General features: G+C 37.9%; 54 protein-coding genes, 1 pseudogene and 1 CRISPR repeat array. Of the genes and pseudogenes, 18 read left to right on the forward strand and 37 right to left on the reverse strand.

Features of this window, described 5'->3' with window-relative positions:
• Positions 1-507: 507 nt before the first annotated feature.
• The 4 genes from DW981_RS07650 to eno all read left to right on the forward strand — a co-directional run bounded on the left by DW981_RS07650 (position 508) and on the right by eno (position 4,237).
• A complete protein-coding gene (locus tag DW981_RS07650; protein ID WP_118507314.1) occupies positions 508-1,260 on the forward strand; it encodes a CAP domain-containing protein in 753 nt (250 codons plus the stop codon).
• 175 nt (positions 1,261-1,435) lie between these two features.
• Positions 1,436-1,822 (forward strand): hypothetical protein, encoded by a 387-nt coding sequence (locus DW981_RS07655; protein ID WP_118507315.1) that lies wholly within the window; start codon positions 1,436-1,438, stop codon positions 1,820-1,822.
• A 24-nt stretch (positions 1,823-1,846) separates the two neighbouring features.
• Positions 1,847-2,866 (forward strand): type II toxin-antitoxin system antitoxin SocA domain-containing protein, encoded by a 1,020-nt coding sequence (locus tag DW981_RS07660; protein WP_118507316.1) that lies wholly within the window; start codon positions 1,847-1,849, stop codon positions 2,864-2,866.
• A gap of 60 nt (positions 2,867-2,926) precedes the next feature.
• Positions 2,927-4,237: a phosphopyruvate hydratase gene (gene eno / locus DW981_RS07665; RefSeq protein ID WP_243034692.1), complete on the forward strand. Its 1,311-nt coding sequence runs from the start codon at positions 2,927-2,929 to the stop codon at positions 4,235-4,237.
• Here the strand turns inward: eno and DW981_RS07670 are convergent.
• Positions 4,185-5,537 carry an MATE family efflux transporter gene (locus DW981_RS07670; protein WP_118507318.1) on the reverse strand — a complete coding sequence of 451 codons (1,353 nt, stop codon included), beginning with the start codon at positions 5,535-5,537 and terminating at the stop codon, positions 4,185-4,187. The genes eno and DW981_RS07670 overlap by 53 nt on opposite strands.
• 763 nt (positions 5,538-6,300) lie before the next feature.
• Between DW981_RS07670 and DW981_RS07675 the strand changes: the two genes are divergently transcribed.
• The 3 genes from DW981_RS07675 (at position 6,301) to DW981_RS07685 (ending at position 7,482) form a co-directional block, all read left to right on the forward strand.
• Positions 6,301-6,531 carry a purine biosynthesis protein PurH gene (locus tag DW981_RS07675; RefSeq protein WP_118507319.1) on the forward strand — a complete coding sequence of 77 codons (231 nt, stop codon included), beginning with the start codon at positions 6,301-6,303 and terminating at the stop codon, positions 6,529-6,531.
• A 116-nt stretch (positions 6,532-6,647) separates the two neighbouring features.
• Positions 6,648-6,851: a hypothetical protein gene (locus tag DW981_RS07680; protein WP_118507320.1), complete on the forward strand. Its 204-nt coding sequence runs from the start codon at positions 6,648-6,650 to the stop codon at positions 6,849-6,851.
• 70 nt (positions 6,852-6,921) lie between these two features.
• A complete protein-coding gene (locus DW981_RS07685; protein ID WP_022024031.1) occupies positions 6,922-7,482 on the forward strand; it encodes an NUDIX hydrolase in 561 nt (186 codons plus the stop codon).
• Between the two features lie 566 nt (positions 7,483-8,048).
• Here DW981_RS07685 and tsaA read toward each other — a convergent pair.
• From tsaA to DW981_RS07700, 3 genes are all read right to left on the reverse strand, one after another.
• On the reverse strand, positions 8,049-8,720 hold the full coding sequence (gene tsaA, locus DW981_RS07690) for a tRNA (N6-threonylcarbamoyladenosine(37)-N6)-methyltransferase TrmO (RefSeq protein ID WP_118507321.1): 672 nt from the start codon (positions 8,718-8,720) through the stop codon (positions 8,049-8,051).
• A gap of 196 nt (positions 8,721-8,916) precedes the next feature.
• Complete coding sequence (locus DW981_RS07695) at positions 8,917-9,666, reverse strand: OmpA family protein (RefSeq protein WP_022024643.1); 750 nt, start codon at positions 9,664-9,666, stop codon at positions 8,917-8,919.
• A gap of 36 nt (positions 9,667-9,702) precedes the next feature.
• A complete protein-coding gene (locus tag DW981_RS07700; protein ID WP_022024644.1) occupies positions 9,703-10,539 on the reverse strand; it encodes a MotA/TolQ/ExbB proton channel family protein in 837 nt (278 codons plus the stop codon).
• A 531-nt stretch (positions 10,540-11,070) separates the two neighbouring features.
• Between DW981_RS07700 and DW981_RS07710 the strand changes: the two genes are divergently transcribed.
• From DW981_RS07710 to DW981_RS07745, 8 genes and pseudogenes are all read left to right on the forward strand, one after another.
• Positions 11,071-12,105: a WYL domain-containing protein gene (locus DW981_RS07710; protein WP_118507324.1), complete on the forward strand. Its 1,035-nt coding sequence runs from the start codon at positions 11,071-11,073 to the stop codon at positions 12,103-12,105.
• A gap of 226 nt (positions 12,106-12,331) precedes the next feature.
• A pseudogene (gene cas9, locus DW981_RS15925) lies at positions 12,332-16,364 on the forward strand (type II CRISPR RNA-guided endonuclease Cas9); the annotation flags it as partial.
• A 32-nt stretch (positions 16,365-16,396) separates the two neighbouring features.
• A complete protein-coding gene (gene cas1, locus DW981_RS07720; protein WP_022024041.1) occupies positions 16,397-17,275 on the forward strand; it encodes a type II CRISPR-associated endonuclease Cas1 in 879 nt (292 codons plus the stop codon).
• 4 nt (positions 17,276-17,279) lie between these two features.
• On the forward strand, positions 17,280-17,585 hold the full coding sequence (cas2, locus tag DW981_RS07725; RefSeq protein ID WP_118507332.1) for a CRISPR-associated endonuclease Cas2: 306 nt from the start codon (positions 17,280-17,282) through the stop codon (positions 17,583-17,585).
• A 27-nt stretch (positions 17,586-17,612) separates the two neighbouring features.
• On the forward strand, positions 17,613-18,290 hold the full coding sequence (gene csn2, locus DW981_RS07730; protein WP_022024039.1) for a type II-A CRISPR-associated protein Csn2: 678 nt from the start codon (positions 17,613-17,615) through the stop codon (positions 18,288-18,290).
• A gap of 102 nt (positions 18,291-18,392) precedes the next feature.
• Positions 18,393-20,339: direct repeats of the CRISPR family, unit length 36 nt; unit sequence GTTTGAGAATGATGTAGAAATGTATGGTGCTCAAAC.
• Positions 20,340-20,867: 528 nt separating this feature from the next.
• On the forward strand, positions 20,868-21,968 hold the full coding sequence (locus tag DW981_RS07735; protein WP_118507325.1) for a Fic family protein: 1,101 nt from the start codon (positions 20,868-20,870) through the stop codon (positions 21,966-21,968).
• Between the two features lie 115 nt (positions 21,969-22,083).
• The gene (locus DW981_RS07740) at positions 22,084-22,437 is read left to right on the forward strand and encodes a hypothetical protein (protein WP_118507326.1); all 354 of its coding nucleotides are present in this window, start codon (positions 22,084-22,086) and stop codon (positions 22,435-22,437) included.
• Between the two features lie 23 nt (positions 22,438-22,460).
• Positions 22,461-22,787 (forward strand): hypothetical protein, encoded by a 327-nt coding sequence (locus DW981_RS07745; protein ID WP_118507327.1) that lies wholly within the window; start codon positions 22,461-22,463, stop codon positions 22,785-22,787.
• A 115-nt stretch (positions 22,788-22,902) separates the two neighbouring features.
• Here DW981_RS07745 and DW981_RS16145 read toward each other — a convergent pair whose 3' ends face one another.
• From DW981_RS16145 to DW981_RS07795, 13 genes are all read right to left on the reverse strand, one after another.
• Entirely contained in the window at positions 22,903-23,274 is a 372-nt protein-coding gene (locus tag DW981_RS16145; protein ID WP_347474532.1) for a hypothetical protein, read from the reverse strand.
• A 38-nt stretch (positions 23,275-23,312) separates the two neighbouring features.
• Positions 23,313-24,389 (reverse strand): DEAD/DEAH box helicase, encoded by a 1,077-nt coding sequence (locus tag DW981_RS07750; protein ID WP_347474533.1) that lies wholly within the window; start codon positions 24,387-24,389, stop codon positions 23,313-23,315.
• 111 nt (positions 24,390-24,500) lie between these two features.
• Positions 24,501-26,024 carry a recombinase family protein gene (locus DW981_RS07755; RefSeq protein ID WP_007889590.1) on the reverse strand — a complete coding sequence of 508 codons (1,524 nt, stop codon included), beginning with the start codon at positions 26,022-26,024 and terminating at the stop codon, positions 24,501-24,503.
• Positions 26,017-27,657, reverse strand: coding sequence for a recombinase family protein (locus tag DW981_RS07760; protein ID WP_182434190.1), 1,641 nt, complete (start codon positions 27,655-27,657; stop codon positions 26,017-26,019). The genes DW981_RS07755 and DW981_RS07760 overlap by 8 nt, the downstream gene beginning before the upstream one ends.
• A gap of 82 nt (positions 27,658-27,739) precedes the next feature.
• A complete protein-coding gene (locus tag DW981_RS07765) occupies positions 27,740-29,437 on the reverse strand; it encodes a recombinase family protein (RefSeq protein WP_007889587.1) in 1,698 nt (565 codons plus the stop codon).
• Between the two features lie 126 nt (positions 29,438-29,563).
• Entirely contained in the window at positions 29,564-29,812 is a 249-nt protein-coding gene (locus tag DW981_RS07770; RefSeq protein WP_021923722.1) for a DUF6870 family protein, read from the reverse strand.
• 83 nt (positions 29,813-29,895) lie between these two features.
• Positions 29,896-30,282 carry a type II toxin-antitoxin system PemK/MazF family toxin gene (locus tag DW981_RS07775; RefSeq protein WP_006859319.1) on the reverse strand — a complete coding sequence of 129 codons (387 nt, stop codon included), beginning with the start codon at positions 30,280-30,282 and terminating at the stop codon, positions 29,896-29,898.
• 5 nt (positions 30,283-30,287) lie between these two features.
• Positions 30,288-30,434, reverse strand: a complete 147-nt coding sequence (locus DW981_RS14895; RefSeq protein ID WP_007889580.1) for a hypothetical protein — start codon at positions 30,432-30,434, stop codon at positions 30,288-30,290.
• Positions 30,427-30,750, reverse strand: coding sequence for a hypothetical protein (locus DW981_RS07780; RefSeq protein ID WP_055225167.1), 324 nt, complete (start codon positions 30,748-30,750; stop codon positions 30,427-30,429). The genes DW981_RS14895 and DW981_RS07780 overlap by 8 nt, the downstream gene beginning before the upstream one ends.
• Positions 30,751-30,758: 8 nt before the next feature.
• Positions 30,759-31,181, reverse strand: a complete 423-nt coding sequence (locus DW981_RS07785; RefSeq protein WP_021923717.1) for a hypothetical protein — start codon at positions 31,179-31,181, stop codon at positions 30,759-30,761.
• A 168-nt stretch (positions 31,182-31,349) separates the two neighbouring features.
• Entirely contained in the window at positions 31,350-31,514 is a 165-nt protein-coding gene (locus DW981_RS15090; protein ID WP_005602814.1) for a hypothetical protein, read from the reverse strand.
• Between the two features lie 318 nt (positions 31,515-31,832).
• Entirely contained in the window at positions 31,833-32,156 is a 324-nt protein-coding gene (locus DW981_RS07790; RefSeq protein WP_005602820.1) for a helix-turn-helix transcriptional regulator, read from the reverse strand.
• Positions 32,157-32,348: 192 nt separating this feature from the next.
• Positions 32,349-32,561 carry a helix-turn-helix transcriptional regulator gene (locus DW981_RS07795; protein ID WP_118507328.1) on the reverse strand — a complete coding sequence of 71 codons (213 nt, stop codon included), beginning with the start codon at positions 32,559-32,561 and terminating at the stop codon, positions 32,349-32,351.
• Positions 32,562-32,809: 248 nt separating this feature from the next.
• Between DW981_RS07795 and DW981_RS07800 the strand changes: the two genes are divergently transcribed.
• Positions 32,810-33,043, forward strand: a complete 234-nt coding sequence (locus DW981_RS07800; RefSeq protein WP_055195970.1) for a hypothetical protein — start codon at positions 32,810-32,812, stop codon at positions 33,041-33,043.
• A 24-nt stretch (positions 33,044-33,067) separates the two neighbouring features.
• On the opposite strand, the gene DW981_RS07805 is transcribed toward DW981_RS07800, so the two are convergent.
• The 19 genes from DW981_RS07805 to DW981_RS07885 all read right to left on the reverse strand — a co-directional run bounded on the left by DW981_RS07805 (position 33,068) and on the right by DW981_RS07885 (position 46,850).
• Positions 33,068-33,412, reverse strand: coding sequence for a helix-turn-helix transcriptional regulator (locus DW981_RS07805; RefSeq protein WP_006859583.1), 345 nt, complete (start codon positions 33,410-33,412; stop codon positions 33,068-33,070).
• A 104-nt stretch (positions 33,413-33,516) separates the two neighbouring features.
• On the reverse strand, positions 33,517-33,714 hold the full coding sequence (locus DW981_RS07810; protein WP_226947687.1) for a hypothetical protein: 198 nt from the start codon (positions 33,712-33,714) through the stop codon (positions 33,517-33,519).
• A gap of 19 nt (positions 33,715-33,733) precedes the next feature.
• Entirely contained in the window at positions 33,734-34,702 is a 969-nt protein-coding gene (locus DW981_RS07815; protein ID WP_347474534.1) for a hypothetical protein, read from the reverse strand.
• A 52-nt stretch (positions 34,703-34,754) separates the two neighbouring features.
• A complete protein-coding gene (locus DW981_RS07820; protein WP_006859580.1) occupies positions 34,755-36,200 on the reverse strand; it encodes a hypothetical protein in 1,446 nt (481 codons plus the stop codon).
• 63 nt (positions 36,201-36,263) lie between these two features.
• Positions 36,264-36,404 (reverse strand): cyclic lactone autoinducer peptide, encoded by a 141-nt coding sequence (locus tag DW981_RS07825; RefSeq protein WP_055195967.1) that lies wholly within the window; start codon positions 36,402-36,404, stop codon positions 36,264-36,266.
• Positions 36,391-36,984, reverse strand: coding sequence for an accessory gene regulator B family protein (locus DW981_RS07830; protein ID WP_055195982.1), 594 nt, complete (start codon positions 36,982-36,984; stop codon positions 36,391-36,393). The genes DW981_RS07825 and DW981_RS07830 overlap by 14 nt, the downstream gene beginning before the upstream one ends.
• Before the next feature lie 136 nt (positions 36,985-37,120).
• Positions 37,121-38,425, reverse strand: a complete 1,305-nt coding sequence (locus DW981_RS07835) for a sensor histidine kinase (RefSeq protein WP_055196194.1) — start codon at positions 38,423-38,425, stop codon at positions 37,121-37,123.
• Entirely contained in the window at positions 38,426-39,151 is a 726-nt protein-coding gene (locus DW981_RS07840; protein WP_330606378.1) for a LytTR family DNA-binding domain-containing protein, read from the reverse strand.
• Positions 39,152-39,340: 189 nt separating this feature from the next.
• Positions 39,341-39,925, reverse strand: coding sequence for an accessory gene regulator B family protein (locus tag DW981_RS07845; RefSeq protein ID WP_117686863.1), 585 nt, complete (start codon positions 39,923-39,925; stop codon positions 39,341-39,343).
• 14 nt (positions 39,926-39,939) lie between these two features.
• On the reverse strand, positions 39,940-40,104 hold the full coding sequence (locus tag DW981_RS07850) for a cyclic lactone autoinducer peptide (protein ID WP_005602854.1): 165 nt from the start codon (positions 40,102-40,104) through the stop codon (positions 39,940-39,942).
• 103 nt (positions 40,105-40,207) lie between these two features.
• A complete protein-coding gene (locus tag DW981_RS15650) occupies positions 40,208-40,828 on the reverse strand; it encodes an ATP-binding protein (protein WP_243034693.1) in 621 nt (206 codons plus the stop codon).
• Positions 40,765-41,493, reverse strand: coding sequence for a hypothetical protein (locus tag DW981_RS15655; RefSeq protein ID WP_243034694.1), 729 nt, complete (start codon positions 41,491-41,493; stop codon positions 40,765-40,767). The genes DW981_RS15650 and DW981_RS15655 overlap by 64 nt, the downstream gene beginning before the upstream one ends.
• Before the next feature lie 2 nt (positions 41,494-41,495).
• Positions 41,496-42,203, reverse strand: coding sequence for a LytTR family DNA-binding domain-containing protein (locus tag DW981_RS07860; protein WP_015567858.1), 708 nt, complete (start codon positions 42,201-42,203; stop codon positions 41,496-41,498).
• Between the two features lie 44 nt (positions 42,204-42,247).
• Positions 42,248-42,580: a helix-turn-helix transcriptional regulator gene (locus DW981_RS07865; protein WP_227701399.1), complete on the reverse strand. Its 333-nt coding sequence runs from the start codon at positions 42,578-42,580 to the stop codon at positions 42,248-42,250.
• Positions 42,581-42,798: 218 nt separating this feature from the next.
• The gene (locus DW981_RS07870) at positions 42,799-43,269 is read right to left on the reverse strand and encodes a methylglyoxal synthase (protein WP_118507330.1); all 471 of its coding nucleotides are present in this window, start codon (positions 43,267-43,269) and stop codon (positions 42,799-42,801) included.
• On the reverse strand, positions 43,266-44,087 hold the full coding sequence (locus DW981_RS07875; RefSeq protein ID WP_005602860.1) for an AraC family transcriptional regulator: 822 nt from the start codon (positions 44,085-44,087) through the stop codon (positions 43,266-43,268). Before DW981_RS07875 ends, DW981_RS07870 begins: the two co-directional genes overlap by 4 nt.
• Before the next feature lie 24 nt (positions 44,088-44,111).
• Positions 44,112-44,795, reverse strand: a complete 684-nt coding sequence (locus tag DW981_RS07880; RefSeq protein ID WP_347474535.1) for a beta-galactosidase small subunit — start codon at positions 44,793-44,795, stop codon at positions 44,112-44,114.
• Positions 44,720-45,064, reverse strand: coding sequence for a hypothetical protein (locus DW981_RS16150; protein WP_347474536.1), 345 nt, complete (start codon positions 45,062-45,064; stop codon positions 44,720-44,722). The genes DW981_RS07880 and DW981_RS16150 overlap by 76 nt, the downstream gene beginning before the upstream one ends.
• Complete coding sequence (locus tag DW981_RS07885; protein ID WP_347474537.1) at positions 45,048-46,850, reverse strand: glycoside hydrolase family 2 TIM barrel-domain containing protein; 1,803 nt, start codon at positions 46,848-46,850, stop codon at positions 45,048-45,050. The genes DW981_RS16150 and DW981_RS07885 overlap by 17 nt, the downstream gene beginning before the upstream one ends.
• A gap of 196 nt (positions 46,851-47,046) precedes the next feature.
• Here DW981_RS07885 and DW981_RS07890 point away from each other — a divergent pair, with 196 nt between their 5' ends.
• Together DW981_RS07890 and DW981_RS16155 are read left to right on the forward strand one after the other, a co-directional pair.
• On the forward strand, positions 47,047-47,679 hold the full coding sequence (locus DW981_RS07890) for an AraC family ligand binding domain-containing protein (RefSeq protein WP_347474538.1): 633 nt from the start codon (positions 47,047-47,049) through the stop codon (positions 47,677-47,679).
• The gene (locus tag DW981_RS16155) at positions 47,604-47,903 is read left to right on the forward strand and encodes an AraC family transcriptional regulator (protein ID WP_347474539.1); all 300 of its coding nucleotides are present in this window, start codon (positions 47,604-47,606) and stop codon (positions 47,901-47,903) included. Before DW981_RS07890 ends, DW981_RS16155 begins: the two co-directional genes overlap by 76 nt.
• Before the next feature lie 385 nt (positions 47,904-48,288).
• On the opposite strand, the gene DW981_RS07895 is transcribed toward DW981_RS16155, so the two are convergent.
• On the reverse strand, positions 48,289-48,663 hold the full coding sequence (locus DW981_RS07895; RefSeq protein WP_118507331.1) for an MmcQ/YjbR family DNA-binding protein: 375 nt from the start codon (positions 48,661-48,663) through the stop codon (positions 48,289-48,291).
• Positions 48,664-48,749 lie beyond the last annotated feature (86 nt).

Consider the following 48,749-nt stretch of genomic DNA (forward strand, 5'->3'; position numbering starts at 1 on the left):
AGCGCATCGTAGCGAAAGCGTCCCGTCCAAAAATGGATGATACCTTGCTAAACCGGGACATCTCAGACAATCCTTCGGGCATGTATTCATCAGAGACTTAACAAAATAAGAAATCACGTAAAAAACGTTGCGTTCTGCGGCAATTATCTTAGTTCTCTGATGACAGAACAATTTACTGTATTGGCTGCAAAATATTTTATTTATTGCCGACATAATAAGCAATATGTGGCTTTGCAATAACTTCCGGTATGGGAAGTTTGAATACTATACAGTATAGTATATAAGAATCTCGTACATATAGTCATTATAAATGTCCGATGAATTTCTTGCAACCGGTCGATCCTTTCAGGAAAATGATTCCCAACAGGGGATTATGGTTGACTTTATGTACGGACACCATTAAAATTTACGTTATATCTATGTCATAATTGTATCAATACATAGATATCCTGTCAGCGAGGTGAGTTGACAGTAAGCAGGGAAAGAATCACAGAATGGAGGATTATTATGAAACAGTATAAGAATAAGAAAGCCATGGCATTATTGATGGCAGCAGTATTAGCAGGCAGTGCGTTGTATAGTGGGGTGGCAGACGCAGCATCCGCGATCAAGCTAAATAAGAAGACAGCGAAGATCGCAGTAGGAAAGTCCGTCACGTTAAAAGTGCGCGGAACGAAGAAGAAGGTAAAATGGAAATCTTCAAAAAAATCTGTTGCAACGGTCAATGCGAAGGGTAAAGTAACCGGCAAAAAGGCTGGGAAAGCAGTGGTGACTGCTAAAGTAAAAGGGAAAACGCTAAAATGTAAAGTGACCGTCACGAAAAAGCAGGCAGCGAAGAAAAACGCGAAGACAGCGGGCAAAAAGAACACAACTTCAGATATTTCTCTTCAAAAGAAGGTGATTTCTATTGTCAATAAAAACCGCAAGAAAAAAGGGCTTAACGCATTGACAATGGATGAGAAACTTATGAAAGCGGCACAGGACAGAGCAAAGGAACTTACAAAGTCATTTTCGCATACTCGTCCGAATGGCACATCTTGTTTTACGATTTTTGAAAAGTACAAGATAACACCAACGGCCAGCGGGGAAAATATTGCAGCCGGTCAGAGAAGTGCGGCAGCTGTTATGGATTCTTGGATGAATTCACCGGGGCACAAAGAAAACATCATGAATAACAGGTTTAAGAAGATCGGTGTTGGTCTGGTGATCGTTCCAAACGATATGTATTCTTATTACTGGGTGCAGATGTTCACTGAGTAAGGAATTATTAAGGAAAGGCATGCTCAGTTGACAATGCAGAAATGTTCAACGAGCGTGTCTTTTTGTGTGACGTTTTTTTGGTGATAGGATATTGACAAAAAGCTATCATGTGATATTATGGTGATAGGAAAAAAGCAAAAATACATCATATTGTAGTGGGGAGGGAAGAGATGTATTGAAGATATCAAAGCGCGAAATAGCTGTTTATTTGGCAGAAGTAAAGAATGCGATACAGAATGATCAGTATAGAATTGAGAGAAATGTGCATAGGCAGGATAATATAGACTTATTTTTAGCTTATATTATTGATGAAAGGAAAGCAAAAGAAATACTGCTTGACTTGACGGTAGAGGATTTTTCGGAGATACGGCAAAATACTCACAAAGGGTATGAGCATGAACAGTTATATGTTTTTGGAAAAGATATAGAACTGTTGGAAAGGATAGGAAACACTAAAAAAACAGTGTCCTTATATATAAAATTTAATAAATTGGATCATTGTTATGTAATTGTAGTTTCTTTACATGAACAGAATTATCCAATAAAATATTATTTTAAATAATTTTTTGAACAGGGAGTGATTAGTATGACACAGCAGACGCCAAAAGGTAAGACGGATTTTTGTACAATGTGCAGACAGAATACAGGATATACATTGAAGAAACAGAGCATAAATAAAATCATTAAAGGGGTGGAATATTCTTTTAAAATTACGGTAGCTGTATGCAATGAATGTGGTGGAGAAATGGGGGTGCCGGGTCTAATCGATAGAAACATTCGAGAAATTGATGAACAGTATAGGGCATATGAAGGAATTGTTTCCATTGCAGATATCGACAGAATAATGAAAATATACAAAATTGGTAAAGCACCTCTTTCTCTTGCGTTGGGGTTTGGAGAGATAACAATAACGAGATATCTCGCAGGACAAATTCCATCCAAAGAGTACTCTGACATTTTGAGAAGAGCGTTATCTTCACCGTCTTATATGAAAGAGAAACTATGGCAAAATAAAGATAAGATTGCACAGACTGCATATCATAAAGCGATGGAGGCAGCGGTGCGCCTTGATGACCTGTTTTCTGTTTCTGATACTATGTTGCAGATTATATCGTATATTTTTGAACGTTTGGAAGAGGTCACACCACTTATGCTTCAAAAACTGCTTTATTTTGTGCAAGGTGTATCCTGTGCATTGTATAAAGAACCATTACTATCGGAAGACTGTCAGGCTTGGGTGCACGGTCCGGTGTATCCACAGGTCTATGATATGTTTCGAGATTTTAAATTTAACCCGATCGAGGATGCACGTTTTGCAATTTTGGAGGGGATGGAAGATGCACTTGATGAGAAAAAGCGCAGAGTTGTTGACTTAGTTGTTGATACTTTTGGTGAATATGGTGGAAAAAGATTGGAGAAGATCACGCATGAGGAAAAACCATGGAAAATTGCCAGGAAAGGGTATTCAGATGGAATTCGCTCTAATGAGATAATCTTGAAAGAAAATATTGCGGCATATTATATTAAAATAAACCAAAAGTATGACTTCTCACAGAAGGAAGGAATTCAACGATATATTAATGATGCCCTGCGGTTGCATGTATAGAATGATAAATAATGGAAACACTGATCAAAAATAGAATGTAAGAAAGGTATGGTGATCAGTGTGCTTAAACAATTGCAGATTGAACGTGTTACAGGCAGAGAAATTTTGGATTCTAGAGGGAATCCAACCGTAGAGGCAGAAGTGACTCTGCAGGATGGAACGATAGGACGGGCGGCTGCGCCGAGTGGTGCATCTACCGGAGAATTTGAGGCATTGGAACTTCGGGATGAAGATCATACACGGTATGGTGGGAAAGGTGTGCTGCAGGCGGTTGATAATATTAATCACGTTATCAATGGTATTTTGCGCGGAATGGACGCGTCTGATACGTATGCGGTCGATCAAGTAATGCTGCGTAAAGATGGCACAGCAGACAAATCCGTGCTTGGAGCGAATGCGATCTTGGCGGTTTCTATTGCAACGGCAAAAGCAGCCGCACAATCGTTAAAGACGCCACTTTACCGTTTCGTGGGTGGCGTATCCGGTACAAAACTGCCTGTGCCGATGATGAACATTTTGAACGGTGGTGCGCATGCGGCCAATACAGTAGATGTACAGGAGTTTATGATCATGCCGGTGGGAGCGGACTCATTCCGCGAGGCGCTGCGTTGGAGCGCAGAAGTGTTTCATGCATTGGCTGCCTTATTAAAACGAAAAGGTTTGGCAACCTCTGTTGGTGACGAGGGTGGATTTGCGCCAAATTTGCAGAGTGATGAAGAGGCAATAGAATGTATTCTCGATGCGGTCAAAGAGGCAGGGTACGAACCGGAAAAAGACTTCCGGATTGCTATTGATGTAGCGGCAAGTGAATGGAAAAGTGATCAAAAGGGGATGTATCTGCTTCCAAAATCCGGGGTGAGATATTCCTCCGAGGAGTTGATCGCGCATTGGAAGTCATTAGTGGAACGATACCCTATCATTTCTATTGAAGATCCACTGGATGAAGAGGATTGGCTTGGCTGGAAGAAATTGACACAGGAACTCGGCGATCGAGTACAGTTGGTGGGGGACGATCTGTTTGTCACGAATACGAAACGGCTTGCAAAGGGAATTGCAGAAGGCTGTGGTAATTCAATCCTAATTAAGCTCAATCAGATCGGAACCTTATCGGAAACGATGGAAGCGATCAAGCTTGCCAAACAGTTTGGTTATACGAGTATTATGTCCCACCGTTCCGGAGAGACAGAGGATACGACGATAGCAGATCTGGCAGTTGCCTTGAATTGCGGACAGATTAAAACCGGTGCACCGAGCCGAAGTGAACGAGTTGCAAAGTACAACCGGCTTCTCAGGATTGAACAGGAGCTGGGTGGAGCAGCTAGCTATTGTGCACCTTTTTGCGTACGAAATAGAAACAGATCACCTGCATGACAATGGTTAGGAGCCACGACACCGGGTAGGAAATAAATAAAAAGTCTAATGATCTATGGCATGGGAAAATGACATAGATCCATACAATTCTGGTGCCTACCGTGCCAATCACCGAAAGGATCATTGGCACGGTGGAATGCCCCATGCCTCGCAATGCTCCCGGCAGCAGATCCATGATACCGCATAAGAAATATGTGACGGTTGTATATAACATAATATCCACACCGCACTCTATGACCTTGCTGCTCTTAGTGTAAATGTGCATTAGTTCCGCACCGAAAAGATAGGATCCACCACCTAAAACGAGAGCAACAATTACCGTCAGTCCTAAGCATTCTAATAACACTTTATCCATTCTCTTAAATTTACGTACACCATAATTTTGGCTTGTAAAACTCATGCAGGCCTGTGTAATGGAATTCACAGATACATACAAAAATCCCAAAATATTATTGGCGGCAGTGTAGCCAGCCATTGCAACAGAACCAAAAGAGTTGACAGAGGACTGAAGCAGAACATTCGAAAAATTAATGATCGTGCTTTGGATTCCGGCTGGAATACCGATTTGGAATATTTGCTTTACATAGCGCGTTTTCATCCCTAATTTATTGAAGCGGAGCTGATAACTTCCATCGGAAAGGTATAGACAGCGTAATACCAAAATGCACGATATACATTGAGAAATTACCGTTGCGATAGCAACACCGGCAACACCCAAATGAAACTGAATCACCAAAAGAAGATTTAACACCACATTTGTCGCACCTGAAATAATCAAAAATAATAGAGGGCGTTTGGTATCACCCACCGCTCTTAAAATGGCCGCTCCGTAATTGTATAACATAAAAAATGGCATTCCCATAAAATATATGCGCATATAAAGTGTGGACAGGTTTAATACATTATCCGGAGTATCCATCAGCTCTAACGCACCTTTGGCAGCAATCACTCCGATAATTCCCATTGCGATTCCACTGATCAGAGCCAACGTAATGGATGTATGTACGGTTTCTGACATTTCCTTCTCTTGTCCGGTCGCATAAAATCTTGCAGCTAATACACTTGCGCCCAAGGAAATTCCGATAAAAAGATTGACAAATACATTGATCAGCGCAGTCGTTGATCCAACAGCCGCCAGTGCTTCATTGCCCGTAAACTGTCCAACCACGATAATATCTACCGCATTAAATAATAACTGTAAAATCCCTGACAGCATCAACGGAATTGAAAAGGAAACCAGTTTATCCAATATAGAGCCATTACACATATCTATTTCATATTTGCTTGTCTTAGTATTCATGTTCGTCCTACGCTTCTTTCTATTTCTTACTTCAACTTCACACAACCAAAATTGCTATATCGTCACATATTGCTTATTACGTCTGTAATATACATACTATTTTGCAGCCGATAAACTAACTTATTCTGCCATCAAAGAACTAAGATAATTGCCGCAGAACGCAAAGTTTTTACGTGATTTCTTATTTTGTTAAGCCTCTGATGTATACATGCCTGAAAGAGTGTCTGAGATGTCCCGGTTTAGCAAGGTATCATCCATTTTTGGACGGGACGCTTTCGCTACGATGCGCTACGTCACGTTACTTAATGTCTCTGAAATACGAGACATAAGTAACGACGAGCGCAAAGTCCCTTTCAAAAATGATGAATACCTTGCTTCCGGGACTTCGAGTTCTCTGTAAGGCATGTAAATCATTCATCAGAGGCAACAAAATTTAGAAATCACTGTGAAAACTAATTGCGGCAAGGCAATTACTGTAGTTCTCTGATGGCAGAAACCACTATGTTGTGGCTGCAAAATACTTCGTATTCTTTGGCGTAATAAGCAATATGTGACGATGCATTCCCTTTGGATGTGTGAAGTTTGGGTTGTTTATTGGTATGGGGGATAGGTGTCTGCTTTGCATCCCGATAGTATAGTATACTAGCATTTTGAAAATTACTCAACTTTCCTTTTTACTATAGGGCGAAAGAGTGCTACAATAGGTGTGGCTATTATGCGCAGGAATCATGCGCTATTTACTGGAATGACAGGAGGTATGACGATGAGAAGTTTACTGATAAAAGATACCACAAAGGAAGAAAGAATGGCGATCATTGAAGAATCTGTGGGCGGTGATGCAGGTGGCTGTGATGGATGTTCGGCAGGAATCCTAAAAATGTACGAACCGTATATTGAAGGGGAAATGGAATTGCGAGAATGCAATATGGCGTTTCGTGCACATTATATTTCGGGGAAGGAACATCCGGTGAAAAACGGCTGCGGGTATATGTAACGTATGAAAAAGATATCTATTTTGCAAAAAGAAGCATAATTATAATGCTAGGGATAATTTGGGGATGCATTAGTTTTATCTGGCTGGGATACAGTATCTTAACAGCAGGTAATCTTATGGAAGAACCCGGGTCTATTGATTACGTTGCGGAAGGCGAAGCTATGCGGATATATGGTTTCATAGGCTGTGCTTTGTATGTTCTTGCCTTTTGTCCGATATTGTATTCGCTGTATAAACGCAAACAGTCTATTGCTGCATTTTTGTTATCTATGCTTTTTGGGGGCGGCATTTGTGGAGTGTATCTATTTGTACTCCGCTAGCGCCAATATAACGCAAACTTCCGGTATGAGAAGCTTGAGAATATAAATGAAAACAGGAGGAACTTAGAGAATGAAGTTAGAGAAGATTGATAAAAAGGAAGAAGGTAAATTTATTACCCGTTATGATATTACTTATAAGACGGTAGATGATACGACAAAGATATATGAAATGATCAGCCGCAACCGTAATGTTCAAACAAGAGAAGAGCTTCGTGGCAATAAGCCGGATGCAGTTGTGCTGATGGTCACTGATGAGAGTGGGGAGAAAATCGTTTTGAACAAAGAATTCCGTATGGCGGCAGGTACGTGGGTTTATAATTTCCCGGCGGGATTGATCGATCCCGGCGAGGTGCCGGAGCAGAGTGCGAAGCGCGAGTTGTGGGAAGAAACGGGGTTAGAACTATATGAGATCAATGATGAGTTAGGACTCAGCTATAGTGCGGTTGGGTTCAGCAATGAGATGAATGTATGTGTCATCGGAAAAGCACGTGGTGAATTCCGCCAAAGCACATCTAATGTGGAAGAAATTGAAGCAGGATGGTACACCAAAGAAGAAGTACGGAATTTGTTAAAGACAGAACGATTTGCGGCGAGAACGCAAGCATACTGTTATCTTTGGGCAAATAAATAACGCCAACTTCCCATGCCGGAAATTATTGCACAACCACATATTGCTTGTTATGTCGGTAATAAATATGATATTTTGCAACCGACAAACTAACTTGTTCTGCCGGCAGCGAACTAAGATAATTGCCGCAGAACGCAACGTTTTTGTGTGATTTCTTATTTTGTTAGGTCTCTGATGAATACATGCCCGAAGGATTGTCTGAGTTGTCCCGGTTTAGCAAGGTATCATCCATTTTTGGACGGGACGCTTTCGCTACACTGCGCTACATCACGTTACTTAATGTCTCTGAAATACGAGACATAAGTAACGACGAGCGCAAAGTCCCTTTCAAAAATGATGATTACCTTGCTTCCGGGACTGCGAGTTTCCGAAGGGCATGTAAATCAATCATCAGAGACAACAAAATCTAGAAATCACGAAAAACGAAAATGCGGCAAGGCAATTACTATAGTTCACTGCCGGCAGAAATCACTATGTTGTGACTGCAAAATACTTAGTATTCTTTGTCATAATAAGCAATATGTGGTTGTGGAGGATTTGGAGTATGGGAAGTTGGCGTATATAGGCAGCTAACTCATAGATACTACGGTGAGAATGTCATTCTGTACGAAAAAGCGGACAGTAACGCCGGCGAACTCAAACGCATAGATGCGTTCCGGATCGTTTTGGTAAGAAGGGCGAGGATCTTGAGCCAGCACTTTTTCCAGAGAAAGAAGCTTTTCGGCAGGCAATACTTGACCCGCATTGTCCGGAAGTATTACGCGCAGCAAATGAGCTTCTATGCTGTCTGTAAAACCACCCGTAGCCAGCGGTTTACAGTCGGCATACGGAAGATATGGTTTTATATCATAGATCGGGGTGCGGTCCATGAGATCGGCACCCGTTATTTCCAGAATTGGTCCATCTTCTTTTGAAAAAATAATGTCCTGTAATTCTACACAAGAAAGCGCCAGTGAATTTGGTCGAAATGGAGATCTCGTTGCAAATACTCCCATGCGCTTATTGCCGCCAAGTTTGGGCGGACGAACGGTAGGTGACCATTCCCCACGTATTGTTTCTGAAAATTCCCAGATCAGCCATAAATGAGAAAAATCTTCCAAGCCGCGGACCGCATCGCGATTGCGGTATTCCGGTTCAAATATGATACGGCTGCGTAACTCCGGAACCAGACCGCTCTGTCGTGGAATGCCAAACTTTCCCGGAAAATCAGAGTGTATCCGGGCAATCGGATGAATTTCCATGTTTTCCTCCTGTCACTGATATCAATTATTCGAAATGTCGCTGATATCTTTTGCTCAAAATGTCGCTGATATCTTTTGCTCAAAATGTCGCTGATGTCTTTTGTTCAAAATGTTACTGATATCAATTATTCAAAATGTCGCTGATATCAATTATTCAATATGTCACTGATATCTTTTGCTCAAAATGTCACTAATATCAATTATTCAAAATGTCACTGATATCATTTATCATTTCATCATCTTTCAGGCGGAAAAGAAATTCCACGCGACGAGATGCATTTTGATCTTCTTTGCCATCCTTATCCAATATTGGATTGCTAAAGGACTTGCCGTTTGCCGTCACAATTTTGCGTAGTTTCGTGATCTTGGCAGTCGACAGCACTTTCTTGTTTTCATCCAAGCAGAAAGTTGCGACAGACAAGGCCCTTTTTTGGGACAGCTCCAGATTATATAAATAATCTCCCTGTGTATCTGTGTGTCCTTCAATAATAATCTCTGAGATATAATCATTAAATTGCTTGTCTGTTAATACGCCAATATACTTTGGTAAAAACTTTTGCAGCAATTCTTCACCCGACGCTTTCAACGCAAATTGTCCGGAATCAAACAAAATGCTTGAGTCAAGCGCGATGGATCCGGTCTTTTCATCGACTTTCACACTGAGATCCGTACCGTCAAACTCTTTCTTGAGAGCCTCGATCAGTTCCGTTCGAATACCGATCAATTTGTCTAACTGTTCCTGCTGCTCCTGCAGTTGTTCCTGTTGGCTTTGAACCAAAGCCTGCTGCTGCTTTAATTCCTCTTGTTTTTGTTCGTAACGTCTTTGCGATTGCAGCATTGTAAACGAAATGATCAACACAAAGATCAACAAAAGAGCAGCCATCATATCGGAATAGGAAAGCCAATAACTGGTTTCCTCCAAATGTCTTTTCTTTTTTCTGCGCATAATAAACCTCTTTTCTGTACGCGGAACCGGGTGGTGTTATTGTCTGAGTGCCCGAGCAATCTTATCGGCTACTTCATCACTAAATTTCTCCATCATCTTCTCTGTCTGCATCATTTGCAAAGCTTGATAATCCAAGAAAATATTTGCCGCATTATTTTGTGCACGGGGTGCGACATATTTATGGTAACTGTCCAAAAAATCGTCCATGGCATTATAAGCATCTTCTAAGTTTTTCTTGTAAACAAAGTTAAATACCAAAGAAAATACCATACCATAAATAGATGTGTGGAACGCGATCTTGATACCATTCATCAACTGCGGAATGCTGTCCGTAATTGCGGACGCACTGCCGGTATTAAAATTCTGAAGACCAAACGACAGACCGATAAAAGTACCCAAAATACCAAGACCGGTCATTACGCCGGGAACAATGCTGATCAATCCACATTTCATTACGCTGTCAATGTAATATTCATTCAGATAATCATCAATATCGCATTGGGCACTTCGCTCTAACATCGTTAATCTTCTGCGCTCCTCGCAATATTCACGAAAACGTGTATCTGCCAATTTGTTACCAAAGAGCTTTGGATTATCTTTATAATCGTCCCACAAATAATCGCCTTTGCGTTTGAAGTCAGTCTGAAAGTTGCGTGCCGCAAGATGCAGGCTAGCCATCATCCGATTAGCAGGCATGAAACAATGTGTCGTAGAATACAAAATAATCCCGCCGACAATTAAAAACATTCCAATATTAATGATAATGTTGGCGATATCAAGACCCGAACCCGTAAACACGTTCAGATATACGGCCAAAGCCAGCATAATAAAATATACAGGGAATAAAATCCCCTCACTACCAAAAGATTTCATAGGTACCCTCCAATGTTTGCTTTGCTGCAAAAGACCAGCGACCATCCCCCCTGTTCTAAAGAAACCGGGCGTATATCAAAAGCTGATGCCTTGCAGTCGTAAAATGTAACGTGTGCCCGATGGCACAACATATATACTATACAAAGTTTGAGGGAGAAAGTCAAAAGGTGGGCGGGGTGGTGCACTGCATATGAGAGGATTTCGTAAAATAGAAAATGTTATGTTATCTATTACGATAAAAGAAAGAATGAAAAGCAAATGGCACTAATTAGTTGCCCGGAATGCAACCGGGAAATTTCGGATACCGTAAGAAAATGTCCGAATTGTGGATACAAAATCAAAAATCACCGATCCAAAAAAGAACCAAAATTATTGAAAAATACGATTTAGTACGTTTTATGGGACAATAAATGTGCTATAATAGTGGCATGTCATAAAAGAATGTGTAGAGAATCCACACTAAGACAAGTAATGTTAAATTTTGTACCAAGAAATCTACGATAGGTATGCGTATAAGAGATGGGAGGGTAAATGGCAAAACGACCGAATCAAAGGCTAAAATTGTTGTATTTAGCAAAGATTATGCTTCGACTGACGGATGATGAACATGGTTTACAGGTAGAGCAGATTATCAATGAGTTGGCCAAGTATGACATTGCGGCAGAGAGAAAGAGTATATATTCTGATTTAGAAGCTCTGCAATTGTTTGGAATTGATATTGAAAAAAAGCACATAGGACGATATGTATATTATTGTGTAGGAAATCGAAATTTGGAATTGGCAGAATTGAAACTTTTGGTAGACGCGGTACAGTCTTCTAAATTTATCACAGAGAAGAAATCCAGCCAGCTTATAGAGAAACTGGAACGCTACGTCAGTCGATACGAAGCGAAACAGTTAAATCAACAGGTATATGTTCACGGTCGGATAAAAACCATGAACGAAAGTATCTACTATAATGTAGATGAAATACATAATGCAATTACAGCAGACGTAATGATTTCATTTCAATATTTTCAGTGGAATTTGAAAAAGGAGATGGAGCCAAGACACGAAGGAGAGAGATACATAATATCTCCGTGGGGGCTGATTTGGGATAATGAGAATTATTATATGGTAGGATATGACGCAAAGGCTGAGTTTGTCAAGCATTTTCGAGTCGACAAGATGTTACGTATTCAACCGATGAAATGCAAAAGAAAAGGTCAAAAGTTATTTCCACAGGGAAATATAGCAAACTACGCAGAGAAGCATTTTGGAATGTTTTCGGGAAAAGAGGAATCGGTCACGCTGCTTTGTCAAAATGGGTTTATAGGTGTGATCGTAGATAGATTTGGAAGAGACGTTAAAATTCGCCCGGTGGATGAGGATCACTTTCAAGCAAAAGTTGAAGTGGTTGTCAGTAATAATTTTTTTGGATGGGTGTTAGGATTAGGAGAAGGGGTTAAGATTACTGCACCGCAGGAAGTTGTCAGTGAACTACAAAAGGAAATTCAAAGAATGAGGAGACAATATTTTGCGGATGATCTGGAAATGGAATTGGCTATGAAGGATAACAAGTGCTGATTCTTAGATTGAAGTGATGGGGAGGAGATGATTTGGTATGAACATGCAACAAAAAAACTCGCCGAGGCGAGTTCCTAAAGTTCAATTAAATCACACACTGTGATGCCCGAAGGCGATTTGAATAAATTTTTATTTGAACTTATGATGTAGTTAATACGTATGGTACTTAACTGACATCAATAATAAAGCATAAACTACGACATGTCAAGAGAAAAAGGAGGGTTTTATGAAAAAATTTGAAGAGTACTATATTGGATTGGATATGGGAACCGGTTCTGTAGGATGGGCAGTGACGGATCCGACATACAATATTATCAAACGTCATGGTAAGGCATTATGGGGAATTCGCCTGTTTGAGTCTGCTAAGACAGCCGAAGAAAGAAGAATCTTTCGAACATCTCGAAGAAGAACAGAGCGCCGTAAAAATCGATTACATTTATTGCAGGAAATCTTTGCGGAAGAGATTAGCAAGAAAGACATGGGATTCTATCAGCGCATGAAAGAGAGCAAGTATTGGCATGAGGATAAGAAAGACATCAATGGAAACATGCCGGAGCTGCCGTATGCACTGTTTGCAGATGATGGATTTACAGATAAAGACTATTATAAGAAATATCCGACAATTTTTCACTTGCGCTATGCGTTGGCAACGAATACAACAGATAAGCCCGATATTCGATTGCTTTATTTGGCATTACATCACATTATTAAGCATAGAGGACATTTTCTGTTTGAGGGCAAGAAATTATCAGAAGTAAAAGAATTTTCAACAGCGATTGAGGCATTAGTGCAGCAGGCTGAAGAACAAGAGATTGATCTGAAATCTTTGACGCAAGAAGAAGTGTTGACTCAATTGGAACACATTATGAGTGATGCTCAATGCACAAAATCAGACAAAAAGACGCAGGTCAGCAAGCTCATAGTAGGAACAGATAAGCAGAAGCAAAAACAGGAGAAAGCGATAGCAGCTTTAATTACGGGTTGCACCGTAAAGCTAAGTGATATTTTTGCTGATCCGGAGTTGGATAAAGAAGAAATCTCGAAAATATGCTTTTCTGATAATGGTTATGAAGAAAAAGAGGTAGAAATAGAGTCTGTATTGGCGGATCGATTTTTGCTTATAGCAGCAGCAAAGGGTGTGTATGATTGGACGGTATTGCATGATATACTGGGGGATGCGCGCTTTTTGTCGGAAGCAAAAGTAAACCTATGAGAAACACCGTGATGATCTGCGGAAAGTGAAGCAGCTTCTTCGGATGGATAAAGAAGTTTACGAGGCTGTTTTTGGTGTGTCTGAGAAAAATGAGGCAAATTATAGTGCTTATATTGGCATGGCAAAGAAAAATGGAAAAAAACAGCCGATTGAGAAAAAATGTTCACAGGAAGATTTTTATAAATTCTTAAAAAAGCAGTTGGATCGTCTGTCTGTGGATGAAAAAGGGCAAGAGATAATCGATGAATTAAAAGCAGAGATGGATCTTGGAACATTATTTCCAAAACAAATGATTCGCGATAATGGAGTTATTCCTTATCAATTGCATGAGAATGAATTGAATGCAATATTGGACAACGCACAGAAATTCTATCCGTTTTTGTTGGAGAAAGATCAAGATGGTTATACGCCAGTGGAAAAAATACAAAAGATATTCCGCTTCCGCATTCCGTACTACGTAGGACCTTTGAACACGGCGCATCAAGATAAAGGTGGTCATAGCTGGTCTGTACGTAAAAAGGAAGGCAAAATTTATCCATGGAATTTTTCAGAAATGATTGACGAGGAAGAAAGTGCAACGAAATTTATTGAACGCATGACGAATAAATGCACGTATCTGATCGGAGAGGATGTTTTGCCGAAGGAATCATTGTTGTATGCGAAATTCAATGTATTGAACGAGCTAAATAATCTGCGCATTGATGGGGAACTGATAGCTCCGGAACTTAAGCAGGATATTTATAATAATGTTTTCAAGAAATATCAACGTGTAACAGGGAAAAAGGTCAAGGATTACCTTAGAATCAACGGCGTAATTTCTAAAGAACAAGAACTATCCGGATTTGATCAGAATTTTAAGAGTTCGTTGAAAGCGTATCATGATTTTAAGCAGATCGTTGGAACGGGGGTCCTTTCGGAAAGTGAACAGGAGGATATCGTCAGAGATATTACGCTATTTGCAGATTCTCAAAAGATGTTGAAACAGCGTATTCATAGAAAATATCCGATGTTGTCTGACAAACAGATTGCTCAGCTTGCCAACAAAAAATATGCAGGGTGGGGCAGATTGTCGCGCACCTTTTTGGAAAATATTGAATCAGTCAATAAAGAGACTGGTGAAGTGATGAATATCATCACTGCGCTTTGGGAAACGAATGAGAACTTAATGAAACTTTTAAGTGGAAAATACGATTATACAAAGCAGATTGAGCAATGGAATGCCGGACAGATGAAAAAAGGAGAGATAGAATATCAAGACATTGAAGAGCTTTATGTGTCTCCTGCAGTAAAGCGCCCAATTTGGCAAACTATAAAAATTGTAAGGGAAATTACAAATATAATGGGGGGTGCACCAAAACGCATTTTTGTCGAGGTTGCAAGAGAGCCCGGTGAAAAAGGCGTGAGAAAAGTTTCTAGAAGAAACCAGTTGTTGGATCTTTACAAAGCCTGCAAAAAGGAAGCACCGGAATTATACGACCGTCTGGCAAATAAGGAGTCTGACAATGCATTGCGCAGTGACAAACTTTTCTTATATTATTCGCAGATGGGAAGATGTATGTATTCCGGAGATGCCATTGATTTGGATGAGTTATTCACAAACCGATATGATATTGATCATATATATCCACAATCGAAGGTTATGGACGATAGTATAGACAACCGCGTATTGGTCAAAAGAGATTTAAATAGCAAAAAGACAGATACATTCCCGGTCTCTGAGGAATACCGAAAAGCAGGAAAAGCATTATGGAGCACTCTGTTGAAAAAGGGATTGATCTCTAAAGAAAAATATAAGAGATTGACAAGAACAGAGCCATTTGGTGAAGATGAGTTGGCTGGTTTTATTGCCAGACAATTAGTAGAGACACGTCAGAGTACCAAAGCAGTTGCGCATTTATTGGAAGAGGCATATCCTGATGCCGAAATCGTTTATGCAAAAGCTCGTGCAGTTAGTGAATTCCGGCATAAATTTGACATGATCAAAGTGCGTGAGGTGAATGATTTCCATCATGCCAAAGATGCCTATTTGAATATTGTTGTCGGCAACACATACTATGTAAAATTTACAAAGGATGCGGCTTGGTTTGTGCGCAACAATCCGGGACGTACATACAACTTAAAGAAAATGTTTGAGAATGAAACGGTAAAACGTGGAAATGAAACAGCATGGATTCCTGGAGATAACGGGACAATATGTACTGTAAAGAAATGGATGCGTAAAAATAATATTCTGTTTACCAGAAGAGCATACGAAGTGAAAGGAGGACTTTTCGATCAAAATATTTTGAAGAAAGGGAAAGGACAGATACCGATCAAGGGAGGTGCCGATGAGAGACTCCAGTCGATTGAGAAATATGGAGCGTATAATAAGGCGAGTGGTGCTTATTTTATGCTGGTGGAATCCGATGGTAAGAAGGGAGAGAGAAAGAGAACGATTGAGTTCGTGCCGGTATATTTGGCGAAAAGCTTAGAGGAATCTGTGGAGCTTCGTAGACGATATTGCGAGGAGAAACTCGGTCTTGTGAATCCAGACGTGCGATTATCCAAGATAAAGATCAACACACTATTTGACGTGGATGGGTTTAAGATGCATTTGTCGGGAAGAAGTTCTAATGGTTTATTATTTAAAGGGGCTAATCAGCTTGTTGTACCGTATAAGATGGAAAAGATAATTAAGGTGATTAGTAAATATTGCTTTGATTATAAGGAAAATAAAGAAGCAGTACTTTCAGAAAAAAATAGACCAACAGAAGAGATGTTTGAAGAGTTGTTCGACATTTTGGTAAGTAAATTGGAATACGCAGTTTATGAAAAACGCTTGTCAGCACAAGTACCTAAACTAAAAAACGGAAAAATTATATTTGTTGAATTATCAGCAGAGGAAAAATGTATTGTATTAATGGAAATTTTACACTTATTTCAATGTGCCAGTCAGTCAGCTAATTTAAAATTAATAAACGGACCGGGACATGCTGGAATTTTAATTATGGGATTTGATATATCAGGATTAAGCAATGTGCACATTATTAACCAATCAATTACAGGTTTCTACGAACAAGTGATTGATCTAAAAACGATATGAGTTGGCGGATTGTTGTCGTACACAACACGGCAAAGTTGGACTTGCAATTGCAATATTTAGTGGTACGGAGTGAGATGAAAACGCAGAAGATACATATTTCAGAAATAGCACTTCTGCTTGTGGAATCTACGTCTGTATCGCTGACAGTTGGATTGTTGGCGGAATTAACGAGACAGAAAGTGAAGGTGATATTTTGTGACCATAAGCGAAATCCATCCTCGGAGTTGATTTCGTATTATGGTTCACATGACACAAGCAATAAAATCCGTACACAAATTACATGGCCACAGTCGGTAAAGGAAGCTGTGTGGACGGAAATTGTTCGTGAAAAAATAAATAAGCAGGCAGAATTCCTGCTGGAAAGGGGGAAGAATACGGAAGCTGCGCTGCTGAGAGACTATGTTCAACAGATACAATGGAATGATGCCACTAATCGTGAAGGTCATGCTGCAAAAGTATATTTTAACGCATTGTTTGGCATGGATTTCTCACGGAGTCAAGATTGCCCGATTAACGCAGCATTGAATTATGGATATTCACTGATGCTTTCTGCAATTAATCGTGAAATTGTAATGAATGGATACATTACGCAGCTGGGGTTATTCCATGATAATATGTTTAACCAATTTAATTTGGGCTCAGATTTAATGGAGCCGTATCGTGTGCTTGTCGATCGAAAGGTATGTGAAATGAAACCAATAGAATTTGAGCATGAACAAAAAATGAAATTAGTTGCTTTGCTAAATGAAGAAATAATAATGGAAGGCAAACATTTTGTCATCCTAAATGCGATCAAGCAATACGTTAAGAGCGTATTCGATGCTTTGAATGAGTCGGACATTGCGCAGCTTTCCTTTTATTCTTATGAGTTATAGGTACATGAGAGTGATAGTAATGTTCGACCTTCCTGTACTATCAAGTGCGCAGCGACGAGAATACACGAGATTTCGGAAATATTTGCTGAAGAGTGGGTTTGTCATGCAACAGGAGTCAATCTATAGCAAGTTAGCATTAAATACCAGCATAGCTCAAAGGATTGAAGATAATGTTCGCAAAAACAAACCTCCTGAAGGGTTGGTGCAAATGTTGACGATTACCGAAAAACAGTATGGTCGAATGGAACTTTTGGTCGGGGAAGTTACAAGTGAAGTGATTCAGAGTGATGAACGGTTAATTATACTGTAATCACGGTAAAAGAGGGGAGGGGGATGTTTGAAATTAACACATCCGGATGTTCATTTCGATATAGAATTTGGAAAGGCTGATTCTCTGATACCAGTGTGTGTTGTAGAATCGCCGGTAAGATGGCGGGAGATTCAAAAGGAATTAATATCTCAGCAAAGTGGTGATAGCGGTAACTGGGTATTGTCGGAAGGTGATAAAGAATTAAAAATCAGCAAAGTCATGGAAATGATATTTAATCCATTGCAGCTAGATGTTAATCAAAGAAAGCTGGTTACTGCCTTTTTGAAATCTTTTGCAGAAAAAGCAGTGAACGAAATGCATTGGAGAGAGGGGCAGGAGCTAAACACACATATCCAAACATTCTTTGGTAATCTAGAGGTGGAGTATTCGTTTGAGTTCAGTATCAATGAGGAACTTGATTATTCGAGTTTGGCGAAAGCTATGGGTATTCAATTAGTTACTGAATATGAAACGGACTTGGAGCGGTTATTGCAATATTGTATATTGCTCCAGGAATTGATAAAGCCCAAATTATTAATATTCTGGAATTTAAGACAATACTTTTCTGCTGAAGAAATGAAATTATTGTATTCGGAAGTGTGCTGTCGAGAATGGAATGTTTTATTAATGGAACATTATATTGACAGTAGAATAGATGGTGAGAAGTGGTATATTATTGATAAGGATAACTGTGAAATCTATTGAAAAAAGAGAAAGATCTCGTTATACTATTATTTAGATAAGTGTGTTTGAGCACAGCAGAGATACATTTTATGTTAGTGATGGCATTTCATTTTCTAATTTGAGGTTTGAGAATGATGTAGAAATGTATGGTGCTCAAACGCAGACGATAGGAACTACTACTGCACCAATGTTTGAGAATGATGTAGAAATGTATGGTGCTCAAACACATACCGTTAAATCTATACCGTATGCGGAGTTTGAGAATGATGTAGAAATGTATGGTGCTCAAACATATATGCAACAATTGCCGCACTTGCATTTGTTTGAGAATGATGTAGAAATGTATGGTGCTCAAACTTGGATAATTGTAAAGTACAGCTACAAATGGTTTGAGAATGATGTAGAAATGTATGGTGCTCAAACAAAACTGAAATATAAGTGTATAATAGTACTGTTTGAGAATGATGTAGAAATGTATGGTGCTCAAACCATATCAACACGGCTGTTACAGAATGTCGTGTTTGAGAATGATGTAGAAATGTATGGTGCTCAAACTCCGTATTTTCTGTAATCGCTGACATAGTGGTTTGAGAATGATGTAGAAATGTATGGTGCTCAAACTGCACTGTTTCAGTTTTTGACGTGCACATGGTTTGAGAATGATGTAGAAATGTATGGTGCTCAAACAAATGCAATCGTCTTATATTGACTACAGCCGTTTGAGAATGATGTAGAAATGTATGGTGCTCAAACTGTGATGTGTTTTTGTATTTCGCATACCATGTTTGAGAATGATGTAGAAATGTATGGTGCTCAAACTCTGCGCCCAGTAGGCGTTCATGCGATGCGGTTTGAGAATGATGTAGAAATGTATGGTGCTCAAACACCACCTTTCCTCTGATTATCAAATCAGCAGTTTGAGAATGATGTAGAAATGTATGGTGCTCAAACTCTGCTGTTCAATCACGTTTGACGTTGTGCGTTTGAGAATGATGTAGAAATGTATGGTGCTCAAACATTCATGCCATTTAGTCGCACCTAACTCGTGTTTGAGAATGATGTAGAAATGTATGGTGCTCAAACCAGCCTATTTGTATGCGGCAGGTGACGCTAGTTTGAGAATGATGTAGAAATGTATGGTGCTCAAACAAAAGAAATTTGTAGCAAGCAGATGCAATCGTTTGAGAATGATGTAGAAATGTATGGTGCTCAAACTCCGAAAAAATAATAAAACTATTCCAGTCCGTTTGAGAATGATGTAGAAATGTATGGTGCTCAAACAACAATCACTCTGTACGAAGAACTCGTTAGGTTTGAGAATGATGTAGAAATGTATGGTGCTCAAACTCAAGAGATCATACAGAACGCGTTGGATCAGTTTGAGAATGATGTAGAAATGTATGGTGCTCAAACTCTTTAGCAGACATTGCCGCAGTTACAGATGTTTGAGAATGATGTAGAAATGTATGGTGCTCAAACAAATTGCAGAACATTGTATGTTGACCATATGTTTGAGAATGATGTAGAAATGTATGGTGCTCAAACCGTTTCACTCAAATTTATGCCAACAACCGCGTTTGAGAATGATGTAGAAATGTATGGTGCTCAAACCACTCAAATAGAATCAATAGCTTTGGTTGTGTTTGAGAATGATGTAGAAATGTATAGGTGCTCAAACTTGAAACTTGGGGCAAAGATTGGTTGTGTTTAGAATGATGTAGAAATGTATGGTGCTCAAACGTTCTCTTTCATATCATCAATTCGTATATCGTTTGAGAATGATGTAGAAATGTATGGTGCTCAAACATCATCAATTTAATATCCGGACGTATCCTGGTTTGAGAATGATGTAGAAATGTATGGTGCTCAAACAAATAACAGGGGTGATCTGCTAGCAACAAAGTTTGAGAATGATGTAGAAATGTATGGTGCTCAAACCGGGATGATTTCTGCTATCTCTCCAGTGTAGTTTGAGAATGATGTAGAAATGTATGGTGCTCAAACTACCTGTTTCCGAGTGTCACTAAAATTTCAGTTTGAGAATGATGTAGAAATGTATGGTGCTCAAATATACTTTAGCAATGGCGTATTTACCATTGGTTACAGAGACTGGGCACCGGAACATGAGAAAATGGGAAAAGGTGTAACTTTGACTGAGGATGAAATGATGAAGTTGAAGGAACTATTGTAAAGAGGTGAGAAGATGGATACGAGCAGGCTTATTGGCATGCGTGTTGTTAATGTTAACACTCATGCTATAGGAACAATTGAATATATAAAAGATGGCTTCGTATAGCAGGAGAACTTGTGGAAGATAATGTTGGTGTTGTGGTAAACGTCTCCAGCATTGAATGAGAAACTTCACGATTGTTGGAGTGATCGTTTTTAATTTTAGACACTTCGATTATGGCATGGATTTGTGAGAGGTGCAATCCGTGGGCAGATTAGGCGCTTACTGTAGAAATGTAAAATAGTGAAAAAATAGTGTAATTTTAGTGGAAAGATTGGCACTCTCGTGATATACTATGTCAAGAAAAACAAATGGCTGCAAAGTAGATGTTTTTTCTTGGGCTCATTATATCAGGAGGGTGCTTTTTTATGATTAAAGTAACTTTGTCAAATGAAATATTAAAGTATATTACTGAGATAGATAAAAACAGGTATAAAGCATCAGAGGTTTCGTTGCCTATTGCGGTAGCAAGTAAGTTGCGGAAAATTTCAAAGAAGAAAAGTTCCTATGCATCTACTAAAATTGAGGGAAATCCTTTATCGGAGAAGCAGGTGGATGAGGTTATAGATAGCGATGAACGAAAACACTATCTTAAACCGGAGCAGGAGGTTCGTAATTATTTCCTGGCACTGAATTATTTGGAAGAGAAAGCGGCAAAGAAGGAGAGGTTTTCCAAGAAACTGATATTGGATGTACAGAAGTACGTTGAAAAGGGAGCTTCAAAAGAAAAAATCGGACTTCGAGGACCAATGCCCCCCGGAGTATTATTTGCGGTATATGATTCACAAACAGGGAATCCTGATTATATTCCTCCGGAATATATTGATCTACCGGATCTGTTGGATGAATTGGTGGAATATGTGAATGCAACAGATGATCATCCGCTCATAATTGCAGCTGTAGTGCATTATCAGCTTGTAACAATTCATCCATTTGAAGATGGAAATGGGCGGACCGCAAGGCTGCTCTCGGGATATATTTTAGATATCAACGGATATGGTTTTAACGGAATTGGCTCATTAGAAGAGTACTTCGCATATGATATTGATGAATACTATGAATCAATCCAGATGGGGCTGCCTGCACTGTATTATTCGGGACGAGAGAATCCTCCGCATCCTGAGATTTGGATCAATTATTTCCTTCGCATGGTGCTGCTATACTCAAATAAGGTTTGCGAATTGTCAGAGAGTTCAAACAACGAAGAATTGGAAGGAAGCCTTTCGTATCTAAAAGGGAAAGAGAAGGAATTGCTCTTGCTGCTCATGAAGAACTATAAAAGAGAGTTCACGCCGATCGAAGTCAGCAAAGAGCTTAAGGTTACAAATAAGACTGTAATAAATCGACTTGCAACACTTGTAAAAAATGGTTTCGTCATTCCGAATCTGGTTAAGGAACGTATACGTTCCTATGAACTTTCTGATTTTACCAAGCAGAATGAGAAGGAAATAAGAAAGCTTTTGAAGTGAGGCGGGAGATTGATGAAATAATGGATGGCAAAGTGGATAACAAAATTATAAAAAATTCCGTCCGCTTTTGTGCTATAATTTATAAGTAGATGGAATCGTGAGGAGGTGATGTATCATGCTTACTGACGATGAGATTAGAGAAATATGTGACCGTTATGAGCTTATATATAATATAACAGACAATGTAGTTTTTATTCGCTCAGCATGTGGACGTTGGAACATATTTTTGCGAGGAGATGAGGTTGTCAATCTACGCCACGAGAATTATCGATGGGCGAAGGGGACAGCACAGAAAACACACAAGAAATTTGCTGAAAATTATCACGACCAGGAATTGGAAACGAAGGACTTTCGTGAAGTGGTCAGTTATATTGTGAGACATGATAAGAAGATGTTGCGCAATTTTAAGAAAAGAACAAAGATGGATAAAATATTTGAGGAAATCGAGGAAAATCAATGTTCTGATTAACAGGGAAAGGTAGGTAGAATACTATGGATTTTTTTGGTTGGGAAGATTTGGACGGGGACGGTCATGTTGATGAAGTTGAGAGCCTGCTTGCAGACGATCTTATGTGTACGAATGATGAGGAACGTGAAATGAATGCTGGAATCGGAGGTTTGGGTCCGACCTCTGGGTCGTTTGGGCTGGAAAGTGGTCTTGACGGCGATGTGGATGAGGAATTTCATGATGGACTGGAAATAGATTTACTGAATGCTGATATTGATCCGGATGATTTTCGGTTAATGGATGAGGAGGAAAGACTCGAGGCTTTGGATGATGCAGGTTTGGATCCTGATGATTTTGATGATTTTTTATGATTTTTGACATTGATTATAGTAATAGTGTGATGACATAGAGGACGGTATTCTTGATCGCGAGCAAAGACTTAGATCCTGCTCGCGATCTTGGATACCGTCTTTCTGGGATTCGAGCTTATATTTTCTCCAGATATCTTCTGCGGTAATATTCCATGGTTCTGTATTCCAAAATATCATGCATATGTTTTATAAAAGCATCGTTTTTTACGATATCTTTTAGGTCATCTCTAATTGCAAGTGCAAAGCCGTCTTTTTCGACAAAGAAACCTTTTCCCGAAGCCTTCAAATATTTAATAGGCATGCTTTTGGCTTTGCGCAAATGTTGCTTATCTGTTATAGATTTGTATTCATCATATGTAATGTCCGCGGCAAAATCTTTCCAGTTTTTGCCGGTATTAAAAAAGTCTTTCCATGCTGCAAGAACTTCGTCATCCTTGACAGCTAATCGTACATTCCCATGATTAAAAAAGCTATAAAGAATAGGCATTTTATAGACCTTCTGCATATCTGTTGTTTCAATTAATGTCAGAAAGTCCTTGCCCAAACCTGAGCAAAGTGTTTCCTCTGTCTCAGAGAGCTCGTGCAACTTCTCCAAAAATTCCAAATAATGCCGGATGGATTTTCTTTGGCATGCGTTATGCAATATCGGTAAACATCATCATCCATATAGGTGAATAATTGCATACGTGTAGGAATCTTGCCATCGAGCTTTTCTTTAACGCGATAAAATTCATGTGTTATCCGCTCTTTTGCCGTAAGGGATTTTTGATCTAATTTCTTAAATAGGTCAATTAAGCGCATATCGAAATCTACAATACAGTCATCTGGATATTCTATGTTGGAAAGATCAGTTGGAGCGTTCTTATTAGAATCTCCTCCGCCTGTTAACAACAAAGGTACCCGTCCGGCTTTTTCGTAATTTCCTATGAAGTCAAGCACATTTAGGTATGTTTTTCCGTTGCTGATCCTAAGTCCACGTCCTAATTGCTGTAAAAAGACAACAGGAGATTCGGTGGGTCTTAAAAACATAACCATATCAAGATCTGGTATGTCAACACCTTCATTGAACATATCAACGGAAAAGATCACTTTAATTTCCTGGCTTTTCAACTTCTGTATGGCGATATTTCTTTCTTCAGAAGGTTCACCGTTGGTATTACTATATACAGCCACAGCATCTATACCTCGGGCACAAAATTCTTTAGCCATTTCATTTGCATGTTTTCGAGAACAACAAAAACCCAACGCTCTCTTTGAAGGGTATTTTTTATAATATTTATATATCAGGTCATAACGATCTTTATTTCCTATATAGGCTTTGTCGAGTTGTTTTTCATCATAATGGCCCCTTACCAAGTGAATAGAGGAGTAATCAACAGTGTCATATATGCCATAGTAATGAAAAGGAACAAGAACCCCTTTATTAATAGCTTCTTTTAATGAAATTTCATATGGAACATTGTAGTCGCATATTTCGTAAATGTCTTTGCCGTCCAATCTTTCCGGTGTTGCTGTAAGACCTAGCAAAAACTTGGGCTTAAAATAATTTATTATTCTCTGATATTGATCATTTACTGCATGATGAAATTCTGCTCGTGTCAAGTAAGAAACAAAAAAAAATTAATTTTTTTTATCAATGGGGAACCTTTAGCAAGATTCCCCATGTTACTTCTTTATAATTTTGTTTTCTCGCTATTACTACTGATTATACCATCATCCAGCCTGAAAGTCATCAAAGTTCCATCTGATTTCAATATGCTCATTATCATACACCAACACATAATCAATGAGATATCTGATTACTTCTTCATCAAACTCATCCAACTTACTAAGCTTTGTTAGCTGTTCCTGCTTTGCATCAAGAAAGAGATCCTTTTGCATATCAAGTGTTTCCTGCTTCTCTGTAATCAGACTTTCTATCTCTGCGATTTTCTGCTTAACTTCTGCAGTCTTTTTTGCCATCTGATCACGAGTGATATTTGTTTTTGTATAATCATCGTATATCTCAAACTTTAGCTTTGCATAGTGTGCCTTTGACTTTTTAAGTGATTCGATTTCCCTTTCAAGATTATCTGGACAATTACCGCCATCAGTTTTCAACTCAAATTCCTGCAACTGAGCCAATGCCATATTTCTAGCAATGTCTAGAAGTGTCGCCTCAAGTTCTTCACCTCTAATACGTGACACATGACCGTTGTGGCATCTGTATGAGGATTTATTTCCGTATTTATAAAGTCCCTTACCACATATTCCACAGCGAATATACGATTTACGCCACTTTCCATTTGGTTTTCTCTTCGTCACTTCTCGTCTTGCTATCATCTTGTGAGCAAGCTTGAAGTCTTCCACAGAAACTAATGGTTCATGACAGTTTTCAACAATTATCCAGTCCTCTTTATCTCTCTGCACAACCTGATGACCGGTATCAATATTATCAGCCGTCTTGTTATTGATTACAGAACCAATATAGACTTCATTATATAAAATCTCCATTACTGTACTGGCACTCCACATGTGCTCACCAATATCCCTTTCATAACATCTCTTAACTCCAATCTTTTGGTAATACTCAAATATGCTATCATATCCATTATTATTCAGATAATTTGCAATCTCGGTGTATTTCATGCCTTTAATAGCCAGTTCAAATATCAGCTGGACAACAGGTGCTGTTACTGGGTCAGGCACTAACATATGCTTATCATCTTCACTTTTCTGGTATCCAAAAGGAGCAAATGCAGCAATGTACTTTCCCTGCTTAGCCAACACTGCCTTAGCGGCTCTTACCTTTTTTGATGCATCCTTACAATACAATGCATTCACAAGATTTTTCAGTGCAACACTCATACCTCCGGTTGAACCAAAGCTGTTAGCAGAATCGTAATTATCATTCACGCTGATATATCTTACCTGAAGAACCGGAAATATACATTCCATATAGTTACCAACTTCAAGATAATCTCGTCCGAGTCTGCTGTAGTCCTTCGTCACAATAACCTGAATCTTACCAGCCTTTACCAGATCCATCATTTTTACAAAATTAGGTCTGCTAAAGTCTGCTCCGGAATATCCATCATCTGAAAATTCCATTATGTTGCAGTCCTTTAGTTCAGGCAGTTTCTGGATATGATCAAGCATTAACTTTCGCTGATGGGAAATACTGTTACTTTCCTCATGAGCAGCCAAGTTGTCATCTTCATCTGATAATCTCATATAGAGAGCTATCGTCTTATCCATTGCTGCTCACCTCTCTTTCTTCTGCCACTTTAAGCAACTCCTTTAGGAAATCATCATACAAGAGCTTAACTTCTATATTGCCATCATAAAAAACAATTTCCGATACAAAAGCATCCACAAGCTCCTTTGTAAGTTTTCTTTTAGCCATATATTTATTGACAGTTTCTTCCCATCCTTCATCAATATGAAATTCTTTTTCATACAGACTTCTTCGATGAAGCAATTCAGTAATCTGCGCTTCAATCTCATTTACTCTGCTTTCATATTCTCTCTGATACTGGCACAGTTCTTCCGCAGTGATTAACTGTTCCCTATAATCTTCATACAAACCACTTTTGTTAGCGGTAATTCTTCTTACATCATTTTGAAGTTTTGCTATCTGCTTGGTATAAATATCATATTGAAGAACATTCTCTTTTCTGCTGTTCATCTTCTGAACAAACTTTGTTTTCTCAACACACAAACTCATATGCTGACGGATAACAGAAAAAACACTATCCATAACCTCAGAATAATCATAAGAGTACTTATTTTCACATAGCCTAGCTAATTTTCTACGGTTCTTACACTTATAATAGAACTTTTCTGAATAAGTGTGATGCCTGCCAATCAATACACTGCCTCCACAACAGGCGCATTTTGTTTTATATACCAGAATATTATCCGGCTTATTTGGAACATCAGCTTTAGGTTTTGATGCTTCTAAATGCTTCTTTTTGATATGCTCCATTCTCTCCCTTGTTTTGTAGAAAGTGTCCTTATCAATTATTGGTTCATGAACATTTTCTATTCGCTGCCATGTTGATGCATCTGTTTTAACATTCTTTCTCCCGGTATCAAGAGCCTTCCTTTGCTTTCCATGAACAATATTTCCAATGTAATATTCCCCTTGGAGTATCTCTTTTACATGCGAATAGTGCCATTCTCTTGCTTTTTCAGCAAGTTCAATCTTTCCTGACTTATAGAATCTGTATTTCGGAGGTGAAAGAATTCCTTCGTTTTGCAAAGTCTTTGCAATACCAGCATATCCCTTCCCATCCAAAAACATATTAAAAATTCTAACTACATTGTCAGATACCTCTTCATCAATCAAAAGCTTTCTTGAACCATCTGTAGCCCTGTAATATCCATATGGTGGCGTTCCCTCGCTGAAGCCGCCCTGTGCCCAAATACTATGCTTTCCGGTCTCTACTTTCTTTGAAAGGTCTTTGGAATAATATTCGTTCACAATATTCTTAAGCGGTACAGATAAATCAGTTCCCGGTCTTGCTGTATCAAAATCATCTGTGATAGCAATATATCTCACATCAAGAAAAGGAAATACCCTCTCAATGTAGTTGCCTGCTTCCACATAATTTCTCCCAAGTCTGCTAAGGTCACGGGTAATAACAGTATTAATCCTGCCAGCCCTTATATCCTGAATCATCCGGTCAAATTCTGGTCTTTCAAAAGTAGTTCCTGTCACCGATATATCGGCATAGACCTCAACCTCTACCATATCATCCTGCGAATTAATAAATTCCCTGATATATGCTATCTGTGTGTCTACAGTATCTCTTTCCTTATTCGCCTCTGATTCAAATGAAAGTCTCGCATAGATTCCAACCTGATATGGTTTTGCCTCCTTATCCATGCTTAAAACTGCTTTTGCCGTCAGATTGTCAGTCGGCTCTGCAACTGCAACCGGCATATTTTTTCTGCTCTTTCTTGCCATACTACACAGCCTCCTTTAATCTGATATTCAGTTTTCCTGTACTGTCCACCTCAACCGAATGCCCCTGACTTGCAATAACATTAAGACATTCTTTGTAGCAGTCATCAAAGTCAAACACTACTTCAATGTGGGTTTTATCAAATACCTTTATTTCACGGATAAGAGATACAACCACTTCCCTTGTAAGCTTCTCGATATTTTTATGTTCCGTAAAATAATCAAGCCATACAAAGCCTTTGCTCTTACGATTCAGCACATCTTCCATTTCCAATTCAATCTGGTGAATGGCAATCTCGGCACTCTTTTTCCTCTGCTCATATGCTGTATGAAGCTCTTTGTAATCTTCCTTTGAGATAATGCCATCCTTCATATCCTCATAAAGCATTCCTCTGAGGTCTGCACATCTGTCTACCTCTGCCTGTTTCTTTTCACGCCTTTCCTCAAGCTTTTTCATATCAAGCTGCTGAAACGGCACGTTGCCGATAAAAGAAAGAATTCTTTTAAGGTCAATCATGTTATCAATGTGTGTCTGTAAAAGCTCTAGCACCACTTCTTCCAACTTATCCGTGGAAATTCTGTGGGAACTGCACTGCTTTGAATCCTTATGGGTTGCACACAGATAATAGGCATAAGTTTTGCCACCCACTTTTGAAGTTTTTCTTACCATGGGAATCCCACAGCCGCCACAGGTAACTACCCCTGACAGCGGATAAACTTCCTCTCTGTCCGGTGATGTTCTTGTATCCATTGCAAGCAATCTCTGTACTACTTCAAAATCCCTGTCCGTGATAACCGGCTCATGGTTCTTTTCAATCCTTATCCATTCGCATTTTTCTTTGATTATGGTCTTTTTGACCTTGTGATTCGGTGTTGTCTGTTTTCCCTGTACGAGATTACCTATATAAACCTCATTTGTAAGGATTCTCCTTACCATGACTGAAGTCCACTCCGACTTTTCTTTTGTCTTAAAGCATGTCTGATAATTGCTTCCTGTGCTTGCTTTATACTCAGCCGGTGGAAGTATTCCTGATGAATTAAGTTCACATGCAATTGCATCCTGACTTTTTCCATGCAACTTCATTCTGAAAATATCTTTCACAACATTTGCTGCATATACATCAATTTCCAGTTTGTGCTTATCTTTATCATTCTTTTTGTATCCATATGGCACAAATGCCGTGATTACATCTCCCTGCTTTCTCTTAATTTCAAGATGTGAACGTATCTTAATTGAAATATCACGACAGTAAGCATCATTAATAAGATTTTTGAATGGAATAATAATCTCATCTGACTGCGACTTTGCCTCTCCGGAATCAATACCATCATTGATTGCAATAAATCTTACTCCCATAGCAGGGAATAATCGCTCAATATACATACCTGAATCTATATATTCTCTTCCGAATCTGCTCAGATCCTTAGTGACAACGCAATCAATTTTGCCTTTCTTAATATCTTCAAGCATCATCTGGAATGCCGGTCGCTCAAAATTAGAGCCGCTGAAACCATCATCAACATACTCCTGCACAACCTCAATATCATTTTTGTTTTCGAGAAAATCTCTAATCAGTGATTTCTGATTTGCGATACTGTTACTCTCAGTTTTTTCATGTGAAGCAACAGCGCCATCTTCCTTCGATAAACGAACATAGATGGCTGCATGATAGATCTTTTTGATCTGACTTATCTGACTCATATGCACATCCTCCTATTGTTGTTTAAGTTAGAAGATAACTTTTCAATAAGGTGATATGCACTAATTTAGAATTTTTATACCAAAAACATCATAGCACATATCACTTTGAAATTCCACCACAAATTTTCAGACATTCAAAAGCAGATTTTCAAATGCCTGTTCCATCGACAGTCCATTATTCGCAAAGCTTACCTTAATCATCATACTTCCACGACGCAGCATATATGGATTTCCCACCTGTTTTAAGAACTGTGCCTGCCTCTTACTCTGTGGCTGATTTTTATCTATTTTAATTTTTCTAATATCAGTCAGATCTTCTATTTTTACATTGTTAAAATCCACATCTAATAGTGCTCTGTATTCTTCTGCTGTCATAAAATCTATCCCCCCTTTCAGTAAAAATGCCACCCATAAAATACAGGTGGCTATGTAACCCGGAGCAAATGCCCCGGTAATATTTAATTGTACTTTTCATATGCCCCAATCTGGATTTTTACACATTCTGTAATCTTATCAAGTAGTTCTGTATCTGAAATTGAAGCAACTACCCTCTCAATCTGGACATTTACATCAATGGATACAATCTGCTCACATAATGCCATACTGTCAAATACCTCAAAATCTGTGTCAGTAACCTTTACCTTTGCAGCCGGTATTGGACAGTGGGTTGGCAGATATTTCTTTTTCCATGTTTTTGTGGACATGGCTACTGCTGTGACAACCGGTGAATACTGATTTGCTTTGTTATTTGAGATAATAATATAAGGTCTTGTATACTTCTGAATGCTCCCTTTACTTACTGACTCCAGATTTGCAATAACAATGTCGCCCCTGTTCAGTTTCATCTATGTCATTCCTCCTGTTCCCTGATATATTCTTCTGCCTCATCCTCTGTCGGACAGGCAACAATCCGTTTCCCATATTCATCAATCACTACTGTTTCGCCCGGAAATATAATCAGTTTTAATTTTCTATTTTCTTCTGTCATATCATTCATAAGAAATGAGAGCAGGTTCATAGCCCCTGCTCTCTGCATTAATACTGATTCCATGTTCCGCTGCAAGTGTCATTACAGCTTTAATCTCATTAAGTTCCATTGAAATGTCTACCACATCTCTTACCAGCACACAGATAATGACATCTCTTTCAATATAATATCTTAATCGTTCAACCGCTTTTTTATCTGTATTAAAAATTGTCTCAACAACTTTCATGCCGGACTTTTTTGCATATGCCTCGATACGGTCAGCTGTATCATTTGCATTATTCCTTACAAATATCAGACATTGCTTTTTTTCTCTGGAATCCTGCATATTGCCTCCTATCTGCCGTCCCTGATGTTATGATAGAACTTTGATACCGTATCAAGCACCAGCCCTCTTATATCACTTTCCTGAACAGGCTCTTTGTACATCATCTCATAACACTCTTCAAGTTCTCCATTAATATCCTCCACATAGATATCATATTCGCTGAGTTTTCCAAGTGTATCAATAACGGTCTCATCTGTTGCACCAATCATATCCTTTGAAAGTGTTATGATTGTATTAACATCTTCCTCCATATTTAAACCGATAAAGGCATATTTCATCGGAAATGAAACTCCTTCTGTAGAAGCAGGCTCTGAAAGCATAGCTACAATTTCATAGCCATTATCCTTACAATACTTTTCAAGCAGCTCCGGCACAAAATGATCTGTAGCCTCTAATCCTGTTTTTGCACAATATATAATTGCTCTTTCCATCTTAAAATCTCCTTATAAATAATATTGATTTGATACTGTGCGCACTTTATCTCCTCACATAAGCTGACTTATCTGTACTCTCCACACCATCACACCTAAACATTTCTTTTCTGTCGGTGACCATAAATCAGTTTGTGTGGGAAGATAAAATACTATCTTCCCGGTTTCTTAACCATCCCCGTATCGGGTAACATATCCTTTGCCAGCCACAATCACTTCGTAGTTTCCTGCCCATCTGGACTTACGAAAGTAGCCACTCTCTGAAAATGCGTTTTGCTGAAATTCAGGTGCACTTATTATCTCATTACCTCCGGCTGCTAACCCGGTAGGCACAACCCTCTGCTCTTATCCTTAAAGGCTCCTGCTGTTACGTTTCTCATAATCGGCTACAGCTCTGAGGATAGTCATCGCACGAAATGGGATTCTGCCACCCTGTCATAGACAAGGCGATATAAGCTCGTGGGATATGCGTGTCCTATTCTGTTTTCAATATTCAACGGTTCTTTTCTCAGAACCTGAACAAAGTATAACTGACACCACACATCTTCTACAGTAACCGACACTCTTTTGAACTAAGAGTAACACTCCCACCTGTTCCAAATCCTTATAAAAAAAGCCGGACTGCATTATCAAAAATGCAATCCGACTTTTTTATTCTGTCAGAAGCTTCATATTGTCAACGGCATTTAATACCATATTCCGGATAAACTGTACTTCCTTCTCCTTCAGACCAACCAGCAGATCATCGACTTCTGCCTTTCTTTCACACCCACACACAAGATAATCCAACGTTATATGAAACAATTCAGCAATACTAATCAGCGTATCTATTTTTGCTCCATTTACACCAGCTTCAATTTTCCGCAGAGCATCCACTGACAATCCAATCTGCTCGGCAAGCTGCTGTCTTGTCATTCTTCTTGCCGCACGCAACTCTTTTATTCTTTCTCCACTATTAACAATATCGTAGTACACCTTCCACTCTTTTCCGGCACCTTATATATTTGCTTAAGCTGTATTCATTGTACCGTAAGTGAATCTTTTGTAAGAGTGACTAAACCAGCTATTTCAGGTGGAATATTGTACACCTTAATACCAAGAATATAAATATTTGCGGATTAAAAAAGAGATATTTCCAAACTCTCATTACATTTTGGAAATATCTCTTTACTTAATATCCTCATCCGGCACAAACTCCATGATGTCCTCTATCTTACAATCAAGTATGGAACATAATCTGTTTAGGATTACCGTTTTTACGACCATATTCTTTCGCAATCGCTGTAACTGTGCTTTATCTATTCCATAATCTTTAATTAGTGCATACTGGCTAACATTTTTCTTCTTGAGTGTAATCCATAACCTGTCATATACTATCATTACAAAGACCTCCTCCTTGTATTCTACGCAAGAGTGTCCTATAATGATATGGTGCGTGTATGCACCATACTGTATGTATATGATAGAATAGAAAATAGCCATAATCTGCATAGAAAACAGCTCTCAAGGTTATTATGTAATATAGAACGGATTATCTGTTTTACTTTTATGGTATTCAACCGGGACAATTCAATCACCTGACAATTTGCCCGCAGATACCCTTTTCAGAAAGGATTCACAACAACACTATGAATGATAAAAACACATACTCTGTTGATAAATATTTGAAAATCATTGCCGAAAAAGAAGGAATCACAAAAGAAGAAGTCCAACAGGAAATTGGGCGGGCAGTTTCTATTGCTTTAAAAAGCCCTGATCCACAAATGCAACGCTTCTGGACAGACTTTCCATGTGAAAATGAAACTCCCACCATTGAAGAAATCATATACCATCTCGCTGAAAAATTTGCAAAAGAGTCATAGACAAAGGACAGGATAACTACCCGTCTATTCACTCAGATAATCTTCCTGTCCTCTTAATATTTGTTCAATCATATGTAATGCAAATTCTATTTCTCTTTCGTCACACCGATTCATCATAAATGCAAAACGCTCAATGTGTTTTTCTGGGTGCTGCTGGCTCATCAGAACCGTAGGCGATGACTCCAATGCATGAACAATATTCAAATATGTATCAAGACTCATTGCCCTTCTGCCATTTTCAACACTTTTGATAGTATCCAATGATACATCCGCCCGTTCTGCAAGCTCTGCCTGCGTAATTCCAAGCCTTCTGCGTTCTTTTCTGATATTCTCTGCAATAATTTCGTATATGTGCTCTCTTTTCCCCATAGCCCCATCATCCTTTCTGACTTATCGCATTATATCAGAAACTATTATGGGTTTTGGTAAACTGTAATCCTTTGACATTTTCGTGTAATATTTTGCATATTCTGTCAAAATCCCTTTAATTTTATGCTATCAGGATGTTTATTATTTATCGCCAACGGAATACCTTTTTGCCAACAGTCCATTTCATACCCTTGCTGTTTTAATTTTTCCAAACACTCTCCCTTAACAATAATATATTCTGGTTTCGCTCTTCCAAAAAATCCTTGATCATACCTGTCAAAATCTTCCGGAACATACTTCATCTCATATTTATCCTCACCCTTAGGCGATAATACCATATGCCCAATACTTTCTTGACAATTCCTTATTAACGATATTGGATAAGAAATTAGGATTCTGTGCTTGAAATGCTTTCAAACTTTCAATAAAAGCAGACTTACTTTCTGTTTTCAAATCCGAAAAAGTTGAATCTACTTTTTGATTTTTTACATTTTTTTCAATATACTCATCCGATTTAGCTTCATATTTCTCTACCATATGCGGATTTTTCGTTACAGCATTAGAATACCAATTTGTCAAGTATTTTAAAGTGTTAAGCTGTCTATCAGAATTACTACTTTCTCTACTGATCCTTTGATATTCATCATATGCACCTGAATCCATTGACCTCATCATATCAAGACCATCTGTAGTGTAAACAAGATTACTACCATGTCCTAAATAATTTCCTTTTTTTACCCCGTAATCCATATTTCCATCTGCATTCATCCTTCCGGCACTTGCCAGCTTTGCTATAGATTCCATTGCATCCAAAAAGGAACTTTTTTTATCTTCTGATATAAAATTATTTGCAGCATATTCCGCTTTTTTCATTCCTAATGATATATTAGCCTGACGCTCCTCCTCACTCATAGAGCTGCCATTTCCAATAAGAAAATTTTCGCGGATAATATCATATACAAATCCCTGTTCCTCTTTGCTACAATTTTCAAGAGAAGACGATATCGTCTTGTCAACATCATACATTCCTGAATATGCTGGTAAATCATCTGCACTTTTATCCACTTGAACAATATCCTGCTCAAATTCGTTTTTCTCTTTTAGCTGTATTGCTCTTTTACCTTTTGCACTTATTTCCAGAATAACCGCATCATCTTTTTCCTTGGAAATATCAATTTTCTCTTTTCCATTCCAGTGATTATTACCATACGGAGTGATCACGCTGTCCTGATAATGTTGGGTAGCTATCTTCATTTTAACCCTCCTGTATTTTGCATAATAGGTTGACACACCAAATCGTGTGACAACCTATTTTTATATTTTCTTAGTTACAATTTACACATTAAAACGGATGATACATAGTATATGCCAAATGGAAAATAGTCTCTGAAGCACTTATGCTACTATCATCACTTGGCGATACAGAAACTCCACATATATCAAAATAATGAGTGGATGTTGAACCATAATACGAATATACACCAATTCCAGGTGGTAAAGAAATATCAATTTCAAATTTACCACTTGAATCTGTAGTGCCTGTACCTCGCCTTATTGCATTCGCAGAGGTATTATTAGCCTCCCATGCCGGACTATAATATAATCCGTTAATCTGCTCTCCCCCAACTGCATACGTTACACCCGTCGAACTGTCTGTTGCTGTCAGCACTCCATAAACAGTTAATGTTCCAGATCCCTGCGTTCTGAAATGTGCTCCATATCCAGGATAATTAACAACCTTATTTAACCCTTCTGAACCTTTAAGATCAGTTATAACAATACCTGTAGCCTTCAAAATAGGAGTAATAGACAATTTATAATTCTGAATGTCCAAATCATCAAAATTCTCCATAGTTTTTGCATTGGAAACTCTAATATAATATTTTCCTGACGAAACAGAAATAGTGTTTCCGCTGCCTACTCGTTTCATTTGATACCCTTCTGATGCAACATTCTGATATACTTCTACAGAACAGGTATTTGTTGAAGCTGTAGTAGCAGAAATTTTTAATTTGTCATAAATTCTACTGCTTGGCACTGTAATTACATACCAATCATTATCAATCGGAGAACTTAAATTTCTTGATTCGATATAAGCCCCTCCTGCTCCATATGTAAATGCTAATGCCTGTCTTACAGACTCGTCAATCTCATAAGAATCACACGCTGTACTTACTGAATAATCCAATGTGAATGATTCACTTACACTTCCGCCCTCAGATGCTAATACATACAAATAATATGTTGCTGTATCACCTGATGTTATATAGCCTAACGCTTCCGGCAATGTACCTGCGGTGCCATTAATATAAGTATAATAATCTGAGCCCGTTAAAATATTGCCTTCTGCATCCAATAAATACAAATCGTAATCCAAATCTGCATTAGCAGGCGTTGTTAACTGTGCTTGCAAATATACCCCTGCTGGCAAATTAATATTATAAAGTTTTGCATCGCCCTTTGCTGTCAAATAGTCACTAACCGTACCGACTACAACCGCAGTATCAGCTTGTGTAGCCAAAATATCCTCTGCAATACTTTCATCTACTGTAATACTTTCTGACGATTTCGATAAGTCATTATTTTCGGTTGTTTCCAATTCTGAAATTTCTACAGGTTCCTGTTGCTGGATATCCACCGATTCATTTCCAACATTAGTATCTTCTGCTGCGACTAAAGAATCCTCTGTGATTTCTGCTGCTTTAACATCCATTCCATTAGCCAATGAAAATGTCATTGTTAATGCCAATGCTGTCGCAACCACTGTTGTTATAAATTTATTTTTCATATCAATTCCCGCCTTTCTAAGCTTATTTTGTACAACAATTTGAACATTATTTTCAATAACCTTTTATTTTTTTTTAATGTTCGGACGTTTCGGCTGATGCCATATTCCTAAACACGCAGGTGGAAATCCATCTATCCCATATACAGCTTCTTTTCTCATGACACGTTCTACAACCTTCAACACTTTCTTATTAACCTGCTTCATTCTCTCTCACCTCCTGTTTAAAAATTTTTGCTATACACAGCAAAGCTGCACATAATATAACAGCTATTGCCATATAACTAATGTAAACCATATCCGCATCTAACAGAACACATCCCAATATTATACACCCCTCAAGTAAAACAATAGTCCTTGCGGATTTTTTCGATTCCATCAATTCCTCTGATGTCATGTGCATATTAGGATGATTCACTGTACCAATCAATCCTATCCCCGTTATAGCAATTACCAATATTGCAAATAACCATTGCGGATGTTCTGACAGTCTTGCACTGATAATTACAATAACTAAATAAGAAACAATGGTTGCCAAATAACATTTATAATACTTGTCCAGATGATATCCGCCAGTTCGCTTTCTTAATTCTAAGAAAAACACAAGAAAAAATATAGTTGGAAACAGTTTATGGAACGCCAAACTGATTACGATAATACTGCCAACCGTAATAAATTTCTCAATCCAACAGATAAAGACATAAATATATCTTTCTTCCATGTCTTTATCAATTAACCTTGCTTCAGTCATCTGACCAATTAAATCATCCGCCATTTTTTCAATCATAGTTATGCCTCCTGCCAGATTAAGTATAACTTTATCTGTTTACAAAACAATATCTATTGCAGAAAGTGACCTTTTTTTGCAGAAAATGACAAAAAAAGTGATTTGCTTGCAACAAATCACTTTTTTAAGGTTCATCTTAGTTTGGCAATATAACTGAGAAGTAGAACTCATTATTTTCATTTCGTATAGCATAAGAGCCTTGATATTTTGTTATAACCTCAATTATATTTTTTATTCCAACCCCATGCTCATCTATTTCATATTTCTTTGAGGTCTGTATTTCTCCATCTTTAATATTAAGTTTACCATCATATGTATTCTTTACAGATATAATGATGTTGTCTTTCTCTTTAACCAGTTTCATTTTCATAACTTTTTTGCCTGAGCACTTTTCACAAGCCTCTATTGCATTATTCAAAAGATTCGATAAAATAACAACAATATCCTCATCACGCATTTTAATTCCTGATAGATCATTGATTTGAAAGATAAATACAATTCCTTTATCCAATGTTTCCTTATATTTGCTATTTAATATAGCATCGATAATCACATTATTTGTTTTAATATAGTCTAACTCTGTACTCAAATTTCCGCTTATACTTCTCACATAATCCTTTAGTTCATCATAATTTTCCATCTCTATCAAAGACTCAATGCACATAATCTGATTCTTATATTCATGTGTTTTTTTCCGTTGTTTAACAAAATTTTCTGAAATAGAACGGTACATGTCTGTCTGATTTCGTGCTTTCAGTTGAAACACTTCATTTTCACGAATCTTAATTTCACGTTTTAATATATCATTTATCATATAGAACACAACTATATTCATCCCTGCCAGACACAATGCTATAACCAAGAATACATTTTCCTGCTTTTGATTCTCAATGCTTCCAGATGTTATGATCAATGCAATAACTGTGAAGATTGTAAAAAGTGGAAAAAAGATAAATCGAAGCCAATCTGTACTTCTTAAAACATCCGAGGACTCCCCTCCTATTTTTTTCCTGATAAGCAGAACAACTAGAAAAAGAATTATTTTTGCCAAAACTGTTATTAAACTTCCACCTACAAAATGTGACTCATTAATTTCTGCTACACTATGAAAGAGAGAGACATTTATCCAAAGTGTAAAATAGTCTACAGAAAGCAGTAATGCTTGAAATAATAATGATAAGATTATTGCTTTTTTTAAATGGATTTTAAAATAAAAGCTCATAAACAGCGCAATGACAACAATAGCTAACATCTGCTTTAGGACAAACTGATCATAAAATAACAAAGCTATTATATATCCACATATTACCGTTCCTAAAATAATACTACAGTTTCTCCAATTATTTTCGGATCTCTTTTCAGCAAAACTTTCAAAAAATATTTTGCAGCATATTATTTCCAATACCGTCAGCATTATACTTTGAATGTAATTAACCAACATCTATATTTCTCCTTTATACGAAACAAATGTTTCTTCAACAAATTTATATCGTGCTTTTGGAATTTCTAATTTAATACCATTGTTCAATAACGCCTCATACCGGCTGACTTTCTCAATATGCTTCATATTAACCAGATAACTTTGATGTATCCGGATAAAATCATTACCTTGCAACTCTTTTTCCAGCTCATCTAGTTTGCCATATATTGAATATTTTTTTAACTTGTCCTCCATAATGTAAAATTCCAGTTTATGCAATCTGCTCTCTATGTATAACAAACGCTCTAATGCTACAACCTTTGCACCCTCATTAAAGTTAAATTTCTTCTTTTGAGCTACATAATTCATATTCATGCTGATTGCATCCATACACTCAAATATTAGTTCCGGAAAATTTACATTATTTTTCAAAATATATCTTATAGCTCCTACGCTGTATCCTTGAGGGGCACATGTAATAAATGCTGTAACAAAAACTATAAAAACATCATTGCTGACTTTTCTTATTTTCTGTGCAGTTTCCATTCCATCCAGTTCATCCATATTTACATCCAGAAAAACAATATCATACTTTGCTAGATTGATACCTAAACTTATAAAATCCTTTCCTGATTCAAATTCATCAATTTCGTACAATATATCATTTTCATTCATATATTCTATTAAAATATCATGAATGCGTTTTCTAAATTGTCTTTCATCATCACATATAGCAATTCTGAACATATGCTCATCCCCTTCCACACACAAATTTGACATACTTCTTTCATTTGGTTGGATTATTTTTTGTATATTTTCCTATTTTTTATTATATTTCGGCATCTTTATCCAAAATTTTAACCACTACTCTATATTTGTAATATTGCATGTTCGTCTACAAAATTATATATCAATACCTATTTTTAATACATTTTGCTATTGCACATATCGTTTCACTGCAATCTTTCCCATAACCATAAATACTGCTACCAGGACTATACTTACATACCCGGCATAAAAATAATCTTGCAGATCCAGACAAAACAAAATGATAAGAACACATACCTGTAATGCCGTTATGCAATGTGTTACCCTTGCATAATACCTTCTTTCTTCCTCATCAAGCGGTTTATTGATACTTTCCACTGGGGCAAGGACAATAATAATTACCACTGCAAGAACTCCGATCAATAAAATCACGGCATTAGGAACATTTTTCATTACAGGCTCATATGTATAAACCGGAATAAATAAAATTGCCATTGATATCAAAAAACAGCCGATTCTACTCTTACAGTGGCTGCCCCCACTATAGCTTCTCAACGAGGCATAAAATAACAGGAAGACCAGAACAAGTCCCGGTCTCCCCGTCACAATGCCAAATATTCCAGAAGCCAAAAGGTTTCCTGCAACAACAATGCCATTTTCTATCCCATATCGGTACAGTTCTGCATCCTCTTTTTGCACAATCCCCTTTTGTATCAATATTTCATTTATCTTCTTTGCAAATTTAGCAATCATACCCTGTTACCACCTTAAAATTTTCTAAGTTTTTTCGCATTATCCGGTAACTTGTCCTGTCCGAAAATAAACCAGCAGCAACGGTTCATATTTGTTGCAGTTACCGTAAGGGCAAGTGCTGCCACGCTTGTTAATGCTCCATGACTGAGTCGGTTCATCAATCTTCTTAATTTTGACATATGTATATGTCCTCCTTTACATTTGATGAATGCACTATATCATACTTTATGGGAAAATCCGGCAAAGTGTAACAGATTGACATTTAAGTGTAACGCTTTGCATTTATTCCTTCACTTCAATTCCATAGAGCATTGCTGAAACCTCAAATATATCCCCTTTATCTGTAAAACTGACCGTTCCATTGTATTTTTCTACCACTTTACGAACACTCTGAACACCATGCCCATGTCGGATATTATCTTTCTTGGTTGTTTTCAGGCTTTTATTTTTCTTTCCTGTTTTGCTGTTTGTTATTACAAGAAGCAAAATCCCCGACTGGTACTTATTTTCAATCTTTACAAAACGCTGTCCCTCCGGCACCTTGCTACAGGCTTCTACCGCATTATCCACAAGATTTCCATACAATACACCTATATCCCCGTGATCAAGCTGCATCTGCTTTGGAATACGAATAGATGTTTCTACTTTTATTCCCCTTGCCTTTGCCCTGCCAAATTTAATACGGAGCACAGAATCTACGATTGGATTATCAGAATACTGCTTTTCATCTATCTGCTCAAATTCCTTGCACATTGCACCGATTTTCTCTGAAAGTTCCTGCCCATCACTATTTTCCACCAGATGATACAGTTCATGCAATTTATGTTTCATATCGTGCTTTAACTTCTGCACTTCCTTATTCTGTTTTTCTGCTTCTTCATAATAGATGTCTTTATAGTGCATTTCTTCCCTGTACATTGCATCCTCATACTGTTTTTGCACAAGATAATAAAACGCTCCATCATATACAGCATAAAATAATCCGTCAGGACAAGGGAAATTACAATACTGGCACACATAAGCAGGCTTTTTTCACTGCCCGCCTCCAATGACAAAAGAATAATAAAGCAACAGTTCAACACCGTAAAGGTAAATACCATAACCAGCACACCCAAAATTTCTTTCGGAAAGGCAGCAATTTGCATCCCTTTCTTTGAAATCAATTTTGACAGAATATACATCACATTTCCACGAACAAAGCTGCATATTACCATTACAAAATAATATTTATAACTTTCTCCCATATGAAAATTCATCGCATGGAGTAACAGCAAAGCTACAGGTTCAAACAGCATTCCAATACCCATGAATGTCACAATATTTATAATTCTCGTCCACATTCCTGATTCATAATAAAATGATAACAGTATAAGCACAATCAAAAGAGTCGCAAGATTCAGATACGGATTTTTTATGTTGCTGACAAATGTCCATATAATTGCAGCAATGGTAAATCCAGCCCATATCCATACCTTTGATACTGGTTTCATTTTCTTATTGGAATGAAAATAATACATAAACACTGCCAGATCAAACAGGCTGATGGCAAAGCGTATCACATATTCCATCCTTAAACCATCCTCCTTACAAACTCCATATGTTTTTCTTTTAAATTCTGCTTATGGGAACGGGCAATCAGAAGTCTTTCTTCATTGTCCATCACTACTTCATCTCCCTCAATCGCCCTGATATGCCCAAGATTGATGATATATGATACATGAATATGGGCAAAGACCTTATCATCAAGCTGTTTCCATATTTCTTCAGTTGTCATATTTGCCTTGAAATTTTCTGAGATCGTATGTATCACTGCCTGACGACCTTTCTTCTCAAAATACACAATATCATCGCAGCTAATACGAAACTGATTTTTTCGGAACTGAAAGACAAAGTCACGCTTTATCATATGAAGATACTGCATGGCTTTTAAAAGGACGGACTCCAGCTTTTCCACTGTAATCGGTTTAGAAATATAGTCAAAGGTAATAACCTCAAAAACATCCATAACATACTGCGTATATCCAGTCAGGAATACAAACAATGCTTTGGCATCTATTTTCCGGATTTCTTTTGCAAGCTGCAAACCATTCATCTCCGGCATTTCAATGTCAAATATATACAGATGATACATTTCACCATCATCTATAACATGCTTCAGCAACTCCTTCGCTGTAAAATACACTTCATAAGAAAACTGGTACTGCGCTAACTTATCAAAAGCACTTTCCAGCATTTCTACATCTGTTCTGCTGTCATCACAGACCGCAATATTAAGCATAACACTTCCTCCTTTTCGGGCTTGGAAGTAGGAAGCACTTCAATTTATCTAATCAACTTAGATAAATAAGCCAGCACACGGTCAAAAAACTCATTTCTCTGCTCCTTTGTGCTGTTCGCAACATAGTAATCCAGATTAAAATCTTTCATACTGCTCTCGCCTGTTATCAGATATGTAGGATCAATTCCATATTTATGATAGAGTGTCAACACTTTATCTACAGATATTCCCGTTATACCCGCCTCAAGCTTTCGATAATGTTCCACTGTAACACCTAATACATCCGCAATTTCTGACTTTTCGAGGTTCATATTCAGTCTTGCCTCTCTTAGTCTCTTTCCTATCTGTATATTGGCATCTTTTCTTCCTGTATCCAAGATTTTGCACCTCTTTTCCATGTTAATCATATCAATGGGACTTTGATTCTCATAGTCCAGAAAACAACCCAACGCACATCATTTTATGCTCGTAAGTAGGTTAATTTGTGCTTTTATTAAAAAAACGAATGGCACATCTGATACCATTCGTCTTTATCTGCTCTATATTCTGTTGTAAATTCTATTAGCGGACAGTTTTTGGCTATTTATCATATCCATCACTGCATTTCTTTTACTCTGACATCCACTGTATTTTTAAAATTTTCAATCTGATGTGAATACTGTTCATTCATAAGCGTGGAATGAATCATAAAATCCGCTGTTGCAATATTATTTGCAATCGGTATATCATACACCTGTGCAATTCTAAGAAGTGCCTTAACATCCGGATCATGTGGCTGTGCTGCCAGTGGATCGGAGAAGAAAATAACCATGTCGATATTTCCCTCTACAATTTTTGCCCCTATCTGCTGATCTCCCCCTAACGGACCACTGTTATATCCTTTTATCTTTAATCCTACATGATCTGCTATCATTCTCGCAGTTGTTCCGGTTCCTGACAGATTATGTTGCCGTAAAATTTCTTTATTATCCATACACCATTTCAACATATCCTGTTTTTTCCCGTCATGAGCAATCAAAGCTATGTTTTTTTGTTTTCCAATCGTCATTGTAAGATATTTAATCATCTGCGTACCCCCAAGCTGCCGTTTCTATTATTGTGTTCCATCCTTTTTCTGTACTCTCTTGGTGTAATCTTGTATCTGTCCTTAAAAACATGGTTAAAAGTTCTTTGACTTTCAAACCCACAATCAAGACATATATTTGTAATGGAATCCATTGTGTTTTCCAGTGCCGCAACTGCATAATTTAACCGGACTCCATTCACATATTTACTAAAATTACAGTGAAAGGTTTTTGCAAACATTCTTGATAACACATATTTGCTTACACACAAATCGTATGCCATTTTTTCAAGACTGATTTTCTCTCTAAAATTTTTAGCTACATATTCTACCGCATTATAAATCAGGTCATCACTCCCTACTGTGCTTTTATCAACCATTGGCATTTCTGCGAAAACATGGGCAAGAATCATCTGTACATAAGCCTGTATCAGCATGGGATTCCCCTCTGTTATTCCTGCCAGATATTTTATGGCATTTACTACATCAGGATGCACTTGCTCTTTTTTTACAACCGGGTTCTTCGGGCTGTATATCTGCAACTCTTTATAATAGGAAGGAAACAGTGTCGGATCAAGATACAGGTATATTACCTTGTTTTCTTTTTTCCCAAATACTTGATAATGATGTATTACGTTTGGAAACACGATTGCAAAATCACCCTCATCCATGTGATACAATTCTTGTCCAACTCCAAGTTCAATATCCCCATCCGTTACATACACTACCTCTATTGCCTCATGTAAATGTGGTGGAAAATGCACTGTTTTCTTCCACTCTACCACTATTCCATCTGTTCTGTTCTCATATACCAATAACACTCGCAAGCAACTCCTCAAACAAACTTAGCGGATAATGAAGGAATAGTGAATGTCTTTTTCTGCACTAATCCGATAATCATCTTCCACATCACTTCCCCAGCTATCAATTCCACCGACTCCTCTTACTGCACCATAGACACAAAGGACTGTTCTTCTTGCTGGTGGCAGTTCCTCATGGTGTGTTGCGTTTTCAATCTCTGATGCTGTATAAGGCAGGCACGAAAAAGCAAATGCCTTGTCGTTTTCTTCTATTCTTAATGTCTGTAGTGAACTATCCGTTCTGCTATTATCAAGACTTGCATGTCTTGTAATCTCCAACCACTCTGTATCCATTCTCATACCACATTCCTGTGGAACCAGATATGGTGTCAGGCTCAAATCTGATACCTCATAAATTCCTTTTTCTGCCCCTGCCTTTCTGTCCGGATAGGTTTCCCCCGATAATCCCTTGTACATATATTTATCTGCAAGTGTCGGCATAATAAACCTCATTCCGAATACCGGAAGTTCCGGCAGTCCCTTTACTCCTGTGTAATCTACATCCACCTTGATATTTCCAGTTACATCAATGGTATAAGATACAATGACTGTTGTTACTGGATTGCTGACAGTCTCATAGGTATATTTCACAATTATTTCCCCGGCAGCCACATCACCGCCATAGCTGTTATTGTCCGGAGCATACTGCTTTTGCAATTCACCATCCATAATAACTTCAGTTTTTTACAGTCAATGAACATATCCGATGCGAGCCAGCTTCCACTTTTAATGTGAAACCTGCTGCCTCTGTCATTATCTGTTAATGCTCTCCAAAAAGTAGGCTTTGGACAACGATACAGCCATTCATAACCGTTTTTTACTATAGACTCCAAACCACCCTGTGAATAAGAGAATATATAGTCAAACCCTTCTCCATGTACGCCAAGTGTATAATCTCCATACACAACTCTCAATTTATTCTTATCTGTATAAGCCATAGTAATACCTCACTTCCTGCATAGCTGGTTTTTCCTTACGGTCTGCAAATACGATTCCATTTCCTGAAAACTCATAATCAGAAGGCTTATCATCAAAGTCTCCGCCATAACGCAAAACTTCTTTTCCTGTCACTTCATCTTTCACGAGAAGTGCCTGATCAATGAAATCCCAGATAAATCCACCGTGGTACATCTCATACTTATCTATTAACTTCATATAAGTACCAAGTCCTCCCATCGAATTACCCATATCATGCATATACTCACACAAAAGATAAGGTTTCTTTGGATTGTTATTTAAATATTCCTCCACTTCATAAGGCTTTGCATACATTCTGCTCTCTACATCTGATATGGTTTCCTCATAATTACGGTCATAGAAAGAGCTTTCATAATGAACAAATCTGCCATCCTGCTTTTCCTTGAAGTAAGTATTCATTGCTTCTATGTCATCACCCGCATAAGATTCATTTCCTAAAGACCAGAAAAGAATTGCTGTATGGTTTTTAAAAGTTTCAAAATTACTCCTAGCCCTGTCAACAACAGCCTCCCGCCATTGCGGAATAGAACAAGGTACGCTGCACGATGGTTCAATCGCACCTAGTTTCTGGAATGTTCCATGACTTTCCATATTCGTTTCTGCCATTACATAAATACCAGCTTTATCACACAGGTAATACCACGGTATCTGATCCGGATAATGACAGGTGCGTACTGCATTGATATTATTTCTAATCATACAATCAATGTCTGCTGTCATTTCATCCATACTGATGCTTCTTCCTGTCTTTGCACTCCACTCATGACGGTTTACTCCGGTAATGACAAGACGTTTACCATTTAAATAGATTACCTTGTCAATCATTTCCAGCCTTCTGAAACCTATGTCATATGGAATTATCTCTAATATTTCTCCAGCTTCGCCTCTAAGCTCTACATATGCGTGATACAGATATGGGCAGTGATTATCCCATGCCTTAACACTTCCAACCTCAGTATCAATCACTCCTACAAGACTTCCAGCTTTTTCCTCTAAGGTGATATTGTCCTCTGCCACCTGATTATTCTCTCTGTCTTTTAAAACCAAATGGGCAGATACTTTCTTTCCTTCTGGAGCAGATACTTTCATCTTTACCGATACCCTGCCGCTTACATTATCCTTGTTTAGTGTTGGTTGAAACCATACATCTTCCAAATGCACCTCTGGCACTGCTTTTAAAGTTACATTTCTAAAAATTCCAAAAAATCGGAAAAAGTCCTGATCCTCCAAAAATGCTGCTGTACTCATTTTGTGAACCTGAACTGCCAGCACATTTCCTTTTTCTCTGATAAATGGTGTCAGATCAAATTCTGACGGTGTAAAACTATCCTCCGCATATCCTACAAACTGACCATTCAGCCACAGATACATCGCTTCTTCCACACCTTCAAAACAGATACGGATTTTCTTTTCACGCATTTGCTCACTCAAATCAAATCGTTTGATATAAGATCCGACAGGATTATACTCTGCCTCGGAAAACATTCCTGCCTCGTCCCCGGTACTCTCCATACTATACGCACCCCTATGATATTCTTTTCCCTCCCACGGATACATCGTATTGATATAGCGTATTTTGTCATAGCCTGCCAGTTCGATATGCCCCGGAACCATAATCTTATCAAATAAAGATGCATCAAAATTTTCCTCATAGAAATTTTCCGGTCTGTCCATTACATTTTTGCTAAAAGCAAACTCCCATTGTCCATTTAATGACTGCATCAAAGGATTTTCTGATTTTTCCATATCTGCATAATCCATATAGTAACAATGGTCGCTGTGTGCGTCCAACTGGTTTACACGGAAAGCCAAAAATGACATATCATAAATTGGACAAAATATGCACAAAATGATAAAATTAATGAACATAAGGATTATATTGGACAGATTTTTAGCCATTTTTGACATACACTTTTTTATATTTCAATACAAGGAGGCACACATGTACACAAATAATGCATATCTCAATCACTCAACGATTGATAGAAAAGATAAATCCAAGCCGCTTGTTGTAACTATGTGTGGAACATATAAGCTATACACACGTCCTAAACTGCCTACCTGGAGACCTCGTGGCAGACTTGATTTTCAGTTGATTTATATTGCTGCCGGAAAAGCCCATTTTCATTTTGGTCGTAATAGTGAAGAAGAAACTATTGTTCATGCCGGACATATGGTTTTATATCGTCCAAAGGAGCCTCAAAAATATGAATATTATGCCGAAGATCAGACAGAAGTCTACTGGGTTCATTTTACAGGCAGCGATGTAACAAATATATTACGCTCTTATGGATTGACCGATGACAAAAAGGTATTTTACTGTGGATCTGGTCCCTCCTATCAGAATCTTTTTCGTGCAATGATAAATGAATTACAGATGTGTAAGGATAGTTATCAGGAAATGCTTGAAATGTATTTAAGACAGATTTTTATAAAACTGCAACGATACTTTAATAACAGCATAAGGATAGATAATCCCGTGCTGCAGAAACTATTGACATGGCTATTGCCTATTTCAATGAACATTACAGTGAATCAATCAGCATTGAAGAATACGCTGAAAAAAATCATGTAAGCACAAGCTGGTTTATACGCAATTTCAAACTTTATGTTGGCTCTACACCAATGCAGTTCATTTTGCAAAAACGCATTTGCAATGCAGAAGCCCTGCTCTTGAATACGGAATATAACATAAACGAAATTGCACAAATTGTTGGCTATGATAATGCTTTATATTTCAGCCGCATGTTCAAAAAGATAAAAGGCATATCTCCCTCAGAATACCGCAAAAATATATAATAAACTGCAACGGACAGAGAATATTTACACACTCTCTGCCCGTTGCAATTTTTGTCTATTTATTTTTTTATTTTGGCAAGTAATATACCCCTTCGTGTTATATAATGACAGCGTAAACAGAAAGGAGATGAACTTCCATGAGAAACAAATTCCACAACTTTATTGAAAACTTACTTAGCTTTTATGCAAACTTTTTCACACACAGATTTTACCCTATGTAATATGCAGTTGTCCCACAAACAGATCTTGCAGAACATTATGGTAATAGCCATAGGAAAACGAAAGGAGATAGACTTTCATGAAAAATAAACTTCACAACTTTATTGAAAATATACTTAGCTTTTATGCAACTTTCTTCACAAGAGGATTTTATCGTTTTTAAATATCATTCAATACTTTCCTCGATTCGCCCATCCGTCAAATCATAACTCATATCAAGAAAATCTAATATCTTCGCCTCCTGGACTGTCCCATCCAGAAGAATTGTCATCCAATTGCTTTTATCCATGTGATATCCCGGCAGAAAGCCTTTCATGTGTGTCATAACACTTATCATATCCGGCTTACATTTTACAACCATAATATCAACCCTATCTTTTGTATCCAATCCGATTTTAAAGCCTTCCAAATTCATAAATACTGCGTACCATTTTCCATTGTCATTACGAAGTATTGCACTATCTGGTAAATCATTCCACAGATATTCTGGAATTGTTCCATATTGTTTTTTTACATATTGAAATATAGTGTCTCTGTACATACTGTGTATACCTCTGATCCTGTAATTTCATATTTGAATATAATCATATCATATTTTCCTCATATACAGTTATTTAAGATTTAGCG

Origin of the sequence: Clostridium sp. AM49-4BH, assembly GCF_003478335.1 — a bacterium.
Classification (GTDB): domain Bacteria; phylum Bacillota; class Clostridia; order Lachnospirales; family Lachnospiraceae; genus Butyribacter.

Coding starts and splice junctions, on each gene's coding strand:
- DW981_RS07650 (WP_118507314.1), top strand. CDS start 508: ATGAAACAGTATAAGAATAAGAAAGCCATGGCATTATTGATGGCAGCA.
- DW981_RS07660 (WP_118507316.1), top strand. CDS start 1,847: ATGACACAGCAGACGCCAAAAGGTAAGACGGATTTTTGTACAATGTGC.
- DW981_RS07670 (WP_118507318.1), bottom strand. CDS start 5,537: ATGAATACTAAGACAAGCAAATATGAAATAGATATGTGTAATGGCTCT.
- DW981_RS07675 (WP_118507319.1), top strand. CDS start 6,301: ATGAGAAGTTTACTGATAAAAGATACCACAAAGGAAGAAAGAATGGCG.
- DW981_RS07680 (WP_118507320.1), top strand. CDS start 6,648: ATGGAAGAACCCGGGTCTATTGATTACGTTGCGGAAGGCGAAGCTATG.
- DW981_RS07685 (WP_022024031.1), top strand. CDS start 6,922: ATGAAGTTAGAGAAGATTGATAAAAAGGAAGAAGGTAAATTTATTACC.
- tsaA (WP_118507321.1), bottom strand. CDS start 8,720: ATGGAAATTCATCCGATTGCCCGGATACACTCTGATTTTCCGGGAAAG.
- DW981_RS07695 (WP_022024643.1), bottom strand. CDS start 9,666: ATGCGCAGAAAAAAGAAAAGACATTTGGAGGAAACCAGTTATTGGCTT.
- DW981_RS07700 (WP_022024644.1), bottom strand. CDS start 10,539: ATGAAATCTTTTGGTAGTGAGGGGATTTTATTCCCTGTATATTTTATT.
- DW981_RS07710 (WP_118507324.1), top strand. CDS start 11,071: ATGGCAAAACGACCGAATCAAAGGCTAAAATTGTTGTATTTAGCAAAG.
- cas1 (WP_022024041.1), top strand. CDS start 16,397: ATGAGTTGGCGGATTGTTGTCGTACACAACACGGCAAAGTTGGACTTG.
- cas2 (WP_118507332.1), top strand. CDS start 17,280: ATGAGAGTGATAGTAATGTTCGACCTTCCTGTACTATCAAGTGCGCAG.
- DW981_RS07735 (WP_118507325.1), top strand. CDS start 20,868: ATGATTAAAGTAACTTTGTCAAATGAAATATTAAAGTATATTACTGAG.
- DW981_RS07740 (WP_118507326.1), top strand. CDS start 22,084: ATGCTTACTGACGATGAGATTAGAGAAATATGTGACCGTTATGAGCTT.
- DW981_RS07745 (WP_118507327.1), top strand. CDS start 22,461: ATGGATTTTTTTGGTTGGGAAGATTTGGACGGGGACGGTCATGTTGAT.
- DW981_RS16145 (WP_347474532.1), bottom strand. CDS start 23,274: ATGCCTATTCTTTATAGCTTTTTTAATCATGGGAATGTACGATTAGCT.
- DW981_RS07755 (WP_007889590.1), bottom strand. CDS start 26,024: ATGGATAAGACGATAGCTCTCTATATGAGATTATCAGATGAAGATGAC.
- DW981_RS07760 (WP_182434190.1), bottom strand. CDS start 27,657: ATGGATAAGGAGGCAAAACCATATCAGGTTGGAATCTATGCGAGACTT.
- DW981_RS07765 (WP_007889587.1), bottom strand. CDS start 29,437: ATGAGTCAGATAAGTCAGATCAAAAAGATCTATCATGCAGCCATCTAT.
- DW981_RS07770 (WP_021923722.1), bottom strand. CDS start 29,812: ATGACAGCAGAAGAATACAGAGCACTATTAGATGTGGATTTTAACAAT.
- DW981_RS07775 (WP_006859319.1), bottom strand. CDS start 30,282: ATGAAACTGAACAGGGGCGACATTGTTATTGCAAATCTGGAGTCAGTA.
- DW981_RS14895 (WP_007889580.1), bottom strand. CDS start 30,434: ATGAATGATATGACAGAAGAAAATAGAAAATTAAAACTGATTATATTT.
- DW981_RS07780 (WP_055225167.1), bottom strand. CDS start 30,750: ATGCAGGATTCCAGAGAAAAAAAGCAATGTCTGATATTTGTAAGGAAT.
- DW981_RS07785 (WP_021923717.1), bottom strand. CDS start 31,181: ATGGAAAGAGCAATTATATATTGTGCAAAAACAGGATTAGAGGCTACA.
- DW981_RS07795 (WP_118507328.1), bottom strand. CDS start 32,561: ATGATAGTATATGACAGGTTATGGATTACACTCAAGAAGAAAAATGTT.
- DW981_RS07800 (WP_055195970.1), top strand. CDS start 32,810: ATGAATGATAAAAACACATACTCTGTTGATAAATATTTGAAAATCATT.
- DW981_RS07805 (WP_006859583.1), bottom strand. CDS start 33,412: ATGGGGAAAAGAGAGCACATATACGAAATTATTGCAGAGAATATCAGA.
- DW981_RS07810 (WP_226947687.1), bottom strand. CDS start 33,714: ATGAAGTATGTTCCGGAAGATTTTGACAGGTATGATCAAGGATTTTTT.
- DW981_RS07820 (WP_006859580.1), bottom strand. CDS start 36,200: ATGAAAAATAAATTTATAACAACAGTGGTTGCGACAGCATTGGCATTA.
- DW981_RS07825 (WP_055195967.1), bottom strand. CDS start 36,404: ATGAAGCAGGTTAATAAGAAAGTGTTGAAGGTTGTAGAACGTGTCATG.
- DW981_RS07830 (WP_055195982.1), bottom strand. CDS start 36,984: ATGATTGAAAAAATGGCGGATGATTTAATTGGTCAGATGACTGAAGCA.
- DW981_RS07835 (WP_055196194.1), bottom strand. CDS start 38,425: ATGTTGGTTAATTACATTCAAAGTATAATGCTGACGGTATTGGAAATA.
- DW981_RS07840 (WP_330606378.1), bottom strand. CDS start 39,151: ATGTTCAGAATTGCTATATGTGATGATGAAAGACAATTTAGAAAACGC.
- DW981_RS07845 (WP_117686863.1), bottom strand. CDS start 39,925: ATGATTGCTAAATTTGCAAAGAAGATAAATGAAATATTGATACAAAAG.
- DW981_RS07850 (WP_005602854.1), bottom strand. CDS start 40,104: ATGTCAAAATTAAGAAGATTGATGAACCGACTCAGTCATGGAGCATTA.
- DW981_RS15650 (WP_243034693.1), bottom strand. CDS start 40,828: ATGCACTATAAAGACATCTATTATGAAGAAGCAGAAAAACAGAATAAG.
- DW981_RS15655 (WP_243034694.1), bottom strand. CDS start 41,493: ATGGAATATGTGATACGCTTTGCCATCAGCCTGTTTGATCTGGCAGTG.
- DW981_RS07860 (WP_015567858.1), bottom strand. CDS start 42,203: ATGCTTAATATTGCGGTCTGTGATGACAGCAGAACAGATGTAGAAATG.
- DW981_RS07870 (WP_118507330.1), bottom strand. CDS start 43,269: ATGATTAAATATCTTACAATGACGATTGGAAAACAAAAAAACATAGCT.
- DW981_RS07880 (WP_347474535.1), bottom strand. CDS start 44,795: ATGGATGGTGAATTGCAAAAGCAGTATGCTCCGGACAATAACAGCTAT.
- DW981_RS16150 (WP_347474536.1), bottom strand. CDS start 45,064: ATGGCTTATACAGATAAGAATAAATTGAGAGTTGTGTATGGAGATTAT.
- DW981_RS07885 (WP_347474537.1), bottom strand. CDS start 46,850: ATGGAAAAATCAGAAAATCCTTTGATGCAGTCATTAAATGGACAATGG.
- DW981_RS07890 (WP_347474538.1), top strand. CDS start 47,047: ATGTACACAAATAATGCATATCTCAATCACTCAACGATTGATAGAAAA.
- DW981_RS16155 (WP_347474539.1), top strand. CDS start 47,604: ATGGCTATTGCCTATTTCAATGAACATTACAGTGAATCAATCAGCATT.
- DW981_RS07895 (WP_118507331.1), bottom strand. CDS start 48,663: ATGTACAGAGACACTATATTTCAATATGTAAAAAAACAATATGGAACA.